Source organism: Acrocarpospora macrocephala, assembly GCF_009687865.1.
Classification (GTDB): Bacteria; Actinomycetota; Actinomycetes; order Streptosporangiales; family Streptosporangiaceae; genus Acrocarpospora; species Acrocarpospora macrocephala.
This window is the reverse complement of the sequence record NZ_BLAE01000065.1, coordinates 1-56,955: the sequence shown is the minus strand read 5'-3', so window position 1 is coordinate 56,955 and position 56,955 is coordinate 1. Positions and strand designations below refer to the sequence as shown.

Sequence of the window (56,955 nt, the reverse complement as noted above, 5' to 3'; positions counted from 1 at the left end):
GCCGCCCCGCCGAAACCAGCGCGCGGCGGCCATGAGCGAGGTGACCGTCGCATTCCCGCGACCTGCCATGATCCTGCGCCTCCTCGCGGGCCGAGGGGCGTTCCGGCTCGGCGTGCAGCTCATGCCGGTCACCCTGGCGGGCGTCTGGGACGCGGACGCCTTCGGCCTCTACGCCAGCACGGTCGGTCTCTCCATGTGGCTGCCGCTGGTCGTGAACGCGCCGGAGAAGGCCGCCCTGAAGGCCCTGCCCCGGTGCCGGCGACTCGCCCCGCAGCTGGCCAGGATCACCGTCGCCATGTCCGCCGCTCCCGTGGCCGTCCTGCTGGCCGTCCTGGCGCCGGTCATGGCGCTGGCCTCGGACTCGGAGGCGGCGGCCTACCTCGCCGCGGCGGCCTGGCTCGCCTGCACCGGCCTGCTCATGACCCTGTGCGGCCTGCACCGCCTGTACGGCAGGGCGGCCACCGACGCGCTGGCGTTCGCGGCCAACGGCGTCACGGTGCTCGCCGCCACCGCCGTCACCTGGCTGGCCGGCTGGACGCCGCAGTTCCACCTGACGACCCTGGCCGCCGGGTGCGCGCTGGTCACGGCGTGGACGCTGGCGAAGCTGCCGAAGGCCGTAACGCGGCCCGAGCGCAGGCTGCGGCGACGCGGGCTCGCCCGCCGCCTGGCGCACTCGACGGTGCTGCTCGGCGGTTCCGAGGTGCTGGACACGCTCTCCTTCTCCCTGGTCTACCTGGCCCTGGCCGTGTCCGGGCAGGTCGCTGAGAGCGGGACGCTCTACCTGGTGCTGCTGCCCGCGACCGCGATCGTCCAGCTGGCCAACTACCTGCTGCGGATGGCCCAGCCCGGCACGTCGGCCTGGCTGCGGGGCGCCGGTCGCGCCGAGGGCGACGCGCGCGCCGCCGGGCTGCTGCGCCTCGGCGAGCGGCTCGGGCTCGGCTTCGCCGTGCTGTGGTCCGTCCTGCTGCTCGTGCCGGGCACCCGCGAACTGCTGCTGACCGGGATCGGCCGGTGGGTGGCGCTCGGCGGGCTCGCGCTCCTCGTGCTGGCCCTGTTCCTCATCGCGAGATACGCCGTGCACCTGCTGGAGAACACGACCGACCGGGCCGCGGCCCACACCTCCACGACCGCGCTGATCGGCGTGTTCGCCGCCGGCCTCCTGGCGGCCGCGCTGGCGCCCGCGCTCGGCGCGGTGGGCGGCCTGACGGCCCTGGCCCTCGCCATCGCGGCCCGGGCGGGCGTCCTGCGGCGAACCCAGCGCACCTACAGTACGGAGCACTGACATGTACGTCCTTGGCATATCCCGGGTCCACGACTCGGCGGCAGCGCTGGTACGCGACGGCGAGATCGTCGCGTTCGCGGAGGAGGAACGGTTCAGCCGCGTCAAGCACGACGGCCGCTTCCCCGGCGGGGCGATCAACTCCTGCCTCGACCAGGCGGGCATCACCCTGGCCGAGGTCGACCACGTCGCCTTCTACTGGCAGCGCTGGCCCGAGGTGGCGCACGCGGCCAGAGTGTTCGCCCGCTACTTCCCCGGCACCCTGGAGGTGTTCCGCAACAGGCGCGAGGGGGGCGTGCGCTCGGCCGGCTGGCGGGAGACCTGGCGGCACGGCGGGGGATCCGGAGGTGTGGACGACTTCCACGTCGGCGGGGCGGTGCTCGCGCATGTCAAACGCACCTACACGATCGGCCAGGAGATCAGGGACGCCGTCGGGCACACCGGACCGACCCGGTTCAAGGTGCATCTGATCGACCATCACCGCGCGCACGCGGCCAGCGCCTTCTACGTCTCCCCGTTCGACTCCGCCGCCGTCCTCACCATGGACGGCGTCGGCAGCGACGGCACGAGCACCTGCCTCGCCGTCGCGCACGGCGACAAGATCTCCGACCTGCGGCGCGTCAAGTACCCGCACTCCCTGGGCGCCATGTACGCGATCATCACCGGCTACCTCGGTTTCCACCCCACCGTGGACGAGGGCAAGGTGATGGGCCTGGCCCCCTTCGGCTCCGACACCTACACCGATCAGTTCGCCGACCTCGTCCACCTGGACCCCGACGGCGGGTTCGAGCTGAACCTGAGCTGGTTCCGGCATCACGTCAACGGCAGGCACCTGGTCTCGCGGAAGTTCCTCGACACCTTCGGCCCGCCGCGGCCCCGTACGAAAGTCACCAAAGACAATCCGATCTCGCAGCACTACATGGACATCGCCTACGCGTTGCAGGCGACGCTGGAACGCGCGGGCCTGCACCTGGCCAGGTGGCTGCACGAGCGAACCGGCCTGCCCCGGCTGGCCGTGGCCGGCGGCGTGGCGCTGAACTCGGTCATGAACGGCCGGATCCTGCGGGAGACGCCGTTCGAGGAGTTCTTCGCCCAACCGGCGGCGGCCGACGACGGGTCGGCGCTCGGCGCGGCCCTGGAGGTGTCGGTGGGCCGCTACGGCCGCCCCCGGCCGACCGAGGGCTTCATCTACACAGGGCCGGAGTTCGGCGAGGACCGGATGGAACGCGCGCTGTCCGACGCCGGGCTGCCGTACCAGCGGATCGACGACATCGCCGCGCACACCGCGGCGGCGCTCGCCGACGGCCTGATCGTGGGCTGGTTCCAGGGCCGGATGGAGTGCGGCCCGCGCGCCCTGGGCAACAGGTCGCTGCTCGCCGACCCCCGGGATCCCGAGGCCAAGACCCGGATGAACGAGAAGGTCAAGCACCGCGAGGCGTTCCGGCCGTTCGCGCCGTCGTGCCTGGCGGAGCGCGCGGGGGAGTACTTCGCGGGCGACCACCCGTCGCCGGTCATGCTGCTGGTCTCCGACGTGCTGGCACACCAGCGCGCTCGGGTGCCCGCGATCACGCACGTGGACGGCACCGCCCGGGTGCAGACGGTGCGCCGGGACGACAACCCGCTCTACCACCGGCTCATCGAGAGGTTCGCGGAGCTGACCGGCGTGCCGATGCTGATGAACACCTCCTTCAACGACAATGACGAGCCCATCGTGTGCACGCCGGAGGACGCGGTCGCCTGCTTCCGCAAGACCGACGTCGACGCGCTCGCGCTCGGCCCTTTCTGGACCCGGAAGGAGGCCGGCGCGTGAAGAACTGGCTGTGGCTGGTTCCGGGAGTCCCGACCGCTGCCCTGGTCTACCTGATCATGATCGTGCTGCCGCCGAAGCAGACGCTGGGTGATCTGGGCGACTGGGCGTTCCGGGGCAGCCCGTTCGTGCTCGCCGTGGTGACGGTGGCGCTGCTGCCCCGCTGGAGGGCTGCGCCATGGCTGCTGGTTCTCGCCACGGTCGTCTACATGGGCTTCCTGGACACCGGGCTGGTCCTGCGGATCCTGGCGTACGGCGCGGTCCCGCCCGCTGAGCAGGACGCGGCGTTTCAGCCGATTTATCAGTTCCAGCTGCTGATGGTGACGTTCGTGGTGCTGTTCGCGCTCTTCGCCTACCGTATGGCGGGCGCGCGCACCACGGCGGTGCTAAAGGCCGGGTTCGCCTCCTTCCTGGTTGTGATCTCTGGGCTCAACGACCTCACGTTCTGGCTGACCTATGACTGGCAGAACGGCAGGCCGTCCGAGCTGAGCTGGGCCTCGCACATCATCGTCTTCCTCGGCGGGCCGCCCAGCGTCACCGCGGCCGTGATCTTCATGGCCGTGCACCTGGCGCTGGCCCTCGCCGTGCTCCTGCTGCCGCTGGACCGGATCGCCGAGCGGTGGCTCGCGCGCGGGCACGTGGCGTCGTGAAGACCCTCGTCGTGCTCGGCGCGGCGGACGGCGCGCTGTCCACCTACCGGATCGCGGCCGAGATGGGCTACCGGACGATCGCCGTGGACCGCTCGGCCGCCGCGCCCGGCGTCGCCGTGGCGGACGAGTACCTGCCGCTGAGCACCAGGGACGCCGCCGGGATCCAGCGCGCGCTCGCCCCGCGCGGCGACCTGGCCGGGGTCATCGCGCCGTGCAGTGACATCGCCCTGCCCACCCTGCTGCAGCTGACCCGCGCCCTCAGGCTGCCCGTCCACTTGTCGGAGACAGCAGTCCGCGCGTCGGTGGACAAGACGGTGCTGAGGAGCATGCTCGACGGTCTGGGCGTTTCCTCCTACCGGTGGATCGCGAGCCACGACCCCCGCGAGATCGCCGAGCGCGCTCGTGGCCTGCGGTTTCCGCTGGTGGTCAAGCCCGCGGACGCGCAGGGTGGCCGCGGGGTGACTAGATGCGAGTCGCCCGACGAGATAGAGGCGGCCGCGCACGCCGCGAAGGAGCGCGCCTACGGCGGCGGGATCATGGCCGAAGAGGAGATCCGCGGCACGCACTGCGGCTGTGAGTGCGTCATTGAGGGCGGCCGGGTGGTGTTCATGGCGATGACCCGGCGCACGCTGAGCCCGCCGCCGCTGACGCTGACCACGGCGCACGCCATGCCCGCCGGGCTGCCCCCCGAGGTCGAGCGGGCCTGTCGGCGGTTGGTGAACCGGGTGTGCGGGCTGCTGGGCTACCGGCGCGGGCCGCTCAACCTCGACCTGGTCGTCACGCCAGGTGGCGAGCCGTACCTGATCGAGCTGGGGGTGCGCATGGGCGGGAACGGCATCGACGACCTGACACGGATCTGCCACGGGGTGGACCCGGTCCGGGCGGCGGTGCGGGCGGCGGTCGGCGAGCCGATCGAGTTGAGGCCGCACGAACCGCGGCCGGTCATGTGGAAAGTGCTGGCCGCCGAGCAGGCGGGGAGGCTTGTCTCGGTGTCCGGCGCTGAGCGGGCAAGGGCGCTCCCGGGTGTGGCCGAGTTGGTGATCCTGGCGCGGCCCGGGCAGCAGGTGCGGCCCTACCGCGAGGTGTCGGACAAGCTGGGGTGGGTGGTCCTGCGCGGGGACAGCGTCGCCGCGCTCGACGCCGCGGCCGAGGCCGTGTCGCGGACGCTGCGCTTCACGGTGGCGAGCCATGTACTCCACTGAGGTGCTGGACACGATCACGTCCGTCGATCCCGCCGAGTGGGACGCTCTTGGCGAGGTCGGCGACTTCACCGGGCATCGCTGGCTGCGGCTGGCCGAGCGGGTGCTGGCCGGTCACCGGCCCAGATACCTGCTGCTGCGCCGCCGGGGACGGCTGGTGGCCGCGGCGGCGTGCACGCTCGAACAGCGGCTGCAGAACCCTGCCCTGGAGGCGCGGTTCGGGTGGGTGCTGCGGCGGACGCCGTACCTGCACGTGGGGGTGCCCATGATGTCGAAGGCCGGGCTGCTGGCACAGGGCGGCGAGCTCGCCGCCCTGTGCCGGGAGCTTCGCGCTCTGACCCGCCGCGAGCGTGCCCCGTTCAGCGTCATCGACCATCTGCCCGTCGGCCATCCGGCTTGGAGCGGCCTGGACGGGTGTCATGCGCTCGCCATGGCGCCGGAGACGCGCATGGACGTGGAGTGGAGCTCGTTCGAGGAGTACTTGGGGAGTTTGCCCAGGAAGAGGCGGCAGGAGGTCCGGCGGGTTGCGCGGCGCTCTCTCGGCGAGGGCATAACCGTGCGGCCCCTGGCCGAGCGGGGCGATCCGCGCCTGGATCGCCTGGTGGGTGATGTGGTGCAGCGCCACCACGGGATTCACCGGTTTGTGCCCGGCTTGTTCGAGGAGGCCGCCGCCGTGCTGGGTGACGATCTGACCGTGCTGGCCGCTTACCGGCACGGGGAGCTGGCCGGATGTGTCGCCCTGCTCCGGGACGGCGACGACCTGTCCGCCAAATGGATCGGCCGGGACTACGGGCTGACCGAGGGCACCAGCGCCTACCACGCGCTGGTCGCCGCGTGCGTGCGGACCGCGATCGCGCTGGGCGTGCGCCGGGTGCACTTCGGCGCGTCGGCGTACGAGACGAAGAAACAGTTCGGCGTGTGCCAGGAACCGAGGGGAGGCCTGCTCGCCATGCGCAGTCCGATCCTGAACCGGTGCGTCGGCTGGCCGCTGCGGAGGATGTCATGATGCGAGACGCGATACAGCAGGGCGCCGCCGTGATCCGGGCGCTGCGCAACGAGAGGTTGACGCCGGACCAGGTGCGCCGCCGCCAGGACCGCTCCCTGCGCCGCATGGTCGAGTACGCCTGGAACCGCAGCCGGTTCTACCGCGACAAGTTCGAGGCGGCCGGGGTGCGCCCCGAAGACATCCGGTCGATCGCCGATCTGGCCAGGCTGCCCACGACGACCAAAACCGAACTCCAGCGGTACGGAATCACCCGGGCGCTGGCGCGGGGCTACTCCCCGGCCAACACGTTCGAGGACGCCACCTCCGGCTCCTCCGGGACCGTGATGAAGTTCTACCATTCGCGCGAGGCGTACAACCGGTACTTCGCCTTCGCCTACCGGCACCTGGCGGCCATCGGCTACCGGCCGTGGCACCGGGTGGCGTACACGGCGTACGAGCGGCTCACGCCGCTGCCCTGGGAGCGGCTCGGCCTCGGACGGCGGGAACGCGTCGATCTCACCCAGGCGGACCCGCGCGGCTACGTGGCGGACCTGCTGCGCGTCCGGCCCCACTTCATCACGGCCTATCCCTCGATCCTGCAGCTGATCCTGGCCACGGCCACCCCGGCGGAGCTGTCCCGCATCCGGCCCCGCGCCATCCACCTGCACTCCGAACTGCTGACAGAAGGGCTGCGCAGGCAGATCAGCGAGGGATTCCAGTGTGACTGCTTCGACGATTACGGCGCCTTCGAGTTCCACCACATCGCCTACGAGTGCCCGCGGCACCGCTACCACCTCGCGGCCGACAACGTGATCGTGGAATTCGTCCGGGACGGGCGGCCCGCCGAGCCCGGCGAGGAAGGGGAGATCCTGCTCACCGGGCTGAGCAACCGCGCCATGCCGCTGTTCCGCTACGCGATCGGCGACGTCGGCGTGCCCGGCGACGAGATCTGCCCGTGCGGCAGCGGGTTCCCCACCATGAAACTGGTGCAGGGGCGGGTCGACGACTTCGTCGTCCTGCCCTCCGGCCGGCGGCTCAGCCCCCGCGCGATCAACCCGGTCTACGAGCACCTGCCCGGACTGCTGGAGCACGTGCTCATCCAGGAGAGCCTCGATCACGTCCTGGTCCGGGTCAACGTCGCCGAGGCGCACCGGGACTCCACCCCGGCCGTGATCGAGCGGGAGCTGGGCGCGCTGTTCGGCGGAGAGGTCAGGGTGGAGGTCCGGCTGACCGCCCGGATCGCGCGCGGGCGCACGGGCAAGCTGCGCACGGTGATCTCGAAGGTGACCCCGCGCTGACCTCCTGCTTCAGCACCGCGTCAGCGGATTTTCAGGCCGCCCGGACACCATGAAGGGGTCAAGCGCCGCCGGCGGGGGCGGCGACGGAAAGACGCGTTCCGGGGAGAAAATGCGCCAGCCACAGCGACTCAGCGTTCCTCTGCTCCTAGACAGAGACCAGGCCCCGCCGCTCCAGGAGCAACTGCTGACGCAGTTGAAGGCGGCCATCGACTCGGGCCGGCTCGCCACCGGAACCCGGATGCCCTCCACCCGGGCGCTGGCGAGAATACTGAAGGTGTCGCGCGGCGTCGTGGTCGGAACCTACGACGCCCTCTACGCCGACGGGTACATCACCGGAGTGGTCGGCTCGGGAACCTACGTCGCGAAAGACTCCTTGGACGCCGCGCGCACGGCCCCCGCGTCCGGCAGGCCGGGACCGGCGCCGGCCATCGATCTGCGGCCGGACCGGCCGAGCTCGGACTGCTTCCCGCTGCCGGCCTGGCGGGCGGCCTGGCGCACGGTCAGCTACATCGCCCCCGGCGTCGCGGAGGCGCCGCCGCTGGGGCTGCCGGAACTGCGCGCGGCCATCGCCGGGCACCTCCTCCAGGCGCGGGGAATCGTGCTGGACCGGCACGAGGTGGTCGTCACCAGCAGCCAGGACAGCGCCCTGCGGCTGGTGCTGAGCGCCCTCGGCGAGGACCCGGTGATCGCGCTGGAGTGTCCCGCGCTGCCCATGGCGCGCACGGTGGCGGCCAGGCAGGGCCGGGTGTCGTCCGTCCCGGTCGATGACCAGGGCGTACGCCTCGATCTGATGCGCGGGGACTGGGACGCCGCGGTGCTGACCCCCGAGCGCAACCCGCTGCTGGGCGCGCGGCTGTCGCTGGAGCGCAGGCGGGCGCTGGCCGAGGACGCGCGCACGCGCGGGTCGCTCCTCATCGAACCGGCCCTGGGCGGTGTCCTGGACCTGGACGTCAGCCCGCTGCCGCCCCTCATGTCGCTGGCGCGGGCGGAGCACGCCGCCCTGATCGGCTCCTTCGGCGCCGTCCTGACCCCGGCGTTGCACCTGGGCTTCGCCGTCGTGGAGAGTGGCCTGGCGGAGACGATCGCGAAGGCCGATCCTGCCCACTACGAGCAGCCGTCGCCGCTCGTGCAGCTGGCCGTCAGCGATCTGCTGGCCTCCGGCGGCATGGCCGCGCACCTCACTCGGCTCGCCGGGCGGCACGCCGCGCTGTGGCGGCTGGTCTGGCAGGCCCTGGGCGACCTGCCCGGCACGCGGCTGCTGCGGGCCGGGGGCACGGCGACGCTGCTGCTGCCGGACGAGGTGTGCGCGAAGCGGGTCGTCCGCGCCCTCGCCGTCCAGCGGATCCACCTCACCGAACTCGACTCCTACGTGCATCCCCGGTCGCCCGCGCTGAACGGGCTCGTCATCGGGTTCGGCCACCTCGGCGAGGCGGTGCTCGGCACCACCCTGCGGGTCATCCGGCGCACGGTCAGCGCGGCCCGCGAGTGATCACCAGCCGCAGCGTCGCGAGCGCCGTCTTCAGCGTGGCCTCCGCGTCCTCGGCGGAGTCGCCGGTCACCACCAGATAGCCGAGCTTGTGCCCCGACTGCGTGAACGGATGAACCGGCGCCCCCACGGGCGTCACCACCTCCGCGTCGGCCACCCCGGGCAGCGCCCTGACCTCGTCGAGGCCGTCGACGCGGGCCAGCACCCCGTCCCATTCGTACGGCGAGCGCAACACGTGGATGATGCCGTGGCCGTGCCGCCGCGGCGTCAGGTCGTAAGGTTCGCCCAGCGCGAGGGAGATCAGCGCGCCGACCGTGTCGACGCCGTACACCGCGCGGGTGAGTCGCGGATACCCGTTGCCGCACAGCCTCGCCCCCACCTCCAGCACGTAGGGCGTGCCGTCCGGAGCCAGGATGACGTCGAAATGGGCAGGCCCGTCACGCCATCCCATCGCCGCGCACAGCCGCAGGGCCGCCTCGACGATCCTCCTCCGTGACTCCGCGGCGATCTGGGCCGGGCAGGTGTGCCCGCCGATCAGGAAGCCCGGGCCCGGGATCACCCGTTTCTCGGTGAGCACGGAGAAGGCGGCCGCGCCGTCCCGCAGGAAGACCTCGACGGTGATGTTCCTGCCCTCGCGGAACTCCTCCACGACGACCTCGCCGCACACCGAATGCGCCAGTGCGGCGGCGAGCGCCGCGACCAGCGCGGACGGTTCGCGCACCAGCGCGACCCCCTTGCCCCCGGAGGCGTCAACGGGCTTGACCACCACGGGGAACTCCAGCCCGGGCATCGGCTCGGCCCGGCGCGTCACCGCCCACCGGTAGCCGGGCAGGCCCGCGCTCCGCGCGATCCGGTGGAAGGCGGCCTTGTCCATCGACGCGTCGGCGGCCTCCCGGGGGTAGAGGTGCGGGGTGCCGTACCGCCGGGACAGCATGTGCCAGCTCAGCAGGCACATGTCGCTGCCCGCCGACACCACGCCGCTCGGCCGGGTCTCGCCGAGCGCCGCGATGACGGCGTCGTGGTCGCGGGTCGAGACCCGCAGGAACCGGTCGGCCAGTGGCACCCCCGGGCGGTCGTCCCGCCAGTCCACCGCGATGGTGCGCAGACCCCGCAGGCGCGCCTCCCGGAACAGCGGCAACTGCTCCTCCCCGGCCCCCAGCACCAGCAGTTCAGCCGCCATGATCGTGCTCCTTCTCCAGGGGCAACGCGGGTGGCGGTACGGCGGGCACGCCCCCGTCCAGGGTGTCCTCGGGCCGGACGTCCAGATTCGACTCGGCGATGTAGAAGGCGCGCAACGGCGTGGCGTCCAGCATCAACCGGTGCAGGTAGCGCGCCGACAGGGCGCACACGACGACGGTCAGCGCCGAGCTGTCCAGTGCCGCCAGCGCCACGCCCGCCGGCGCGACCACGCCCAGCAGCCAGCCCACGGTAACCGCGGCGGCCACGGCCGCCGCCACCGCCGCGATCAGGTACGCGGCGTTGAGCAGCCGCCACGAGAAACCGAAGAACAGCTCGAAGGCGTGCCCGCCAAGACGCAGCGGGCGGAACCGCGACCCCCCGGACTCCCGGGCTTGGTGGGTCGTCTCGACCGCGGTATAGCGGGAGGTCACCAGCGGCACCTTCGCGGCGAAGTACGCGTTGTTCATCCGTAGCTCGGCCAGGGTGCGGGCCACCGGCGCGCGGAGCACCCGGAAGGACGAGGCCCCCATCGGCACCTCGACGCCCAGCAGCCGCCTGGCCGCCCACTGGTGGCCGGCGGCCCCCAGCCGGCGCAGGAGCGGATCATGCCGGACCCGCCGGGTGCCGAACACCACGTCATAGCCCTTGGCCGCCTCGGCCAGCAGCACCCACGTCTGGTCCGGCGGGACCTGCAGGTCGGCGTCGAGCTGGACGATCCACGGGCGGCTCGCGTAGCGGAACCCCGCGCTGATCGCGGCCGAGAGCCCGAAGTTGCGCGAGAAGGAGATGTACCGCACGCGTCCGTCCATCGCGGCGATCGCGCGCATGTGCTCCAGCGTGTCGTCCGAGCTGCCGTCGTCGATGAAGATGATCTCCAGCTCCGGGATCACGCCGAGCGCGTTCACGATGGCGCGATGCGCGACCGCCACCTGCTCGCCCTCGTTGAAACAGGGCACCACGGCCGTCAGCCCGGTCACGGAGACCGCCGCAGCCGCCGGGTGAGCGACAGGACCGCCCGCCCAGGCACCGCCAGCACCGCGATCGCCAGCGCCACGTGCACCGCGATGAAGATGTACGCCTCGTGCTTGGCCGGATAGTGCCCGAGCCTGACCCTGATGTGCTCGGCCCAGTGCCACACCTCCGGGATGGGCGTCCACGCCGGATCGGTGTGCGGGTTGATGACCAGGAAGGCCAGATCCTCAAGCCCGGAAAGCTGGAGGATGATCATCGCCCCGCACAACCGCAGCGTGCCCGAACGCGAGCCGCCGCCGAGCCGGTAGGCAAGCGCGATGGACAGGATGATGAACGGGACCAGGGTCAGGACCGTGTAGTAGTACTCCGAGCCCGGCTCACCGGCGACGAAGAACATCCGGGGAATGAACACGGCGTAGAAGATCAGGAAGCAGCAGGGGATGAGGATCATCGGCAGCCGCAGCCACCGCGCCCACGCCGGATCCAGCCACGCGATCGCGACGCTCATCGCGACGAACGGCAGCAGCTTGAACAGGAAGATCCACAGGGATTCGATGGTGTGCTCGTGCGGCAGCCGGAGCCACACGATCGCCGCGAGCGCCAGGCCCGTCGTCCCGGCGACGAGGGTGACCGCGTTCGCCCGCAGGAACGGCGCGCGGTGCTCTGGTAAGGCGTCTACAGGCATGGGGACTCCGAGTGGTCTGTGATGCGGTCAGATCAGGTGGTCGGTCCAGGTTCTGGGCGTGAGCGCCGAGACGATCTCCAGCTCCAGGCCGTAGTCGAACTCCCGCGGCCCGCGCGCCGAGATCCAATCGATCATGCTCAGCAGCCCGTCCCGCAGCGTGGTCCCCGTCTCGTAGCCCAGCAGCCTGCGCGCCTTGCCGGAGTCGCAGGTGGCATGGTGGACCTCAAGGGGCCGGGCCGGCACGAAGATCGGATCGTTGGGCACCCCCATCAGCTCGGCGAGGGTCTCGGCCAGGGTGAGCACGGAGACCGGATCCTCGTCCGGGCCGACGTTGACGACCTCGCCGCGCACCCGGGCGTCCGCGCCGAGCCGGGCCAGGCACGACACGACATCGGAGATGAAGCTGAAGCAGCGCAGCTGGGAGCCGTCGCCGTAGATCACCGGGCGCTCTCCCCGCAGTATGCGGTTGATCATGATGGCGGCGACGTTGCGGTAAGGATCGTCGTAACGCTGCCGGGGGCCGATGACGTTGTGCGGGACGGCGATGTTGAACTCCATGCCGTGCGCCTCGCAGACCGATCGCACCATGAGCTCGGCGGCGTACTTCGCGATCCCGTACGGCGTCACGGGGGCGGGCTCGTCGGTCTCCGCGAACGGCGGGCGGCCATCGCCGTACCTGGACATCGACGAGCAGAACACGAAACGGCCCACGCCCGCCGCGGCGGCGGCCGACAGCAGCGCCACGGTGGCGCCGCAGGTGTGCTCGTGCACGTGAAAGGGGCTGAACACGCTGAGCCCCTCGTACGGCGCGGCGGCGCAGTGGTAAACGGTCTCGACCCCCGCCAGCAGATCGGCGTACGCCCCGGATTCGCGGCAGTCGGCGACCCGGAAATCCACCGCGCCGGGAACGTTGTCCTTGTAGCCGCCCATCAGATTGTCGACGCCGCGCACCTGATGCCCTTCCGCCAGCAGCGCGTCGGCTAAATGGCTCCCCAGGAACCCCGCCACTCCCGTGATGAGAACGGGACTCTTCACCATGCCTCCATTAATGTTCCGGGATGATTTGCCGGAAATCTATCCCCGCTTCCCGGGCGATCACAGAACCACTTGCGGCGGAGAAAGTGGACTATGCGGTTCGTCCCGCCGCCCATCGCGGCACGACCACCCGCCACATCGGCACGGGCTGGAATCCAAGCGAACCCTTGACCTCGAACATGCCCTGACCGGCGGACAGCTCGCGCCGCCCGCCGCTGCCGGCCACATGATCGATCAGGCGGAGGTAGTGGTAGAAGTAGAGGTGCTTGCGGCCGCCTTCGCCGGGGTCGACCGCCGCCCAGGAGCCCAGCTTCGGATGGGTGGGGTGATCGAGCAGGGCGCCGAAGGCCAGCAGCCGCCCCTGGCGTTCCCGGTAGGTCGCGGTGACCACGTCGGGGCGGCCGTGCAGGGCGGCGAAGTAGCTCGCGGGCAGCGGCACGTGCGGCTCCCACATCGACTTGAGCCGCAGCTCGTGGTCGTCGTGCAGGCGCGCCATCTCCGCGTGCTCCTCGGGCCCGAGGTCGGCGCGCCCGGCCCCGATCTCCACCTCCAGGTCTTCCGAGCGCGCCACGATGCGGCGCTGCCTGCGCAGGTCCTTGCGGCGGCTCGCGCGCAGCGAGCCGAGCCACTCCTCGGCCGAGGACCAGGTCACGGGCATGCTCCCGGACGTGGCGGCGGCCTGGGTGAAGGCCGCCCGGCGCGCCACCACGGGCAGGTCGGCGGCGGTCATGCCCCGGTAGACGAGACCGGCGCAGCCCTTCCCCAGCCAGGCCAGGACGGCCCGCTCGTAGTCGCGCAGCAGCAGGCGCCGGCGCTCCAGCGGGACCCAGGAGGCGAAGTGCCAGCCGGGGCCGTGCGAGTATCCCGGCACCCGGACGTCGAGCAGGACCGGCTCGCGGCGCGGCCGGGGCCGCCTGCCGCGGCCGAGCCCGAGGTAGAGGCCGATCGCGATGCCGCAGGGCCGCCCGTCGTCGTGAAGCAGGGCGGGCAGCACGCCCGCCCGCGCCGAGCCGGCCGCCTCCCGGATCACGTCGTAGGACCACGGCGCGGTCAGCCCCTCGTCCCGGTGAAGATCGCGCCATCCCGAGGGTTCCGGGTCGCTCAGCGGGTCCACAAGCTCAACGCCCATCGGGCCTTTCCTGTCTTGTCGGGATTAAAGCATCGCACAGCGGCGGATCCACTGATTCGCGGGAAAAGCGTGTTATTTCAGACGTCAGCGCCACGTCAGCGCCAAATCAGGAAGGCCGGGTATTCGTTTAACTGGGGCATATTCGGGCTATTCGCCATGCCCGAAACCGCGCCCCGCCCATAAGCCGAAAAGGTACGCGTCGTGCCCGCGCAGACGACTCCTACGGCCTCCCGCAGTCGCTGGAACACCACCTGGAACGGGATGGAACGCCACATTTAGAGAGGCGAGCCCCACAGCGACGTGGAACCGTACGGTAGGTGATCTTGTTCATGTCAGTCCTGGTGCGGCTGCTGGGTCCGGTGGATGTGACGGTGGACGGCGTGGCCATGCCGCTGCCGGGTCTGCGGCGCAAGGCCGTGCTGGCCCGGCTGGCGCTGCGGCCGGGCGAGGTGGTCGGCGCAGAGCAGCTGATCGACGCGGTGTGGGACGGCGAACCCCCCGCCACCGCGGCGAACTCGCTGCAGCGGCACGTGTCGTCCCTGCGGCGCCTGCTCGGGGCGCGCGGGGAGATCCTCGCGCGCCCCCCGGGATACGTGCTCACCGGGTGGGGGACCGATCTGAGCCAGGCGGAGCAGCTGATCGAGCGGGCCAGGCACACCGCAGAACCGGTGGAACGGCTGGCCACCCTGGAGCGGGCGGAGGGCCTGTGGCGGGGACAGCCCCTCGCCGACGTGTCCGGCCTGTCATGGTTCGCCCGGGAGGCGGACCGGCTGGAGCGGATGCGGCGAGCGGCGGAGCGGGCGGCCGTGGAATGCCGGCTGCAACTCGGCCAGCACGCCTCGCTGGTGCCGGAACTCCCGGGCCTGGCGGAGCTGTACCCGTTCGACGAGGACCTGCACGGGCAGCTCATGATCGCCCTGTACCGCAGCGGCAGGCAGGCCGACGCCCTGGCCGTCTTCCGCCGGTTGCGCGACCGGCTGCGCGAGGACCTCGGCATCGACCCCGGCGCGCCGCTGCGCGACCTGGAGGCGGCGATCCTGCGCCAGGACCCGGCCCTGGATCGCGCGCCCGTACCCGAGCGGTCCGGACGGCTCGCGGGCCCCGCCCTGATCGAAAGGGACGCCGAGACGAGCCTCATCGACCAGGCGCTCGATCACGCGGCGGCCACCCGTACCGGACAGGTTCTGATCTTCGAAGGACCGGCGGGGATCGGGAAGACCAGCGTGCTCAACCACGCCAGGAAGCGGGCCGCCGCGCTGGGCTGGCCGCTGGCCGCGGCCCGCGGCACCGACCTGGAGCCCGACTACGCGTGGGCGTGTGCCCGGCAGCTCTTCCCCGGCCACACCGAGGTGGACGACGTCCCCGCCACGCCGGATGGCGAGTACCGCGTCCTCAGCTCGCTCTACCGGCGCACCGCCGGGCTGGCGGCGGACCACCCGCTGGTGATCGTGCTGGACGACCTGCACTGGGCGGACACGCCCTCGGTGCGGTTCGCGGCCTTCCTGGCCGCCCGCCTCGACGCGCTGCCGGTGGTGCTCGTCCTCGCCCTCCGGCCAGGCCACGACCGCATCGGCCACCTGACCTCGGCCATCGCCGGCCTGCCGCACGCGACCATCCGGGTGCTGCGGCCGCTCAGCCGGGACGGCTGCGCCGAACTGCTGGCCGAGGCGATCGACGCCGAGCCGGACCCGGAGCTGGCCGGCCGGTGCCACGCAATGAGCCGCGGAAACCCGTTCCTGATGCGGGAACTCGCGGCCTCCGGCGGCGACGCGCGCAGGACTCTGCCGGCGGGCGTGACCAGGTTCGTCGCCCAGCAGCTCCGCCACCTGCCGCCCGCCGCCGTGGACGTGGCCCGGATCCTGGCCGTGCTCCGCGAGGCGGCCGGCAGCGACTGGCTGGCCCAGATCGCCGGGATCTCCCCCCGCGAGGCCATGGACGCGCTGGTCCCGCTGCTGTCCAGCCAGCTGATCGTCGCCGACGGCGTCCCCGCCAGATTCGCCTTCGACCATCCGCTGATCCGCACCGCGGTCTACGACGCCATCCCGATGGCGCTCCGCACCGACCTGCACCTGCGCGCCACCGAGACGGCCGGCCGCGGCCAGGATCCGATCACCGCCGCCACCCACCTGCTCAAGGTCCCGCCCGGCGCCGGCGCGCCCGACCCGGTCGGGGTGCTCACCCAGGCGGCCGACCTCAGCCTGGCCCGCGGCTCGGTGACCTGCGCGGTGGACTTCCTGCGCCGGGCCCTGGCGGAGGATCTCGGGGACCGGCGGCCCGGGATCCTGGCCCGGCTCGGCATGGCCGAGGCGCTGGTGGGCACCGGGCCCGCCATCGAGCGGCTGTCGGAGGCGCTGGCCAGGGAACCCGACCCCGAGGCGCGGGCGCGGATCTCCCACGGGCTCGCCAGCACGCTCTGGCTGACCAGCCGCCCCAGGGAGGCGGCTCGCGTCTGCCAGGCATCCCTGGAACGCGACCTGAGCATGTCCGCGGATGCCAGGCAGGCGCTGCAGGGCTGTGCCGCGATGGTGGCCTACGGCACCCGCTACGGTTCCGACCTGGTCGCGCTGATCGACGGCTACGCGGCCGAGCCGCCCGGCACGTCCATCGGCGGGCTCATCCTCGAAGCAGGCCTCGCCCTGCACGACACGCACCAGAACCGGCGGGAGGCGGCCGAGCGGCGAGGGCTGAACGTCATCGCGGGCGACCGTCTGATCGGCCATCCGCTGGCCGAGCCGCCGCTGACCTGCGCCTGGTACGCCCTGCTCCCGTGCGACTCGCCCGCGCTGCTCCCGTCAGTGGAGGCGGCGCTCGCGCACAGCCGCCGCACCGGCTCCCCGCGCGGCATCACCCCCTCCCTCTTCTACCGCGCGGAGATCATGTACGCCCTCGGCCGCCTGACCGAGGCGCTCGCCGACGCGCGCCAGTCGTGGGAGGGCTGCCAGGGCGAGCCCGGCGGAATCGGCGAGCCGTTCATCGCCAACGCGCTGCTGAAGACGCTGGTGGCCCGCGGCGAGGTCGAGGAGGCCGCCGAGGTGCTCAAGCAGGTCAGGTCCCGGCACGTCGCCGGCGTCACCGCGGTGCTGTACGCCCCAGGCGAGATCACCGTGCACCTGGCCCTGGGCCAGACCCGGCGGGCCTTCGAGACGGTGCTGGCCACCCGGGACGAGTGCGGCTGGAAACCGCTGGTCAACCCGCTGGTCTCGGACTGGCGCGCGCCGCTGGTCCGCTGCCTGGCCCTGCTCGGGCGGGGCGAGGAGGCGCGCGAGGCCGCCGGGGAGATGCTGGCCGTCGCGACCGCGTGGGGCACCCCGCGGGCCGTCGGCCGGGCGCTGCGGTTCGCCGCCTCGGTCGAATCCGGCCCGCGCCGGCTGGACATGCTCGCCGAGTCCGTCCGCCTGCTGGACCCCACCCAGGCCAACCTGGAGCAGGCCAAGTCGCTGCGCGCCTTCGGCGAGGCACTGCTGCGCGCCGGCCGACTCGCGGACGCGCGGACCCGTTTGGAGGCCGCGCTGGAGCTGGCCGCCCGCTGCGGGGCCCCGCCCCTCCAGAACGCCGTCGCGGCGAGCCTGCGCCGGGTCGGCGGATCGCCGCGGCCGCTCACCGTCCGGTGACGCCCGCTCCTGGAGATGCGCGGGGCATCCCCAGGAGCGTCCAACCGATCAGGGGTGGAGAGGTCCGGGCCAGGGCCAGTTCGGGTCTGGCTCCTGGAAGTCGTACGGAACCTCGTCCTGCGGCGGCGGACCTTCGATCGGGCAGAGCACCTCGTACGTCTCGCCCGGGTGCCCGGGAATGGGCAGCTCGGTGCCGCACCGGGGCAGGGCCCCGACGCGGGCGTCCGCGGCACCGCTGGCCAGGAAGGCGGCGACGGCCACCCCGATCCCGGCCAGCAGGACCAGCGCACGCCCGCGGGTGTGCGCGGCGCTTTCTGAAGCCATTGACTTCCTCCAAGGATGATTTCTTTCGCGCCGGGCGTCCGACGCGACTTGCGAAATCCATGGGACCCTTTCCTGGCCGCACCGCCCAGGGCCACTTGCGGTAAAACGAAGGGCCAGAGTGGACCCCCTGATCGGACCACTTGCGGGTCAATGCGCATTCCGAGTGGATCTGTGCGCGATGCGCCCGGCGACGTTTCATGAACTATGAACTTGTTCCATGGCACGGCGGTCGGCGACGGCATTGTCAGCCCGCACGGGAGGTGGACTTTCGCGGGCGATGTCTGCGACACCTTCGACATTCACGCCGACAAAAGCATTCCGTACTACCGGGACGGGCACGAACTGGTGGCCCAGCTCTCCGAGTTCTTCGTCAGGCCTGGCGGGGTCGTCTACGAGATCGGCTGCTCGACCGGCACCCTGATCCGCGCGCTCGCCCGGCGGCACCACGGCAAGGACGTGCGATTCCTGGCCGTGGACGTCGAACCCCGGATGGCGGAGGAAGCGCGGCTGCGCTGCGCGCGGAATCCGGAAATCGAAATCATCGAGGCCGACGCCACCGCCCTGGAGTTCGAGGGATTCGATTTCGCCGCGATCTACTACACGCTCCAGTTCCTCCGCCCCGATCAGCGGCAGCGGCTGCTGGCCGGCCTTTACTCCGCGCTGCTTCCGGGTGGCGCCGTCGTCGTCTACGAGAAGGTCCGCTCGGCCAGCCCGATGTTCCAGGATTTGGCGCAGCAGATTTATCAGGATTTCAAATTGAGCAATGGGTACACGCCGGATGAGGTGCTGGGGAAGTCGCGCAGCCTCAAAGGTGTGCTCGCGCCGCTGACCAGCGAGGAGAACATCGCCTCGCTGCGTGCCGCCGGGTTCGGCCAGGTGGTCTCCGTGCAGAAATACGTCTGTTTCGAGGGATTCCTCGCAGTCAAATAGAAAGCAGAACGATGAGATTTCCCCTGATGGAGCAGTTGATCGACTGCTCGCTGATGAAACACGAGGAATTCTGGCCGGAGACGGCTCCGGTCGTGGCCGAGAACGCGGTCGCGGGCCTTGAGCGCTACGGCTTCGTCGTCTTCAAGATCGGGATGCTCCGGCTCGACGGCGACGCCAGCCGCCGGCTGGCGCATCGGGTCGCGGCCGAACTGCGGACCGAGCTGATCCGCGCGGGCGCGCCCGACGACCTGGGCCTGGAGATCGACGCCGCCCAGGCGACCCCCGTGCCCGAGCCGTTCTCGTGCCGCTCGCTGCTGCCGCACCACGACGGCCAGCACGCCTCGTATCTCACCCCGAGCGTCCTGGACGAGCCGGACTGGGACCCCGCCTGGCGTACCTTCTCCAGCTCCGGGTACACCACCACGCATGCGCACAAGATGTATCAAGGGATCTTCATCGCCGACCCCGGCGAGGCCTTGAGCGTGACCACGTACTACGACTGGCTGCGCATCCTCGAAGACGTGAAGTCCGCCCGTTTCATCGGCAACCCGGACGTGCCCAGCACCGCGCGCTGGCTGGGCGACAACCTCAGGCGGGCGCTGGACGCCGGCCTGACGCACTCCTTCTCCTATCCCACGGTCGGCGGCATGCTGGGGCTGACCGAGACGGCCCTGCTGGCCGTGCCGCTGCTGCACTGCGAGCGGACGGTCGCGGCGGAGATGAAGGAGCGCTTCCCGCTGCTGCACACCCTGAGCGGCACCTGCCCGTGCCGCGGCTGCGCCGGCGAGGTCACCCGGGTGTTCTGCAATGTCACCTCGCTGGCGATGGGCCTGACCTGGCCGGAGTTCCGCGCGCGTTACGAGGTCCAGGTGCCGGGGGAGCGGTTCGACCTGCTGGTGGGGCACAATCTCACCACCCTGCACGGCGGCCTGGCCGGGGGGCGGGGGCGTGTCATCGAGCCGCTCTGCCTGGTGGTGGACAAGCCGTCCGGGTCCCGGTATGAGGCGTGGCTGAGCCGGTCGTGGCGAAGGCTCTCCGGGTGAGCGGCGTTCCCGCCGAGCTGGCGGGCCTGGCTGCCGCTCTCGGCATCGTACGGCTGGCGCCGCTGAACGGCGGGGTCGAGTTCCTCGTCTTCCGGGGCACCGGTCCGGACGGCGAGGACCTGGTCGTCCGGATGCCCCGGGCGCGCACCTTCCACACGGCGAACAACGTGGGTGTCGAAGCCTTACTCCTGCTCGACCAGGAGCAGCGGCTGGCCGAGTGGCTGGCACCCCAGGGCTTCCCGGTCGCGGAGGTCCTCGGACGGCACCAGACCGGCACGGGGCTTCCCGTCCTGATCTCCCGATTCGTCGCCTCCGACGACGGGGACCCCGACTGGGCGTCGGTGGGTGCTCTGCTGGCCACCCTGCATGACCTGCCCGCGCCGGAACCCTGCCCAGTCCTGCAGTACGGCATGTCCCTGCCGGAGCTGATCGCCAAACGGCTGCCGGAACGATTCCGCCGCCTCCAAGCGCTCCAGCCGGATCTCGGCGGCCTGCCGTCGCCCGCCGCGATCGCCAGGCGGCTCGCCGCGGTTCCGGCCCGCCACGCCCTGCTGCACCTGGACGTCCGGCGGCAGAACCTCCTCTGCCGGGGCGGCCTGGTGCGCGCGGTCATCGACTGGTCCAACGCGCTCGTCGGCGACCCGCGGATGGAGCTGGCGCGTATGTCGGAATACGCCAGAATCCCGGAGAACGGCCTGGACGAGGCACTGATCCGCAAGGGCTACGCAGCCAGCCTCTCGGAGGAGGGGGTCGCCGACTGCTTCTACCGTCTCGACGCCGCCGTGATGCTCGCCCTGGTCTTCCTTTCGGTGGCGCCCCGGCCGGATCTGGCTCCAGCGCAGACGGCCCGGGTCACCGAGTTGCTCACGACGCTCGGCGCGGGCTGGCATTAACCAGACATCTTGATAAGCGGCACCACGCCGGTCAAGGACGGGATTCGGGTGCCCGCGAATGAGGAGTGCCGGCCGGTTCTGTCCACCAGCACGCCGTGAATTCCCGCCGCTGTGGCGCCGCCGATGTCGGAATACGGGGAGTCGCCCACGTGGAGTGTCTCGTGGGGGAGTGAGCCCGTCTGGTCGAGTGCGTACCGGAAGATCGACGCGTCGGGCTTGTAGGCGCCGAAACGGTACGAAGTCACGATGAGCGGGAAATAGCGGGTGATGCCGGTGGCGTCGAGGATCTCGTACAGCAGGTCGTCGAAATTGGACACGACGGCGATTCTGATACCGGCGGTGGTCAGCAGGTCCAGCACCGGCCGCGCCTCGGGATACAGGACATATCGGGTTGGGTCCAGGATCTTCTGGGCGATCGTCCGTGGCTCCGGGTGTGACTGACCGGCCGCGCGCAGGACGTTTCCGACGAAGTGGGACCAGGCCGCGACGCGCGCGGACGCCGAACTCTGGTCGTCGGGCCAGCCCTCGGACGTGCCGACCAGGCTGACCGCGCGCTCGATCTCCGCTTGAGTCGTTGGAACCACCTCGTCCGCTATCAGCCGGGCCATCGGGGGGTCGAGGTCGAAGAGCGTTCCGGCGGCGTCGAAGAGCACCGTGGTGATCGTGTCAGGCAACCTGGTTTCCGTTCTGGTGGTGAAAGCGGGCGAGTTCGGACTCCTCCAGCCCGCCGCGCAGCGCCGCCGCGTCCGCCAGCCAGTCCTGGTCGCCGTCCAGCGCGAGGACGCGGGTGTGCAGGCGTTCGAGGCGGCAGCCCCGGTGGGTCTTCGCCTCGTAGGAGTGCGTGCCGTAGTGGATCGACCGTGCGCCGATCTCGATGGCGTGGGTGATCAGCTCGTAGAACGCGAGATTGAAGTACACCCCGGCCCGGTCGCCGCCGAAGGCGCCCAGCCGGGGCACCAGGCGGGAGCGATGCGGGTCGTGGTAGCAGGCGACGAATCCGGCGGGGCCGTCCGGGCTGTCCGCCCGTACCACTTGGAGGCCGGGGATCGTGCGCGCGCGGGCGAAGCGATCCCGGACGGCGTGAGTGTCGGCTTCGAAGCCGTACCTCAGGTAGCGCTCCAGTTGGAGCGGGACCAGGTCGTCGGTCAGGCCGCTGCCCGCCGACACCCGATGACCCTCGTCGAGATAGCGGCGGCGCTCCTTGCGCAGCACCTTGCGCCGGTTGGCGGTGAAACCGGCGAAGTAGGCGTCCAGGCTGGGGAACGTCACGTCCAGAACGGCGTTGGCGCCGACCAGCGCGTCGGCGTAGCCCCGCGCGTCGAGGACCTCCGCGATCCAACGATCTCGACCCGTCGCCTGGAGATGGGCGAACTCCACATGCGTGGCTCCCCAGGATCGCGCGACCGACTCCACCGCGCATACCAAGGTCTCGGCGATCCCCTGCTCATGCGCGAGGACCACGCCCGATGCCGTGGCCGTACCCGGCGCCACGACGACCAGCGTGTCGCCGCACCGGTCCGCGGCGATCCGCCGCAGCGCGGCGAGGCGTTCCAGCTCGCCTCGCCGGGCGAGCTGCTCGGCTCGCGCGCCGAGCAGGACTTCAGCCGGCTGGTACGCGCGATGCGTTCCGGCGCGGGGGACCAGGTAGCAGGCCGCCATGCCGATCGCCTGACCGTCCTCGGCATGGACGGTCACGTAGCTCTGGCGGTCCGCGACCCTGCTCTCTTCAGCCCGCAGCCACGCGGCCGACCGCTCCAGCTCACGCTCAAGCAGCCGCTCCGCGACGGCGTCGATCGACGGCGACGATGTCCAGTTCACCCCCGGCCCTCCGCGCGGTAGGCGCGCACGTCGCGGCTGGCCACCAGGACCAGCGTCCCCGCGACCGCCCACAAGCCGCCAAATATCAGGACACCGGACTGCCCGGTTCCGCCCGCGACCACGGGGGCGATCAGGAGGCCCAGCGGGAACAGCACGAACGATCCGGCCGAGGAGACCGCGCTGACCCGGGCCATCAGCCCGGACTCCACGGATTCCTGGATCGATGACGACATCAGCACCGAATAGGCGGCGATCCCGACACCGGCTCCGGCCTCCGCCACACAGATGATCCAGAAGGGCTGGTCCAGGGCCAGAGTCAGCGGCGGGAAGGCGAGCAGGCCCAACCCGGCTCCGGCCCACAGGACCGGCCGGGAAGGTTGGGCCGCTCCCGCCGCCGTGCCGCCGAGCACGCTGCCCACGCCGAACGCGGTCATGACCAGCGCCCACGCCCCGGAGCCGTGGGACTCGACCAGCGACGGGCCGAACACCATGAACGGCGCCGTCACGAAGAACAACATCGAGGCGGAGACGCTGGTCTCCAGCAGCAGCCAGCGGACCCGCCGCAGCGTGTCCCATCCGGCGCGCAGGCTCGCGATCCCGCCGCCCAGGCTGATCCCGCCCGTCGCGGCGCCCCTGGGGAGGTCGCGCATCAGCAGCGCGGCGGCGAAGAAGGTGATCCCGTCCAGGACTATCGCCACGGCCGCGTCCCGGGTGACCAGGGCGATCAGGGCGACGAACGTCGGGCCGACGATGTTCGCGAGGTTCAGCGTGCTGGCGAGCAGGCCGTTGGCCGGGCCGAGTTCCCGCTCGCCGACGCAGACCGGCAGGTAGGCGAAGCCCACCGGGAACACGATGCTCGCGACGGTGCCGTACAGCAGCTGGCAGAGCAGGGCCGCCGGTAGCGGGCCGTCGAGGAGGAACAGCAGGCCGGTGGCGAGTTGCAGGCAGCCGCGCGCGAGAAAGCCGGCCATGAGCAGCGGCAGCTTCGGGAGCGCGTCCCCCAGGACGCCGCCGATCAGCGTGACGACCAGGCGCGGCAGGGTGACCGCGGCGAGGAAGGCGCTGAGCCAGCCTCCGTCGTCACCGGTCCCGACCAGGCAGAGGGCGATCGCCGTGGGGGCGAAGGCGTCCCCGAGCATCGACGCCGACTGGGCGGCGTAGTAACGGCGGAAGACCGGCCCGGCGAGGACGCCTACGTAGCCGCGCACGGTGGAGGAGACCCTTGCTGACCAGGCGATTCCGCCGCGTCGGCCCGGCGGCGTTCGCGCACGCCGGCGCGGGCGATCGCGACCAGTTCGGGATCCCTCCCGGCCAGACCCACCCACAGCGTTTCCAGTACGGCGCCGCGCTGCGTCTTGGCCGCGTAGGAGCCGATGCCGAGATGCAGCGCCCTCGCGCCGATCTCGTAGGCGAGCTCGATGGCCCGGTAGAAGACGAGCTGAAAATAGACCTGCCGGTGCGCCGGTTGCCGGTGATCGATGCCGAGCATTCGCCCCCAGAGCGTGCCGCCGTGCAAGAAGAACACCGCACACCCGAGAAGGGAACCCCGAAACCGAGCCGTGATCATGAAGCCCTTCAGGAGACCAGCGCATTCCTTGATGTATGCGACGTAGTCGCTGGCAGGCCGCCGGTAGTTAGCGTCATATTTCCGCATCTGACCGACGAAGAGGGCGGCGGCTTCGTCCGCGCAATCCATCGGATCCACGACGGAATAGCGCACCCCCGACTCCGCCGCGGTACGCATCTCGGCCCGGACCATACGCCGCCGCTTCGGCGCGAGGGACTGCGCGTAGTCGTCGAACCCATTCCCGGGAAGCGTCAGCCACGCATCGCTGACCAGCGGTTCCACCTGGACACCGGCGGCCCGCAGGCCCTCGGCGGTGTCCCTGCTGACGTAGGGGATGATCGTCACCCGATCCGGAAAAGCGTCCAGAACTCCACCCGCCAGAAGCGCCGCCGTCGCGCCACCGCCCAGCCTCGGCGCGTTGCGATACCCGGCCTGCGGCGCGGCCACGACACACTCCCGCGCGGCCAGCCGGCCGGCGAGCAGATAACCCACGGCATAACGGCCAGACCTGACCTGCTCTCCCGCACACACCGGCACCATCGCGCGGCCCGGACCGTCGGCCACAGTCAGATACCGATGCTCATGGCCCACCCGCTCAAGAAGCTCCAGCCAGGCATCACTGCTGTACAACTCCCCGCCATCCTCGCCCGCGAACAATCCCCGGACGCTCCGGCCGAACGAGACTTCCAAGCTTCACCCCCCGGTCGTATCCCGACCTCATGAAAGCACCGCCGTGCGGCAACCCACAGGTCCACTTACGCCGTACCTTTTCGGACAAATCCAAGACCCCAGGGTTCTCCTGCGGGCCAGCAGCCCCGCCGGACTGTCGTTCCTGGTGGTGAGCGGGTCGGACGGCTTCCGCGACGAACCGACCCTTTGTTGGATCTTCAGGATTTCTGAACCTCTTCTTCCTAGAGTGATCGTTCTCTGGTTTTCGTGAACAATCTGGGGAGGTTTGGATTGGGCTGAGGCCCCGACGCTCTCCACCTGGCTGCGGTCTTCGGGGCCAACCCCTTCACCGCGATGCGGTACGCCGAGATCGTCAGACAACTACTCCAGGACCCCAAGAACAACACCTGACGAGACACTGCAAACCCGAGGGTTAACCATCGGTTCGCGCAGGGAAGCCGTGAACTTCGCAGACGGGCAGCTGTCAGGCCCTGAGGTAGGTGAGGACAGCGAGCACCCGACGATGGTGGGCGTCATCAGGCGGTAGGCCGAGCTTGGCGAAAACATTGCCGATGTGCTTTTCCACCGTGCTGGCGGAGACCACCAACCGCTCGGCGATGGCCGTGTTGGAGTGACCCTCGGCCATCAGGGTTAGGAGTTGCCGTTCACGCGCGGTCAGCGTCCCCAAGGCGTTGTCTCGGCGCTGCCCGGCCAGTAACTGCGCGACGACCTGCGGGTCGAGCACCGTCGCGCCCCGGGCGACCTGATCCAGGGCATCCAGAAACTCCTCGACCCTGGCGACCCGGTTCTTCAGCAGGTATCCGACCGCGCCAGAGCCGTCCGCGAGCAGATCGCCGGCGTAGGACGCCTCCACATACTGGCTGAGCACCAGCATGGGGGTCCCGGGCAACTGCGAGCGAGCCGTGATCGCCGCGCGCAAGCCCTCGTCCGTGTAGCTCGGCGGCATCCGCACATCGACGACCGATACGTCCGGGCGGTGTCTGAGCACCGCCTCGACCAGGGCCGGGCCATCACCGACTGCGGCCACCACCTGATGACCGTCCTCGGCGAGCAGGCGGACCAAGCCCTCGCGCAGCAGCACCGCGTCGTCGGCCACGACGATCCGCAACGGACTACGCGCTGTTTCGTGCGGGCTCAGCAGCACGGCAGTTCCGCAGTGATCGTCGTCGGGCCGTCGTGAGGACTGGTGACCCACAGTCGGCCGCCGACCGCGTACAGCCGGTCGTCCAGCCCTCGCAGTCCGTGTCCCTTGGCCAGCGCCGCGCCGCCCATTCCGTCGTCCGTCACCGAGATCCGCAAGATTCTCTCCCTGTGGCGCAGTATGATCGCACACCGGTCGGCGTGGCTGTGCTTGGCCACATTGGTCAGGGCCTCGGCGATCACGAAATACGCGGCCGTCTCGACGGCAGCGTCCAGCCGACGGTTCAGGGGGTCGGCATCGAGTTCAACGGGTACGGTCGAGCGCGCGGCCAGGGCGGTGAGCGCTTCGCGCAGGCCGCGGTCGACGAGGATCGGCGGGGCGATGCCACGCGAAAGTGCCCGTAGCTCGTCCAGCGCCTCCTCGGTCTGGACGATCGCGTCGGCGAGCGCCGCGCGGACGGCCTCCGGTCTGCTGTCGAAGTGGTGCTGGGCGCGGCCCAGTTCCATCGCCAGGCGGACCAGCCGCTGCTGGGGCCCGTCGTGGATGTCGCGTTCGAGCCGGCGCAGTGCGGTCGCCTCGGCCGTCACCGCGGCGGCGGTCTGCGCGCGGGCGGTGTCCCGCTCCTGCTCAAGTCCGCTGATCCTGCGGTGCAACGCGGATGCGTCAGACAGCAGCATCTGCCCCAGCCCGGCCTGCGCGGCGACGCACGCCTGGGTTACCAGCGGCAGGGTGAACAGCAGCAGCAGGCCGACCGCGGTCCCGAAGGCGAGCCGCTCGGTCGGCGACGTCAGTCCCAGGCTCAAGGCGATGTGGGACTGGGTGCTGCCCACGTTCAGAGTCATGGGCCGCATCGGCCCAGCGGACGAGTAGAGGCTGCGCAGGGCGGACGTGCCGGCACCGAGGCCGACGAACCACCACAGCACCGTCACCACTGAGGTGACCAGCGCGACAGGGAGCGCCACCACCGCGTGCGCCACGCCGAGCCACAACCCCGGGTCGGACGCGTCGGCTGTCTCCCTCGGTCTCGGCCGCCGGCCTCCATCCTCCGCCCCGGCGGTCGGGGAGCGCACCTTGGCGATTCGCCACCGTTCCACGTCGGCGAACCACCGCACCGGTGCCAGAGCGCCGGCCACGACCGGCGACCCGCCCGGCAACAGCAAACCGACCGTTCCAACGCACAGACCACCGAGCACCAGTAGCAGCCCAGCCGCGGCGGTCACCGGCGCAGTGAGCAGGTACAGCGACTCCACGACCGTACGACGCACCACGCGGAAGAGGAACCCGGCACCCGACCGCCACGGGTGTTCTCGCCGGAGAGCGTGCAGCTGATCGCCCACGAGGTGCGTCACCATCCGCCTTCAAAGAAGGCCAGGAGTCCCGGCGCCGGGTCTGCCGCGTTGGTCGCGTTCGCCCACGCGACAACGATCACGACCAGTGACATCAACGCCAAGAGAACGCCCGACGACCCCAACGCGCGCTTCGTTCGCCTGTCGGACGACCCCGTTCTCGCAAACCTCTTCCACACCACCACGCTCGTGCCGATGAGGACGACCGCCAGGGTCGCAGCAACCACGGCCATCGCCACGTGATATCGAGAAAAGTCGCTGATCATCACCTCGAGGGCAGGTGGGGTTCGGTCACCCGCGCTCAGGGAGTCAGCCAGTCGCTGCCTGACTTGATCGAGCGTATCGGCGAGTTCTTCGTCGGTTGCGCCGATCACCAGCATCGGCAACAGCGAGGCGAAGGGCGCTACTGTGCCCTGGACGTTGGCCATCACCATCACCAACGAGAACAGCGCGAGCATCGTGACAAGAACGCGGGCCGACGCGAGGGCGGCCCTCCTTCCCGTCCCGAGACCGCCGGCCCTCAGGAATGCCTTCCAGAGAAGAGCGCCGAGCGCAACGAGCACGATCAGCAAGATCGCAGCGATCACGGCCTTGGCCACGTGGTAACGGAACCAGTAATCGACAACCCTCTCCAGGCCGTGGGAGAAATCCCGGTCGCCAGAACTCCAATACTCGACGAACGCCGCGCGGAGGGCTTCGATGAGGTCGCGTTCATCGGCGAAGCCGCCGTCCGACCTGCTCGCCGCCAGCGTGCGCGGGGCGATGACGAAGGCGGCGGCGAGGGCCACAGCGAGGGCGACGAGCACAGCGAGTGCGCGACCGGAGATACCTGCGGATCGCGACGGGGCTGCGGGACTGCGCATGGAGATTCCTTCGATCGAGTGTGTAGACGGCGCGCCGACCTGCGGGTCCGCCGGTTGTCACTCCGATCACCATTCCGCACCGGCGGTCGCCCGGTCACGGGGGTGCGCCGGACACTTGGGAGTGGGGCCTGCCCCCACCTCTCGGGGCAGCCAACCGCACGGAAGGACCAGGACCGGCACGAACCATAGCGACGAAGATCAACAGTCGGCGAAGCTCAAGAACTCCCAGCTCAAGACCAACTACAGTTCACGATTTCTGATCTACAGTCAGATTTGTGAGCACTGAGGTATGGGCATTGGGGGACGCGTACGAGCCGTATGTCGGGCGGTGGAGCCGTCTCGTGGCGGCGGATTTCCTGCGGTGGCTGGAGGTCCAGGACGGCTGCCAGTGGGCGGACGTCGGGTGCGGGACCGGGGCGGTCACCGAGGCCGTCCTGAGGTTCGCCGCACCCGCCAGGGTGATCGGCATCGATCAGTCGGAGGGCTTCCTCGCCCACGCCCGTGCCCATGTCACCGACCCGCGGGCCGGCTTCCAGGTAGGCACCGCCACGGCACTTCCCCTGGGCGACGGCGAGATGGACGCGACCATCAGCGGCCTCGTGCTCAACTTCGTGCCCGAACCCGAGCGCGCCGTGGCCGAGATGACCCGGGTGACCCGCACCGGTGGCGTGATCGGCGCGTACGTGTGGGACTACGCCGACGGGGCGCAGTTCATCCGGCATTTCTGGGACGCCGCCGTAGAACTCGACCCCCAGGCGCGAGACCTCTACGAGGGGACGCGTTTCCCGCTGTGCCATCCCGACGCCCTCGCCTCGCTGTTCACCGGCGGCGGGCTGGCCGGCGTGGAGGTGTCCGCGATCGACGTGCCCACCCCATTCCGCGACTTCGACGACTACTGGCTCCCGTTCCTCGGCGGCCAGGGCCCCGCGCCGGGCTACGCCGTGTCCCTGGCCGAGGATCGCCGCGCCGACCTGCGGGAACTCATCCGGACGCGGCTGCCGATCGAGGCCGACGGTCAGATCGCCCTGACCGCCCGCGCCTGGGCGGTGCGCGGCAGGCGCTGACTGTCATCCATCCGTAGTAGCCGCCGGATACTGCGAGCGAAGGATGCCTTTCTCGCGTCGCGGTCATAGCGTTGCGGGGTGGGAATGGCCCGGAGGTTGCGGCGCGGGTGGCCCGTTCCCGTGCTGGTTCTCGCCGCGGCCGGTGGGGTGCTGGCTGTTCCCGCCGGGCTGGTGGGGTGGGCGGGGGGCGGAATCCTGCTGTCCGCCTATGCCGTCGGCGTCGCCGCCAGCAGGCCGGTGGTCGTGGTGTCGGTGTCGGCGACGGCCGCCGCGTTCGTGGTGGCCGCGACCCTCGTGGCGTACGGCTGGTGGCAAGGGCTCGCCCCGATGGCCCTGGCCGCGATGCCGGTGGGAGCCGCGGTCGGCGACGCGGTCCGCAGCAGGCGTGCGCTGGCGGTGGCGCTGGAGGAGCGGGCGCGCCGGGCGGAGGAGGCCGCGGAGCTGGAATCGGAGCGGCGGGTGGCGCAGGAGCGCTTGCGCATCGCGCGGGACGTGCACGATCTGGTCGCCCACCACATCGCGGTCATGAACGTGCAGGCCGCAGTGGCGGCTCAGCTGCTCCAGAGCCGCCCGCGCGCTGCGGCGGAGGCGCTCGATCACGTCGGCACGGCGGGCCGAGCGGTGCTGGACGATCTCGGGACGCTGCTCGGGCTGCTCCGGGAATCCGGTGACCAGGACCTGCGGCCGACGCCGGGGCTGGCCGATCTTGAACGGTTGATCGACTCGGCCGCCGCCGCCGGACTTCGGGTCGAGCGGACGACGCAGGGATCGCCGCGACCGCTGCCCGCCGCCGTCGAGGTGAGCGCCTACCGCGTCGTGCAGGAGGCCCTGACCAATGCGCACAAGCACGGCACCGGCTCCGCCCCGCCCGACCACCGGCTGACGGCCGCCACCATCCTGATGATCACCGCTATCGCGATCATGGCGTGGATCGCGCGGGCGAAACCCTGGGGCCGGATCGGCGACCGCGGACCGGCACGCCCGTGGGGACACCCCCTGCTGTACGTGGTCATCATCGTGACACCGGTTCTGGACTACATCACCGACCTGCCACTCCAGGCCATCCCGGCGGCCGTCGTGCTCGGCCATCACGCGCGCCGCACGCTGTCGCGCAGGTAGCTCAGGGCAGTTCCGTCAGGACGTGCTCGGCGGCGACGCACGGGTCGGCCTGCGGTTCGATGTCGCGGAGACCGCAGGCCACGCGGCGCAGCAGGTCGCGGAAGGCCGCCCGCTGCCGCTCGTCGAGCCCGCCCAGGAGGCTCTCCTCGGCCTCGCGGACCCGCTGTTCGAGTTCGGCGAGGGTGCGTTCGCCCAGCGGGGTGACGACGATCTTCCTGGCCCGGCGGTCGGCGGGGTTCAACTGGCGTTCGACCAGGCCGGCCTTGACGAGGTCGTCGATGAGGTAGGTCATCACGGTGCGGTCGATGCTCAGGTGGGCGGCCAGGGCGGCCTGGGTGGGCTGGTCGCCGTGGACCACCGTGGACAGGATCTGGTAGCCGCGCATGGCGTGCGGGAGTTCCCCGAGCAGCGGGGTCACCGAGCCGTGATACGCGGACAGGAGCACGCCGAGATGCCAGCCGAAGTCGCCGTCCGCGCGCCCCTCCTGAGGTGTCATGGCGAAATATTACCCAGGGAAGCGCTGTTCGACAAAACATCGGCGATGAATATAGTTTGTGGGACAACTCATCTGGATTGCAGAGCGCATCGCTCGGAAGGAGAGGCGGACGGATGCCCGACTACGGCCACGACCTGATCTTCGGGTCCTTCATCACCCCGGTGAACGCCGCGCCGCAGCAGGTCGTGGACCTGGCGCGGGCGTCGGAGGCCGCGGGTCTGGACCTGGCGACTTTCCAGGACCACCCCTACCAGCCGGGGTTCCTCGACACCTGGACGCTGCTGTCCTATGTCGCCTCGCAAACCGAGCGCATCCATGTCTCGGCCAACGTCCTCAACCTCCCGCTGCGCCCGCCGGCCGTGCTGGCGCGGGCGGCGGCGAGCCTGGACCTGCTGTCCGGTGGGCGCCTCGAGCTCGGCCTGGGCGCGGGCGGCTTCTGGGACGCGATCGGCGCGATGGGCGGGCGGCGGCTGACTCCCGCCCAGGGGGTGCAGGCCCTGAGCGAGGCCATCGACATCATCCGCGGCATCTGGGACGCCGACAACAACTCGATCTTGCGGGTGGACGGGACGTACTACCAGGTCGACGGTGCCAAGCGCGGTCCCGCCCCGGCGCATGACATCGGGATCTGGGTGGGGGCCTACAAGCCGAAGATGCTCCGGCTGACCGGGGGCAAGGCCGATGGGTGGCTGCCGTCCCTGCCGTACCTGAAGGGCGGCCTGGACGAGATCGCCACGAGCAACGCGATCATCGACGAGGCCGCCGCCCAGGCCGGGCGCGACCCCTCGGCGGTCCGCCGCCTGCTCAACATCGGCGGCCGGTTCGGCCCGGCCGGGGACGGGTTCCTGTCCGGCCCACCCCAGCAGTGGGTCGAGCAGCTGGCCGTCCTGACCCTGGAGTACGGATTCTCCGGCTACATCCTCATGGGCGACGACCCGGCCGCCATCCAGATCTTCGGCCAGGAGGTGGCCCCCGCGCTGCGGGAGCTGGTCGCCGCCGAACGTGGGACCGCCCAGGGCATCGTGCCGAGCGTCTCCATCCGCGACCGCCGCCACCCGGATATCGACTACGACAGCCTCCCGGCCTCCCTCGCGGGCGCGGCGATCGAACCGGGCGACCCCGGATACGCCGCCGTCCGGTCCACCTACCTGCGGGGCGGCTCGCCGGGCCTGGTCCTGCGGCCCCGCACCGTGGACGAGGTGGCGGACGCGCTGGCCTTCGCCCGGCGGCAGCCCGTGAAACTGTCGATCCGCAGCGGCGGGCACGGCATCGGCGGCCGGTCCACCAACCGCGGCGGCATCGTCATCGACCTGGCGAAACTCCATCAGATCGAGGTCCTGGACAAGGAGACGCGCCGGATCCGCGTCGAGCCGGGCGCGCGATGGAGCGAGGTGGCCGCCGCGCTCGCCCCGCACGGGTGGGCGCTCAGCTCCGGGGACTACGGCGGGGTCGGCGTCGGTGGCCTCGCCACCTCGGGCGGCATCGGCTGGCTGGTCCGCGAGCACGGCCTGACCATCGACCACCTGCGCGCCGTCGACATCGTCCTGGCCGACGGCAGCCTCACCCGCGCCAGCGAGACCGAGAACGCCGACCTGTTCTGGGCGGTGCGCGGCGCGGGGGCGAACTTCGGCATCGTCACCTCCTTCGAGTTCGAGGCGGACGAGGTCGGCGACGTGGGATTCGGGCAGCTGGTGCTCGACGCCAGCGACACCGCCGGGTTCCTGGAACGCTGGGGGGCCGCGGTGGAGGCCGCGCCACGGGATCTCACCAGCTTCCTCATCATCGGGCGGCCACGGCCGGGGCAGCCGGTCGTCGCCCAGGTCATGGCCGTGGTCGACAGCGACGACCCCGACACGATCATCGACAGGATCCAGCCCCTGGCCGATGCCGGGCCGCTGCTGGACCACGCCATCCAGCGCGTGCCGTACCCGGCGATCATGGCGGCTCCGCCCGCCACGCACGAAGCGCAGGGCGAACCTGTGACCCGCTCCGGGCTCGTCGGTCACATCACCCCCGAATTCGCCGCCGCCGCGACGGACCTGATCATGAGCGGGGAGTCCTACTTCTTCCAGATCCGCTCGGTCGGCGGGGCCGTGGCCGACGTCGCCCCCGACGCCACCGCCTACGCTCACCGCTCGGCGAACTTCCAGGTCGTCGCCTTCGGCTCCAGCCGCACCCGGCTGGACCGGGCCTGGGACGCGTTGCACCACCACCTCACCGGCCTCTACATCAACTTCGAGACCGACCTGCGCCCCGAGCGCCTCACCGACGCCTACCCCACCGGGACCCTCGAGCGGCTGCGCGCGCTGAAACTCCGCTACGACCCCGACAACGTCTTCCGCGACAACTTCAACGTTCCGCCTCGGGATCCAGGAACGCCGCCGCCTGCAGGGTGAAAAGTTCTGAATAGCGGCCGCCGGAGGCCATCAGCTCCTGGTGGCTCCCGCGCTCCTCGATCTCGCCGCCGTGCAGCACGTAGATGTGGTCGGCCGACCGCACGGTGGAGAACCGGTGCGAGATGAGCAGCACCGTACGCCCCCGGAACAGCTCGCGGATCCGCTCGAACAGGTCGTGCTCGGCGCGCGCGTCGAGGGACGCGGTGGGCTCGTCGAGCACGATGAACGGCGCGTCGCGGAAGAACGCGCGCGCCAGCGCGACCCGCTGCCACTGCCCGACCGACAGGTCCGTGCCCCCTGTGAACTCCTTGCCGAGAACCGTCTCGTACGCCTCCGGCAGCCGGGAGAGGAACTCGTCGGCATCGGCCAGGCGCGCCGAATCCCGGATCGCCTCGATGTCGTCCAGCCGCTCATGACGGCCGAAACCAATGTTCTCCCTGCCACTCAGGTGGTACTGGACGAAGTCCTGAAATATCACGGTGATGAAGTCGCGGAGGGCTTCCTCGTCGCAGGTGGCGGTGTCCGTGCCGTCCCACCAGATGCGTCCCGAGGTCGGGTGGTAGAGCTGGGCGAGCAGCTTGGCCAGCGTCGTCTTGCCGGAGCCGTTCTCGCCGACCAGCGCGGTCACCTCCCCGGCCTTGATCGTCAGCGACACGTTCCGCAACGCCGCCGCCGTGCTGCCGGGGTAGACGAAGGTGACCTCCTCGGCCCGGAGCTCGCGGAAGGCGGGCAGGCGCGTGCCCCGGTCTCGCGGGAGCGCGTCCCCTTGCGCCAGGAACTCCTCGTAGTCCTGGACGAAGAGCGACGCCTCGTACAGTTGCGCCACGCTCATCCCGGTCATGGCGAGCGTGCTCGCCATCTGGATGAGGGCCGCCGCGGCCACCCCGGCCGAGGCCAGGTCCAGGCGGCCGTTGACGTACAGCCAGGCGAGCACCGCGAACGTCACGGCGGTGAGGAACGCGGAGCTGAGGCTGCCGAGCAGGGAACGGCGCAGCCGTTGCCTGGCCACCGCGCGCAACTCGCGGACGCGCTCGGCGCCCAGCCGGTCGTACCGGCCGCGCAGGTATCCGCCGAGACCGAACGCCCGCACCTCCTTGACCGGCTGCCGGTCGGTGAACAGCGCGGCCAGGTAATGCCGCGCCCGGTCCAGCGGCGTCATCCCGACGAAGAACCGGTACGTGTCCTGGCTGTTCTTCCTGGTGACGATCCACAGCGGCAGCGCGGTGACGGCCAGCAGCGGCACCAGCAGCGGTTGCAGCACCAGCAGGACCGCCACCGCGCCCGCCGCGCCCGCCGTCGCCCGGGCCAGCCCGAACAGGCCGTGCACCATCCCCATGGACCGCACTCCCGCGCTCATCGACGCGCGCTGGAGGCGATTGAAGAACGCCGGGGATTCGAACTCCGCCAGGTCGACGCGCGCCGCGACGTCCAGGACGCTGCTCTGGGCGTGCTGCGTCACCAGCTCTCTGAGCAATCCGCTCTGCTCCTGCTCGGCCGCCGACGCGAACCGCTGCAAGGCTCCCACGAGCACCAGCGCGACCACGCTCGGGATGACGGCGCCCAGCCCCGCCGTACTCCCCAGCAGAGCCTCCAGCACCTCACGCCCGATCAGCAGCTGGACGAAGGTGGCCACCCCGTTGAACACCTGGAGCCCGCACGAGATCAGCAACTCCCGGGGCCCCGCCCGCCAGGTGAGCCGGAACGAGGCCCCCACCAGCCGGGGTAATCGCCGCCAGTCGCGCGGCCCGTCCGCGCCCCGGACGAAGTCATCGATCGTGAACCGCTCGGGAGCCTTGCCATTCCCGGGTGGCTTTGTAGCACCGTGAGCGGAAATTTCCGGCTTATCCACCGTCCGAGCGTGACATCAGGACGGCCGCATGACCACCGATTTCACCCGGTGCCGGCTGCGGGGCGTGCCCGTACGCCGTCGAGGGCGATGCCCAGCACCCGCTCGCGCTGCGCCTCGTCCGCGAAGGCGCCGGCGGTGATGCCGCTGACCAGCCGCAGCACGTCGTCGAAGCTGGCGTCCGCGCGGGCCTCGCCGGCCTGCTGGGCCCGGGCGAGCAGGGGCTCTCCCGCGCCGTACATGGCGACCCTGCAGGTACGGAACATCTCGGACTCGCGGTTGAGCGCCTCGTAGATGGCCCGCTTGGTGGCCACGTACGAGACGAAACGGCGCAGCCAGGTGACCAGGGCCTCCCACGGGGGGAGTTCGGCGACCTGTTCCGCCGCCGCGCAGAGGTCCTCGACCTCGCCGACGTACACGCTCTCGAACAGGTCCTGGCGGGTCGGGAAGTTGCGGTAGAGCGTGCCGATCCCGACGCCCGCGCGGCGGGCGATGTCCTCCAGCGAGGCCTCGGCGCCCTTCTCGGCGAACGCCTCGCGGGCGGCGCTGAGCAGGGCGTCGAAGTTGCGCCGCGCGTCGGCCCGGTGCGGGCGGCGAACCGCGACGGCCTTGTCTGTCATCGTCTTCCTCCCTGACCCGCGACTTGTACCGGAGGTATGCCTCCGCTATTGTGGAGGTATGCCTCAACTTTAGCAGGCATCTCTTCAACGATGCCCGCCGGCAGGTATCGATCATCCCGCGCTCTCAGCGTCGAAGGATTTCTCAATGACAAGCAGGACCTCGTCTACACGGCTGACCTTTGTGGCGCTCTCGGCCGCCGTGGCCTCCTTCTCGATTTTGCAGTCCCTGGTCAGCCCCGTGCTGCCCACCATCCAGCATGACCTGAACACCAGCCAGAGCACCGTGACCTGGGTGCTGACCGCGTGGCTGCTGTCGGCCTCGGTCGCGACCCCCCTGCTGGGCAGGATCGGCGACATGATCGGCAAGGAGCGCACGCTCCTCATCTCCCTGGGTGCGATCGCGGTCGGCTGCCTTACTGCCGCGCTGGCCCCGACCATCGGGGTGCTGATCGCGGGCCGCGTGATCCAAGGACTTGGCGCAGCCGTCTTCCCCATGGCGTTCGGCATCATCCGCGACGAGTTCCCCGCCCGGCGGGTGCCCTCGATGATCGGCGTCCTGTCGGCCGTCATCGCGGTGGGAGGCGGTCTTGGCATCGTCCTGGCCGGCCCGATCGTCGAAACGCTGAACTGGCGGTGGTTGTTCGGGATCCCGGTGATCATTGTCGGGGTGACCGCGATATTGACCCACCGGTACGTCCCGGAGTCCCCGGTGCGCACGCCTGGGCGGATCGACTGGCTGGCCGCGGTCTTGCTGTCGGGATGGCTGGTGGCGCTGCTGATCCCGCTCAGCGAAGCGTCGTCGTGGGGCTGGAGTTCGCCCGCCACGATCGGGTTGTTCGCCCTCGCCGCGGCCCTGTTCGCGCTGTGGATCCGGGTCGAGCTGCGCTCGATCCACCCGCTGATCGACATGCGCATGATGCGCCTGCCGGCCGTCTGGACGACCAACCTGACGGCGTTGCTGTTCGGGGCGAGCATGTTCCCGGTCTACGCGTTCCTGCCGATCTTCATGCAGATCCCGTCGGCCACCGGTTACGGCCTCGGCTCCAGCGTCACCGAAGCGGGGCTGCTGATGCTGCCCATGCTCGTCACCATGGCCGTCGCGGGAGTGCTCAGCGGTCCGATCGCGCCGATCATCGGCGCCAAGGGGCAGCTGGTGCTCGGTTCGATGCTCAGCGTCCTGACGAGCGCCTCCTTCGCGATCTTTCACGACCAGCCGTGGCAGCTCGCGACGGCCGGCGGGGTCTTCGGCTTCGGCCTCGGCCTGGCCTACGCCGCCATGACCAACCTGATCGTGCAGAGCGTCCCGGCCCACCAGACCGGCACCGCCAGCGGCATGAACGCCAACATCCGCACCATCGGCGGCTCGATCGGCACGGCCGTGGTCAGCACCACCATCACCGCGCGCCTCCTGCCGGGCGGCCTGCCCTACGAGACCGGCTTCACCAGCGCCTTCGTGCTGGTGGCCGTGACCTCGGCGATCACCGTCGGGGTGGCGCTCCTGGTGCCGGCCGCCCGTAGCCGCAGGGCACCCGAGACGGCCGCGGAACCGCTCGTCGCCTCTACCCGCTAGGTCCCCCGAGCGGGGGAGGAGCGAGCTCCGCCGGGGCGTTACGCTGCGGACATGGGGCTCAGGCGCCGGATGGCCGCGTCGTACGTGCTGGTGACGGCGGCGGCCGTGCTGGTGGTGGAGGCGGCCCTGCTGGGGGTCTTCGTGCCGTCGCTGCTGGGCGACTCCGACCTGCGGAACCGCCTGCAGAGCCTGGCCACTCAGGACGCGAAGATTCTCAGTCTCACCATCAGCAAGATCAGTTCCGATAACCCCAAGCTGGGGATACCCAGCCTGCTGTTCCTGGCGCAGCGGGAGGCGGGACCCCTGGTCTCGCTCCAGGGCACCAGGCTCGACAACCAGGGCATCCAGATCGTGTCCGCCAAGGGGACATCTCCGGACAAGCCCATCGAGGTGCTGGCCGACCCCGACGGCCGGATCGTGGCCAGCTCGGCCGTGGACGCCTACCCTCCCGGCGGCGTGCTCGACGTGCCCGTCGTCAGCGGCGGCGGGCAGGGCAAGGCGCGGACGGGGAACGTCATGTGGTGGGTGCACCCGGTCCTGATCAGCCACTCCAGCGGCGGGAAACCGTACGAGATCGCCGGATACGTCTACGCCGAGGCGCCGGCGGACTACACCGGTTCCACCGGCGCGGCCGACGCGCTGACGCCCCTGATCGCCCCGGGCGCGCTGGTGCTGGCCCTGGTCGTGCCGGTCGGGCTGATCTTCGGGCTGCTGAGCACGCGGCGGCTGATCAGCCGGGTGCGGCGGCTGGCCGACGTCACCGGCGCGGTCGCCCAGGGTGACTTCCGCCCGCGGGTGGCGGTGACCGGCGGGGACGAGGTGGGCCAGCTGGAGGAGTCGTTCAACCGGATGACCGAACGGCTGGAGTCGGCCCTGGACGCCGAGCGGGCGGCCGGGCAGGCCGAGGCGCGGCAGGCCGAGCGGGCCAGGATCGCCCGCGAGCTGCACGACTCCATCTCCCAGGACCTGTTCTCGCTGAGCCTGCTGGCCGCCGGGATGCGCCGGGCCGCCCCCGACCGGCTGCGGCGCGAGTCCGAGGCGATGGAGAGCACCGCGACCAGGGCGATGCGGGAGATGCAGGCCCTCCTGCTGGAACTGCGCCCGGTCGCGCTGGAGGACGCCGGTCTGGTGCCCGCGATCGAGGAGCTGTGCCGGGCCTACACGAGCAGGCTCGGGCTGCCCGTGCACACCCGGCTCGACGAGGTGCCGCTCCCGCCGCCCGCCGAGCACGCCGTGCTGCGCCTGGTCCAGGAGGCGCTCAGCAACGCGATCAAGCACGCCGATCCGGCCTCGGTGGAGGTACGGCTCTCGCGGTCCCCGGACGGCGTCCGCGTGGAGATCCAGGACGACGGGGCGGGTTTCGACCCGTCGGAGGCCGGCCACGGCATGGGGCTGCGGCTCATGCGCGAACGGGTGGAGGAGCTGGGCGGCGGCTTCGACCTGCGCACCGGACCCGGCCAGGGCACGACCGTCGTGGCCGTACTCAGGGAGCTGGCGTGATCAGGGTGCTGATCGTCGACGACCACGAGGTCGTACGGCAGGGCCTGCGGTTCGTCCTGGACCAGGAGGACGGCATCGAGGTCGCCGGCGAGTGCGCCGACGGCGCCCGCGCCCTGGTGGCGATCCCGGCGCTGCGGCCCGACGTGGTGCTGCTCGACATGGTGATGCCCGGCGTGGACGGCCTGGCCGTCCTGCGCGACCTGGCGGGCGGCGGCCCGGCGGTGATCGTGCTGACCTCGTTCCTGGAGGACGAGCGGGTGATCGAGGCGGTCCGGCTCGGCGCGCTGTCCTACCTGTCGAAGACCACGGCCGTGGACCGGGTGGTGGAGGCGGTGCGGGCCGCCGCCGTGGGCGGCAGCGTGCTGGAGGCGGGCACCGCGGCGCTCCTGGTCGAGCGGGTCCGGCAGGGCCATCGCCGCAACCCGCTGGACCTGCTCACCCCGCGCGAGCTCCAGGTCCTCGCCGAGCTCACCCGGGGCCGCTCCAACGCCGACATCTGCCTGTCGCTGCGGCTCGGCCGGGAGACGGTCAAGACGCACGTGTCCAGCATTCTCACCAAGCTCGGCCTCGCCGACCGGACCCAGGCCGCCATCTTCGGCCTGCAGCAGGGCCTCGTCCCCCTGGACGAGGCCCTGGACGGCTAGACCGTTCGCAGCGCCTCCGCGGGGGCCAGCCGGGCGGCCCGCAGCGCCGGGTAAAGGCCCGCGACCGCGCCGACGGCCACCGCCACCAGCAGCCCGCCCCACAGCGCTTCTGGCGGAATCAGCACCTCCCAGCCGCGCGAGCGGGCCAGCGCGGCCGTCGCCGCGCAGCCGAGCAGCACCCCGCTCAGCCCGCCGAGGGCGCTCAGCACGAGCGACTCGGCCACGAACTGGCCCGCGACATGCCCCCGGGTCGCGCCCAGCGCCCGGCGCAGCCCGATCTCGCCGCGCCGCTCCAGCACCGAGATCACCATGATGTTGCCGATCCCGATCCCGCCCACGAGCAGCGCGATCGCGCCCAGGCCGAGGAAGAGCGTCCCGGCCGACTGGGCGACCGCGACGCGGGCGGTGAGGGCGTCCGACGGCCGGGTCACCTCCGTGCGCTCGGGGTTGGCCGGGTTCGCGGTCGCCCCGAGCAGCCCGGCCACCTGGTCCACACGTTCCTGCTGGGCGCGGACGTAGAGGCGGCTCGGGTGCCCGTCATAGCCGAACAGCTCCTCCGCGATCGGGAAGCCGATCAGGGCAGAACGGTCCACCTCGGGTGCGAACGGGAACGGGTCGAGAATCCCGGCGACGGTGAACCAGTGGCCGCCCAGCCATACCCGGGTGCCCGGGTCGACCCGGGTGACCCCGAGCGTCTTGGCCGCCTCGTAGCCGAGCACCGTGACCGGGTAGGCGGCGGTGGCCTGGTCGATGAACCGGCCCTGCCGTACCCGCCCGTCGAGGGTGGCCAGCAGCGACGCGTCGCAGGCGCGCACGGCCAGCCCGCCCGTCTGACCGGCGGGGACGAGATTCGAGCGATACACGTTCCTGGTGGCCAGCTGGGCCGTCGGCGCGACGTGGGCGACGCCCTCGACGCGGCGGATCATCAGGGTGGCCTCCGCGGGGAGCACCCGCTCGATCCCGCCGAAGTCGGTGCCGTTGGCGACGGTGAGCAGGTTGGTGCCCAGCCGGTCGATCTGGGCGAGCAGCGCGGACTGGCTGGAGCGGGTCACCCCGAGCACCGCCACGATGGCGGCGATCCCGATGGCGATCCCCAGCGCCGACAGCACCGCCCGGGTCCGCCGGGTGCGCAGCCCGAGCGTGCCCGTGGGCAGCAGGTCGGCGGCGAGCATTTTCGATGTGGGCGTCATCGGCTCACCCGCGTGGCGCGCACGACCAGGCCGTCGCGCAGTTCGACGCGGCGCGGGCAGGCGGTGGCCACCTCGGCGTCGTGCGTGACGATCACCAGCGTGGCGCCCTGCTCGTTGAGCTCGCGCAGCAGCGCGATGATCTCGGCGCCGCCTGCCGAGTCGAGGTTGCCGGTCGGCTCGTCGGCGAAGACGATGGCCGGGTCGCCGACCAGGGCGCGCGCGATCGCGACCCGCTGGCGTTCCCCGCCCGACAGTTTCGCCGCCCGGTGCCGGATCCGGTGGCCGAGCCCCACCCGCTCCAGCGCGCTCGCCGCCCGCTCCCGCCGCCGCCCGGCCCGTACGCCCCGGTAGAGCAGGCCGGTGGCGACGTTCTCCAGCGCGGTGAGGCTCTCGAGCAGGAAGAACCGCTGGAAGACCACCCCCACGTGGTGGGCCCGCAACCCGGCCAGCGCCCGGTCTCCCAGCTCCTGTACGGCATACCCGGCCAGCCGCACCGACCCGGACGTGGGCCGGTCCAGCGCGGCCATCAGATGCAGCAGCGTGGACTTGCCCGACCCCGACGGCCCAAGCACCGCCACCATCTCGCCTTCCCGCACCGCCAGGTCGATCCCCCGGACCGACTCGACCGGCGGCTCGCCGGGATACACCTTCCACACCTCGCGCAACTCCAGGACGGCGCTCATCCGGCGGGCACCTCCACCATCGTGCCCTCGCTCACACCGTCGATCTCGACCACCCCGGCCGTCTCGTCGAACAGGCCGACCCGCACCGGCACCTGGCGGCCGGCCACCACGACGGCGAACTCCCCGCCGGGCCGGGCCAGCAGCGCCACGATGGGCACGGCCAGCACGTCCTCGTGCACCTGGATGGTGACCGCGACCTGGACGAGCGACTGGTCCAGCCCCTTCGGGGCCTTGCCGGGCAGCCGGATCGTGATCGGTACGGTCGACAGGGTCTGCCCGTCCGACCCTGTCGTGGTGGTGGCCACGGGGCTGACCCGGCTCACCCGGCCGTCCCTGGCGGAGCCGTCCGGCAGCGTGATCTCCACCCGGTCGCCCGCCTTGACGCCCGACATCTGGGCGGGGTCGAGCTGCACGGTGACGGCGGGCACCGCGCTGGTGCCGTGCAGCACCCGGCCCTGGGCCGGCTCGCCGAGCTGGGCGTCGTGCCCGCTCACCCGCAGCGCCCTGGGCAGGAACACGACCTGGCCGAGCGGGACGCTCCCGGTGACGGGCAGGCGCGCGTCGTGCTGCCAGCGGCGGACCGCGTAGTAGGTGGCGAGGGAGAAGTGCCGATCGACCGTGAGGCCTTCGTAGCCGAGCGCGCGGAGGTTGGCCTCCAGTTGCTTGACGTCTGCGCCGTCGGTCATGCCGAGCGACAGCGGGCGCCAGGCGGGGCGGGAGCCGTACATGAGCCGGATCCCGCGGCCGCCCGCCTCATACAGCGTGCGGCCGCGCGTGATGACCGCCCCCAGAGCGGGCAGCCGGGTGATCGTCCCGCCGGCGCCGTGCACCTGGTAGTCGCCCTCGTAGGACAGCGTGCCGTTGACCTGGCCGCGCTGCGCGACATCGGTGCGGATCACCTCGGCGGAGCCGGTGGCGATGGCCGCGGCGGCGGGCGGCACGGGCTCCTGCCGCGTCAGCGCCCAGGCGCTCCCCGCCCCGGCCACCACGACGACTCCGGCCAGCGCCGCGACGCGCGGCCTCACTCCTTGCCCTTGTCGTCCGGCCCCGCGACCCGCAGGCTCTTGACCACGAAGTACTGCTTGCAGGCGTCGCGGGCGGGCAGCCAGGCGCGCTTGCCCAGGTCGTCGATGCGCTTGTTGACGTGGAAGACGCCCATGGAGTCGGGATCCGGCCAGTCGGTGACGCCGTGCTCCCGGAAGCACTGGGCCAGCTTCCTGAGCTGGTCCAGCTCGGCGGCGGTCGGCGGCTTCTGCCCGCCCTGGGCGGGCAACCTGTTCATGATGGACTTGCACGCCGTCTCCGCGCTCGCCGGCACTTTGACGGAGCTCTCCATCTTGATCTCGCCTTGTGCGTCGACGGTCGGATCGGGGAAGTTCGGCGCGCCGTTCGCGCGTACGCACCGGGCCAGCTCCCGGAACACCGCGAGATCGACCGACGGGCTGGGCGAACTCACCGCGCCTGGATCAGCGTTCGCCGCGCAGGCGGCGAGAAACGGGATGAGCAGCAGCGGCGCCGCTCGGTAAAGGGTCATACCCGCACACTCGCCGCTAGGCCCGCCCGGCACATCGCGCCGGAGCGGGGCGCACGCTCCCCCTCGTGGGGGAGATCGTTTTAGCTCATGTGATTAACTGACATGGGGGAACGGTAATGAAAGCGAGACACCGAATCTCGATCATATCCCGTATCACTTTGTTCACCGGCGCGGTGGCGGCTCTGTTGTGCGGGGCTCTGATCACCGCGCTCATGGTCACCGTCGACCGGTTCACGGTCGGATCCCTCACGGAGGAAATCCGCGCGGCCGGGGAGCGCGTGGCCATCCAGATGGGCCAGGGGCGGCTGGACTATCCCCTCGCCGATTACCCGCATCGCAACGTCCAGGTCGTCGACTCGCGGGGTGCGGTGATCGCCTCGACCCCGCAACTCCAGGGCAAGCCGGCCATGGCGAAATTCATCCCCGAACACAAGAGCGCCACCTCCGTCGTGTGCGGCGGGGTATTCCCCACCCGCCAGTGCGACATCGTGGTCGCGCAGCGGGCCCAGCGCGGGGACGAGCACTGGATCGTCTACGCCTCCTCCCCGACGATCGCCCCGTGGGCGGATCCGCAGCTGGCCGGGCTGATCGGGGGAGCCGTGGCGCTGCTCGCCGTGGGCATCACCTATCTGGGCAACCGCATCGCCACCGCCTCGCTCCGGCCGGTGAAGGCCATCCAGACGGAGCTCGACGAGATCAACGCGCACTGCCCCGGCCGCCGGGTGCCGGTGCCGCCCACCGACGACGAGATCCACGACCTGGCCACGAGCGTCAACCACACGCTGAGCCGCCTGCACGCCGCGCTGAAACAGCACCGCCAGATGGTCGCCGACGTCTCCCACGACCTGCGCACTCCGATCACGGCCATCCGCGCCGAGGTGGAGGACGCGCTCTACGCCCCCCAGGAGACCAGCGTGACCAGGCTGGGCTCGACCCTGATGGGCGGCCTCGACCGCCTGCAGGCGATCACGCACGACCTGGCGACCATGGCGAAGCTGGACTCCGGGGCGCCGGGCACGCGCGAGCCCATCGCGCTGTCCGAGCTCGTCGCCGCGGAACTGCGGCCGCGCCGCACCACCAAGCAGATCGAGTACGCGCTTGACCCGGACGTCCACGTAGCCGGGGATCGCGCCCAGCTGACCCGGCTGCTCGCCAGCCTCGTCGAGAACGCCGAACGGCACGCCCGCACCACGATCAAGGTCAGCGTCCGGAAGCAGCCGGGCGATCCCAGTGACGACCAGCGGTTCCCTGACGGCGTCGCGGTGCTGGAGGTGCTCGACGACGGGCCCGGCATCCCCCCGCACAAGCGGGAACTGGTCTTCCAGCGCTTCACCCGGCTGGACGCGGCCCGCACCAGGGACGCGGGCGGCGCGGGTCTCGGCCTGCCGATCGCCCGGCAGATCGCCGAAGCCCTGGGCGGCACCCTGCACATCGAGGACAGCCCCAGCGGCGCCCGCTTCGTCCTTTACCTGCCGATCCTCGCGGAAACAGAGCGGGCCTACTCGTAGGGTTCGACCGGCTGGGGAATCCCGGTGACCGAGATGGCGTCCAGTTCAGGGGCGACGGTCCCGACCGGAAGCTTGCCGGACTTGGGCTCTCGCCAGGTGCCGGTCACCTCGACCCAGGTGTTCTCCGGCGGCATGGCGGCGTCCAGAACGGCCACCTTCAGCGCGATCCCGTCGGCGGCGCAGCAGGCGATCTGGATCCGGGCCACATACCACCGGTCCTTCTTCTTGGCCGACGGCACGGCGAAGCCGGTGAGCTTCACCTGCCGCCCCGACAGCGACTTGGACGAATCGCCATAGGCCCGCCCGATGAACTCGCCTATGGTCATGTCGGTGACCTTCCCTGCGGGAAGAGTGTCGTACGCGTCCAGCGCGGCCACCGGCTGGGCCGGAGCATCCTCCGACTTCGCGGAGAACGCGCCGAGCGCGGGCGGGGCGATCAGGTAGATCGCGAACACCGGCAGCGTCAGCAGCCAGGCCACCCGCGGCGCATGCCCGTGATCGTGGTGATGCTCTGTTTCCGTGGATCCCCGCCACTCCTGGATCAGCCCGATGACGCCCAGCACGAACACCACCGCGCCCGCCGCGATCAGGAACGGCCGGAACCCCGGCTTCACGTAGTTCAGATATGTGGTGGACAGCGTCGTGATCCGCAACACCGCCCCGCCCAGCAACACCAGGATCATGCTCTGCGTCAGCCGGTTCACAGCAGAACCTCCCCGACCGCCATGCTGACGATCACCGCGAGAACGAAGGTCAGCGGGATGAACCGGGCGGCGAACCGCCGCCCGAAGGTCCCCGCCTGCAAAGCGATCAACTTCAGGTCCACCATCGGCCCCACCACCAGGAACGCCAGCTTCGCGGTCGGCGAGAACGCGGTCAGGGAGGCGGCCACGAACGCGTCCGCCTCCGAGCAGATCGACAGGATCACCGCCAGCGCGGCCAGCGCCAGCACCGAGAGCACCGGCACGCCCGCCACCGACTCCAGCCACGACCGCGGCACGATCACATTCATCGTCGCCGCGGTGGCCCCGCCGACGACCAGGAACCCGCCCGCGTGCAGGAAGTCATGCCCCATCGCGTCCTGAAAGGTCCGCCACTTCGACCCCTCACCCCCCGCGCGCGCGGGGATGCGCAGCCATTCGGCCCGCCCGAACCGCAACCACACCCACCCCGCCAGCACCGCCACCACCAGCGACGCCCCGAACCGGGCCACCGCCATCATCGGCTGCCCGGGGAAGGCCACCACCGTCGCCACGATGACCACCGGATTGATCGCCGGAGAGGCCAGCAGGAACGCCAGCGCCGCCGCCGGAGTCACCCCCCGCGACATCAGCCCCGAGGCGACCGGCACCGACGCGCACTCACATCCGGGCAGCACCGCCCCGGCCGCCCCCGCCACCGGCACCGCTAAAAAGGGCCGCCGGGGCAGCGCTCTGGTCCAGAACGAGGCGGGCACGAACGCGGTGATCGCCGCCGACAGCAGCACCCCGAAAACCAGGAACGGCAACGCCTGAACGCAGATGGCCACGAAGATCGTCGCCCACGCCTGCAACGCCGGAGCCGTCAGATACTGGGCGAACACCAACCGCCCGATGACCAGCAGGCCGACGACAACGGCGAATGCCCACGGTCCCACCGACGGCAGCGGCTGCCGCCGCCCCCATTCCGAAGGGGGGATCTCCTCGGAGGCATCGACCGTAGCCCGCTCAGACATGTGCCGATACTCCCAGATTTCGGCAAACTCGGTGACCCGGGTTCTACAAGCCCACGTCCCGGCGCATCAGGTCGTCGGGTTCCTCGCGGCGGACCACCAGGCGGGCACGCCCGCCGGAGATGGCGATGACGGGCGGGCGGCCGGTCATGTTGTAGGTGGAGGCCATCGAATGGTGGTAGGCGCCCGTGGCCGCGACCGCGATGAGGTCGCCGGGGCGGATGTCGGCGGGCAGTTCGGCGTCCTCGGCGAGGGTGTCGCCCGCCTCGCAGTGGTGGCCGACGATGGTCGCCGTACGGGTCGTCGCGCTGGAGCGCCTGCCCACCAGGCGGGCGGTGTACCGGGCGCCGTACAGGCAGGGGCGGGGGTTGTCGCTCATCCCTCCGTCGACGGCGACGAAGACGCGGGAGAGGCCTCGTTTGACGGCGATGACGCGGTAGAGGGTGAGCCCGGCGGGGCCGCTGACGGCCCGCCCCGGCTCGATGATCAGGCGCGGGGCGGGCAACCCGAGCCAGGCGGCGTGCGCCTGGACGGCGTCGCCGACGCGGCGGGCGTAACTCTCCAGGTCCAGGCCCTGCTCCCCGTCCAGGTAGGCGATGCCGTGGCCGCCGCCCAGATCGAGCTCGGGCAGCACGACCCCGTGCGCGTCCCTGATCCGGCCCAGCAACTCGATCAGGGTGCGCGCCGCCCGCTCGTACGGCTCGGGCGTGACGATCTGCGAACCGAGATGACAGTGCAGGCCCACAAGCTCAAGGGAACTCTGCCCGAGCGCCCGCGCGACCGCCTCCCCAGCGGCCCCCGAAGCGATCGACAGCCCGAACTTCTGGTCCTCCCCGCCGGTACGGATCGCGGGATGCGCCCCCGCGTCCACGTCGGGAATGACCCGGACGAGGATCTTCTGCCGCCGCCCGAAGGAAACGAGCGCGGCCAGGTGACCGATCTCGGCGAGGGTGTCCACCACGATCCGCCCCACCCCCGCGTCGAGGGCGGCGGACAGCTCCTGCGGAGTCTTGGCGTTGCCATGGAAGACGATCCGCTCGGCCGGGAAACCGACCGACCGGGCCACGGCGAGCTCGCCCCCGGACGCGACGTCCAGCCCGAGACCCTCCTCCCTGATCCAGCTCGCCATGGCCCGGCACAGGAACGCCTTGGCCGCGTACACCACCTCGGCCCCCGGCAGGGCCGCCCGGTAGGCGCGGCAGCGCTCGCGCAGGTCGGTCTCGTCGATGACGTACGCCGGGGTGCCGAAGCGGGCGGCGAGCTCCGTCATCGCCACGCCGCCGACCGTCGCGCCGCCGCCCGGTTCGAAACGGGTGCCCGCCGACCAGGGGCCGGTCCGGATGTGCGGCACGGACGCCTGATCCTGCTCGAGTACGCACATCACGCCACCCGCTGAACGGGAGCGACCATGGCCGCGGTGGGGTCGACCACGACGCCGGCGATGCCCAGGTCCTGGAGCAGGCCGCGCAGCCCGGCCTCGCTGATCCGCGTCCACGGCTGCTCGGTGCCCAGCACCTCGGCCAAGCGCGCCGACGACGAGAAGGCGACCGCGGTCCTCGTGCCCGAAGGGGTCCGGAACAGGCGCAGCGACAGGAACGACGCGCCTATCCGGATCGGGACGAATAGCGGGATGTCCATGACTTCCTCCAGCTGAGAACTCGTACAAAAGCGACGCTAAGCCCGCCGCTGGCCCATGGCCGCGATCCCTACGGGAAGCAGACGGCATGCCCGCGCATATTGACGCGACGTTGACGCGGGCTACCTGACGTCACCGAGCGCGTGCGTAACGTGGCCGTCGCAGGCTCGGTTACGTTCCGGGCATTCGGGGATGGAGTCAGTAAGGCCGTGTGCGGCCGGACGGGGGAGCGAGCGGCCGCACATCGCGAGGAGGCATCATGCACGCCGCAATCGGTGACAAGTTGATCGTCGAAGGCACCTACCACGGCGAACATCAGAAGATCGGCATCGTGACGGAGGTCCGTCACGCGGATGGCACGCCGCCCTACGTGGTCCGCTGGACGGACTCCAATGAGGAGACCCTGGTGTTCCCCGGGCCGGACGCGCGAGTGGTCGCGAAGGAGAGCTGACCCTAACCGGCGTTCGTTCGGCAGTCACCCCTGTCCATCCGACTATCCACGCGTATAGTATTTCCCACGAGGAAATAGTCGACTATACGTGTGAATAGGAGCCTGGATGGATCCTGAAGACCTCACCGCTCGCGCCCGGATCCGAGACGCGGCGATGCGGCACTTCGGCGAGCACGGCTACGAGCGGGCGACGATCCGCGGGATCGCCGAGACCGCCGGAGTGTCCCCCGGGCTCGTGCGCCATCACTTCGGCTCCAAGGAAGGGCTGCGCGAGGCGTGTGACGCGTACCTGATCAAGACCGTGCGCCGCCTCAACGAGGAGGCGCGGGAATTCCGCGCGCCCCGTGAACCGGGCATTATGGCCGCCGGCCGGGCGGAGGCGCGCCCGTACCTGCCGTATCTGGCCCGGGCGCTGGTCGAGGGATCGGCCGCGCCGCTGTTCGACGAGATGGTGCGGCTGAGCGAGGAGTGGCTCGCCGAAGGCGACCGCGCCCGCCCCGACCCGCCCGCCTCCGACCTCAGGACCCGGGCGGCGGTGGGCACCGCGATGGCGCTGTCCATCTCGGTCCTGCACCAGCACGTCTCCCGCGCCATCGGCGTGGACGTGTTCAGCCCGGAGGGAGACCTGCTGCTCGCCCGGGCCCTGATCGACATCTACTCCCATCCCCTCATGAGCCTGGAGGACGCCGCCCTGGCCAGGGCCGCCCTCGGCATCACCGACGACAAGTCAGGAGGACCACGATGAACGACGCCATATCAGCGACCGGGCTGGTCAAACGGTTTGGCCGGACCCGGGCGCTGGACGGCTTGAATCTCGCCGTGGCGGCGGGCGAGGTGCACGGTTTCCTGGGCCCCAACGGCGCGGGCAAGACCACCACCATCCGGGTGCTGCTCGGCCTGCTGCGCGCCGACGCCGGCCAGGTGCGGGTGCTCGGCGGCGACCCCTGGCAGGACGCGGTACGGCTCCACCACCGCCTGGCGTACGTGCCGGGCGAGGTCAACCTGTGGCCGAACCTGTCCGGCGGCGAGGCCATCGACCTGTTCGGCGACCTGCGCGGCGGCCTGGACAAGACCCGCCGCGCGGAACTGCTCGAGCGGTTCCAGCTGGACCCCACCAAACGCTGCCGCACCTACTCCAAGGGCAACAAGCAGAAGGTGGCGCTGATCGCCGCCTTCGCCTCCCGGGTGGAGCTGTTCATCCTGGACGAACCCACCTCCGGCCTCGACCCGCTGATGGAGGCGGCCTTCCAGCAGACCGTCCGCGAGGTGAGCGCCGACGGCGCCACCGTGCTGCTGTCCAGCCACATCTTCTCCGAGGTGGAGGCCCTCTGCTCCAAGGTCAGCATCATCAGGGACGGGGTGACCGTCGAATCCGGCACGCTGGCGAGCCTGCGCCACCTGACCAGGACCTCGGTCGCGGTCGAGGCCGCCGGGCCGATCAGCGGGCTGGCCGGGCTGCCCGGCGTGCACGACGTCGTCGCGAACGGCACCCAGACCCGCTTCGACGTGGATTCGCGGGATCTGCCGGGCGTGCTGCGGCACCTGGCCGGTTTCGAGGTGCACGCGCTCACCAGCCATCCCCCGACGCTGGAGGAGCTGTTCATGCGCCACTACGGAGTCGAGGCGTCCCGATGAACGCCTACGCGGGCACCGGGCGGCTGATCCGGCTGGCCGCGCGCCGCGACCGCGTCCAGCTGCCCATCTGGATCATCGGCGCCGCCGTCCTGATGGCGGCGGGCGCGGCGGCCGTCGCCGACGAGTTCCCCACCGAGGAGAGCCGGGTCACCGCGCTGCGCGGCGCCGGTGGCAGCCCCGCCGTCCTGCTGATGCGCGGCGCGCCCGTCGGCACCGACCTCGGCGCCATGCTGAACTTCCGCAACTTCGCGTCCATGCTGGTGCTGGCCGCGCTGATGAGCACGTTCGCCGTGGTCCGGCACACCCGGCGGAACGAGGAGACCGGGCGGGCCGAGCTGATCGGCGCGGGCAGCGTGGGCCGCCACGCCGGGCTGACCGCCGCGCTCGTCCTGGCGTTCGCGGCGAACCTCCTGCTCGGGGCGGCGCTGACCGGCACCCTGCTGGCGGCCGGGCTGCCCGCCAGTGGCTCGCTCGCGTTCGGCGCCGCGTGCGCCGTCACCGGCATGGCGTTCGCCGGGCTCGCCGCCGTCGCCGCGCAGCTGTTCCAGGGCGCCCGCGCCGCCAACGCCTTCGCCGCCACCTCCGTCGGGGTGGCCTACCTGCTCCGAGGCGTCGGCGACGCGCTCGGCGAGCGGGCCGCCGACGGCATCCAGGTGACCAGCGCCTGGCCGACCTGGCTGTCGCCGATCGGGTGGGGCATGGAGGTGCGCCCCTTCGGCGCGGAACGCTGGTGGGCGCTCGCCCTGCCGGTCGCGCTGCTCGCCGTCTGCGTCTACGGCGCGTTCGTCCTGGTCGACCGGCGGGACCTGGGCGCGGGCCTGATCCCCGACCGGCCAGGCCCGGCCGCCGGCTCGCGGGCGCTGCTCAGCCCGCTCGGGCTGGCCTGGCGGCTGCACCGCGCCTCCATCTTCGGCTGGGTGGCGGGCAGCGTCGTCTTCGGCGTCGGGATCGGCTCGCTCGGGGCCAGCGTGAACGACGCGATGACCGAGAATACGGGAGTCAACAAGCTGTTGAACCAGCTCGCCGGGAGCGGCGGAGCCGACCTGGTGGACGTGTACTTCGCCGCGATGATGAACGTGTTCGGGGTCCTGGCCGCCGGATTCGTCGTGCAGGCGCTGCTGCGGCTGCACACGGAGGAGGCCGGTGGACCGGCGGAGGCGGTGCTGGGCACTGCCGTCGGCCGGGTCCGGTGGGCGCTCTCGCACCTGGCCTGCGCGGCCGGGGGAGCTGCGGCCATGCTGGCGCTGGCCGGAGCCGGCGCGGGCCTCGCCGACGCGGCCGCCGGCGGAGACGAGGGAGTGGCCACCCTGACCGGTGCCGGGCTGGCCCAACTGCCCGCGGCCCTGACCGTGGCCGGATTCGTCGTGCTGGTGTTCGGCGGCCTGCCCCGCCTGGTCGTCACGCTGGCATGGGCCGCTTTGGCGCTGAGCATCGCCTGCGGCCTCCTCGGCGACGTCCTCGGCCTACCCCAAGCGGTCCGCGACCTGTCGCCGTTCAGCCACGTCCCGTCGATCCCGGCGGTGGACCTCACCCCAGGGCCGATCGCGGCACTGACGGCGGTGGCGGCGGCCCTGGCCGCAGCCGGTCTCATGCTGTTCCGCCGCCGGGACCTCGCCCCCTGATCAGGGCAGGGCTGTTTAATGCGAGACTGCCCCGTATGACCGACCCCCACCCGCTGATCCCCAACATGCGGCTGGACGAGCTGCTGTCCGAACTCCAGACCAGGCTCACCGCCGTCCTCGCCACCCGCGACCGAGTGCACGCCCTGCTCGAGGCCGTCGTCTCGATCGGCAGCGACCTGCAACTGGAGGTCGTGCTCCGGCGCATCGTCGAGACCGCCGTCCGCCTGGTGGACGCCGGCTATGGCGCGCTCGGCGTCATCGGCGAGGAGCGCACCCTGCTGGAATTCATCCCCGTCGGCCTCAGCGAGGAGGAGATCGCCCGCATCGAGCACTGGCCACACGGTCTCGGCCTGCTCGGCCTGCTCATCAAGGAACCCGCCCCGCTGCGGCTCGCCCGCATCTCCGACCACCCCGAGTCCTACGGCTTCCCGCCCGGCCACCCGCCCATGGGAACCTTCCTCGGCGTGCCCATCCGGGTGCGGGACGAGGTGTTCGGCAACCTCTACCTGACCGAGAAGCGCGGCGGGGCCGAGTTCGACGAGGAGGACCAGGCCGTCGTCACCGCGCTGGCCACCGCCGCCGGTGTCGCCATCGAGAACGCCCGGCTGTACGAGGAGACCCGCCGCAGGGAGATCTGGCTCCAGGCCTCCACCGAGGTCACCACCAGCCTGCTGTCGGGTGAGGACGTCGACACCGTCCTCACCCAGGTGGCCCGCCGGGTCCGCGAGATGGCCGACGCCGACGTCACCACCATCCTGTTCCCCGCCGGCGACGCCCTCCGCGTGGTGATCGCCGAAGGCGCCGACGGGCTCGTCGGCACCCAGGCCGATCTGACCGACTCGCTCCCCGGCCAGGCCTACGTCAGCGGCGAACCCTGCATGGTCAGCGACCAGGGCGCGTCTGGCATCGGCGCGGCGGCGGCCGTCCCGCTCGGCGCCGCCGGGTCCGTACGCGGCGTGCTGTCGCTGGGCAAACGCCCCGGCAGGTTCCCGTTCACCCCATCCATGCTGCGCATGCTGCACGCCTTCGCCGGACAGGCCGCCATCGCCCTGGAACTGGCCGAAGTCCGCCAGGACGCCGAACGCCTGAGCCTGCTGGAGGACCGCGACCGCATCGCCAAGGACCTGCACGACGTCGTCATCCAGCGGCTGTTCGCGGTCGCCATGACCCTGATGAGCACGGTCAGGCTGGTCGAACGCCCGGAGGCGTCCGGGCGGCTGCGCCACGCGATCGACGAGCTGGACGAGACCATCCGGCAGATCCGCTCCACCATCTTCGCCCTGCAGGTCCCCCGCGACGACGACGAGCCGAGCCTGCGCGCCAGGATCGTGGACCTGGTGGAGAGCGCCCGCGGCCACCTCGGCTTCATGCCCGGGCTACGCCTGGAAGGCCCGCTCGACAACGCGGTGCCCGCACCGGTCGCCGCCCACGTGCTCGCCGTACTCCAGGAAGCCCTCTCCAACCTGGTACGGCACGCCAAAGCCTCCCGCGCGGACGTCTCCGCCGAGGTCGCCGACGGCCAGATCATCCTGCTGGTGGAGGACAACGGCATCGGCCTGCCCGGCGACGGCCGCAGAAGCGGCCTGCGCAACCTGGAGGAACGCGCCGCCCAGCTCGGCGGCTCCTTCCAGGCAGACGCGCCCGCCGCCGGCGGCACCCGGCTGACCTGGAGCGTCCCGCTTACTCCGGCCGTTCAGCCTTGAGCCGGGCCGCCAGGGCCGCCGCCTGCGTACGGCGCTGCATGCTGAGCTTGCTCAGCAGGTTGGAGACGTAGTTCTTCACGGTCTTCTCCGCCAGGAACATCCGCTCGCCGATCTGCCGGTTGGTGAGACCCTCGCCGATCAGCTCCAGGATGTGGCGCTCCTGCTCCGACAGCGCGGCCAGCGGATCCTTCTTGGTCGCCTGATCGCGTAACCGCTGCAACATGGCGGCGGTGGTCCGCGGATCCAGCAGCGACTCGCCCCTGGCCACCGTACGCACCGCGCCCACCAGATCCGAGCCGTGGATCTGCTTCAGCACGTAGCCGGAGGCCCCCGCCATGACGGCGGTGAACAGGGCGTCGTCGTCGGCGTACGAGGTCAGCATCAGGCAGGCCAGCGACGGCACCCGGGACCGCACCTCCCGGCACACGTCCACGCCGCTGCCGTCGGGCAGTCGCACGTCCAGGACCGCCACGTCGGGCACGAGCGCCGGAATGCGGGCCAGCGCGGATTCGGCGGTTCCGGCCTCACCGACGATCTCGATGTCGTCCTCAGCGGACAGCAGGGCCGCGACACCGCGGCGGACCACCTCATGGTCGTCGACCAGAAACACGCGAATCATGACTCTGAACTTAAGCCCCCGTTCGACTTTGTGGGTAGGGACAAAGGTCCCTACCCGATCATCCTGGCAACGGAGAGGCTCAGCGACATGGACACCCTGGAGAGAGTGCACGCCTACTGGCGCGCCGCCAACTACCTGGCGGTCGGGCAGATCTACCTGCTGGACAACCCCCTGCTGGCCGAGCCGCTGCGCCCGGCCCACATCAAGCCGCGCCTGCTCGGCCACTGGGGCACCACACCCGGCCTGAACTTCTGCTTCGCCCACCTCAACCGGGTGATCGCCGAACGCGGCCAGGACATGATCTACATCGCCGGGCCGGGCCACGGCGGCCCCGCCGCGGTCGCGCACTCCTGGCTGGAAGGCTCCTACACCGAGACCTACCCCGCGATCACCCAGGACGCCGAGGGCATGCGGAAGCTCTTCCGCCAGTTCTCCTTCCCGGGCGGCATCCCCAGCCACGTCGCGCCCGAGACACCGGGCTCCATCCACGAGGGCGGCGAGCTCGGCTACTCCCTCGCGCACGCCTACGGCGCCGCCTTCGACAACCCCGACCTGGTGGTGGCCTGCGTCATCGGCGACGGCGAGGCCGAAACCGGCCCGCTGGCCGCCAGCTGGCACTCCAACAAGTTCCTCGACCCGTCCCGCGACGGCGCCGTCCTGCCCATCCTGCACCTCAACGGCTACAAGATCGCCAACCCCACGATCCTGTCCAGGATCCCCGAACCCGACCTGCTCAACCTCCTGGAGGGGTACGGCTACCGCCCCCACATCGTCGCCGGCCACGACCCCGCCGTCATGCACGGCCTCATGGCCGACACCCTGGACCAGGTCCTCGACGAGATCGCGGACTTCCAGGCCGGCCGCGCCGCGCGGCTGCCGATGATCGTGTTGCGTACCCCCAAGGGCTGGACGGGCCCGCGCGAGGTCGACGGCCGGCCCGTCGAGGGAACCTGGCGCTCCCACCAGGTGCCGCTGGCCGCGGTACGGGACAACCCCGCGCACCTGGCGTTGCTGGAGGAGTGGATGCGCTCCTACCGGCCCGAGGAGCTGTTCGACGCCGAAGGACGCCCGGTTGCCGAGATCCTGCAGACCGTGCCGGCGGGCCCGCTCCGGATGAGCGCCAGCCCGCACGCCAACGGGGGAGAGCTGCTGCGCCCGCTGGTGCTGCCCGACTTCCGGGAGTACGCCGTCGAGGTGCCCGAGCCCGGGACCGCGACGACCGAGCCGACCCGCGTGCTCGGCCGGTTCCTGCGCGACGTCATCGCCGCCAACCCCGACACCTTCCGGCTGATGGGCCCCGACGAGACCGACTCCAACCGGCTCTCGGCCGTCTTCGAGGTCACCGACCGCGCCTGGAACGCCGAGATCCTCCCCGTCGACGAGAACCTGGCGCCGGGCGGGCGGGTCATGGAGGTCCTGTCCGAGCACCTGTGCCAGGGCTGGCTGGAGGGCTACCTCCTCACCGGCAGGCACGGCCTGTTCAACTGCTACGAGGCCTTCATCCACATCGTCGACGCCATGTTCAACCAGCACGCCAAATGGCTCGACGCCACCAGGAAGATCGCCTGGCGCCGACCGGTCGCCTCGCTCAACTACCTGCTCTCCTCGCACGTCTGGCGCCAGGACCACAACGGCTTCAGCCACCAGGACCCCGGCTTCCTCGACGTCGTCGTCAACAAGAAGGCCTCCGTCGTCCGCGTCTACCTGCCGCCGGACGCCAACACCCTGCTCTCGGTCGGCGACCACTGCCTGCGCTCCCGCGACTACGTCAACGTGATCGTGGCCGGGAAGCAGCCGGTCCTCGACCTGTTCACCATGGAGGAGGCGATCGCCCACTGCACCCGCGGCCTCGGCATCGTCGAATGGGCCTCCAACGACGCCGGCGCCGAGCCCGATGTGGTGCTCGCCTGCGCCGGAGACGTGCCCACCCTGGAAGTCCTCGCCGCCGCCGCCCTGCTCCGCGAACACCTTCCCCAGCTGAAGGTGCGCGTGGTCAACGTCGTCGACCTCATGCGCCTGCAACCCCCGTCCGAACACCCGCACGGCATGCCCGACGCCGAATTCGACGCCATCTTCACCCCCGACAAGCCGGTCGTCTTCAACTTCCACGGCTACCCGTCACTCATCCACGGCCTCACCTACCGCCGCACCGGCCACGACAACATCCACGTCCGCGGCTACAAGGAGGAGGGCACCACGACCACCCCCTTCGACATGGCCATGCTCAACGACATCGACCGCTACCACCTGGTCATGGACGTCATCGACCGCGTCCCGGGCCTGCGCGTGGAAGCCGCCCACCTACGCCAGCACATGTCAGACGCCCGCCTCCACGCCCGCGCCCACACCCGCGCCTACGGCGAGGACACCCCGGAAATCCGCGACTGGACCTGGCCCGGGGACATGTAAGTCGTCAGCATGTCGAATGGAACAGCCCGCCCACGGCCGTCGTCGCGGCCAATCGGTTATATCGCCCGACCGCGGCCGTGGTCTCCTCCACGAACACCTCGACGCCCTTCTCCTCAAGCATGGCCAGCGTCTCGGGACACGTCTGGAGCACCAGCCGCATCCCTCGTGACAGCACGATCACCTGGCTGCCACGCTCAAGCAGCTCCTCGACATCGGCGGGCTGAATCCCCGGAGAATGCCGCGTCCCCGTCTCACTCCAGTCCCAAGCCCGCCCACCACCCGGGTAGAGCTTGAAGTCCTTACCTTCACCCACTCCCTCGACGACCATTCGACCCCACGAAATGTGGGTGATCAGCGGGGACCGAACATCCATAAGTGACTCCGGAATCCAGAGAGGCGAACACCTGATACTCCCGAACAGAGGAGATCGCCGCCAAGTCGGCGAGGCTGCGCGGCCCAGGTTGCCTTTCTCAATGCATCCCCCCACAGTGAAGACTGACCCGTCAGGATCGGCCGCAACGGGGATGGCGCATGGCGTCGCGGGTCCGCTGGCTTTCCTCTCGCTGGCTTGCGCCCGCGGATGGGCCGTTCCCGGCCAGTACGACGCGATCCGCCATGTGTCCCAGTGGCTGCTCGGCTGGAAGGCCGCCGGAGCCTGGCAGTGGCCCACATCTGTCAGCGGCAGCGAACTGGACGTTGGCTCCGCCCATCCGTCTGGCCGCCAGGACGCTTGGTGCTACGAGTTAACTGAACTAAATCATGAGTTTTCGCAGTTCAGGGGCATGTTGGCGGTGTCTCTGTTAGCGTCCCGCCTCATGGTCGGTGGGAATGATCAGCTGGATCTGGCGAGGGTGGTCGTACTCGATTTGGGACGGCTGGCCGAGACCGGGAATGCATGGGAGCCGTTCCAGCTGCTGGATGCTGACGGTGTACTGGTGGAGCCGGTGGCTGTTTTCTTCGCCGGGCTCCAGGCGGAGGAAAAGTCGGTTTCGACGCTGAGAGCCTACGGCAACGACTTGTTGCTGTGGTGGCGGTGGCTGGCGGCTGTCGGGGTTGCGTGGAACCACGC

52 protein-coding genes (2 of these 52 cut by a window edge) are annotated in these 56,955 nt (G+C 71.1%); 26 read left to right on the top strand and 26 right to left on the bottom strand.

Features of this window, described 5'->3' with window-relative positions; genetic code table 11:
- Positions 1–35 carry the 3' end of a glycosyltransferase family 2 protein gene (locus tag Amac_RS42095; protein WP_155360034.1) on the top strand. Its footprint begins 940 nt before the window's first position, so only the last 35 of its 975 coding nucleotides appear in the window; its start codon lies beyond the left edge, outside the window; its stop codon occupies positions 33–35.
- A protein-coding gene (locus tag Amac_RS42090; protein ID WP_155360033.1) for a hypothetical protein crosses the window boundary here: on the top strand, positions 1–1,282 show its 3' portion. It extends 2 nt beyond the left edge of the window; the window shows 1,282 of its 1,284 coding nt (coding positions 3–1,284); its start codon straddles the left edge of the window (only 1 of its three bases is visible, at position 1); its stop codon occupies positions 1,280–1,282. Before Amac_RS42095 ends, Amac_RS42090 begins: the two co-directional genes overlap by 37 nt.
- Before the next feature lies 1 nt (position 1,283).
- On the top strand, positions 1,284–3,089 hold the full coding sequence (locus Amac_RS42085) for a carbamoyltransferase family protein (protein ID WP_155360032.1): 1,806 nt from the start codon (positions 1,284–1,286) through the stop codon (positions 3,087–3,089).
- A complete protein-coding gene (locus Amac_RS42080; RefSeq protein ID WP_218041614.1) occupies positions 3,086–3,736 on the top strand; it encodes a hypothetical protein in 651 nt (216 codons plus the stop codon). Before Amac_RS42085 ends, Amac_RS42080 begins: the two co-directional genes overlap by 4 nt.
- Positions 3,733–4,938, top strand: a complete 1,206-nt coding sequence (locus Amac_RS42075; protein WP_155360031.1) for an ATP-grasp domain-containing protein — start codon at positions 3,733–3,735, stop codon at positions 4,936–4,938. Before Amac_RS42080 ends, Amac_RS42075 begins: the two co-directional genes overlap by 4 nt.
- Positions 4,925–5,941, top strand: a complete 1,017-nt coding sequence (locus Amac_RS42070) for a GNAT family N-acetyltransferase (protein ID WP_155360030.1) — start codon at positions 4,925–4,927, stop codon at positions 5,939–5,941. Before Amac_RS42075 ends, Amac_RS42070 begins: the two co-directional genes overlap by 14 nt.
- Positions 5,938–7,218, top strand: a complete 1,281-nt coding sequence (locus tag Amac_RS42065; protein ID WP_155360029.1) for a phenylacetate--CoA ligase family protein — start codon at positions 5,938–5,940, stop codon at positions 7,216–7,218. The genes Amac_RS42070 and Amac_RS42065 overlap by 4 nt, the downstream gene beginning before the upstream one ends.
- A gap of 109 nt (positions 7,219–7,327) precedes the next feature.
- Positions 7,328–8,707 (top strand): aminotransferase-like domain-containing protein, encoded by a 1,380-nt coding sequence (locus Amac_RS42060; protein ID WP_170322935.1) that lies wholly within the window; start codon positions 7,328–7,330, stop codon positions 8,705–8,707.
- On the opposite strand, the gene Amac_RS42055 is transcribed toward Amac_RS42060, so the two are convergent.
- From Amac_RS42055 to Amac_RS42035, 5 genes are all read right to left on the bottom strand, one after another.
- Complete coding sequence (locus Amac_RS42055) at positions 8,688–9,884, bottom strand: ATP-grasp domain-containing protein (RefSeq protein WP_155360027.1); 1,197 nt, start codon at positions 9,882–9,884, stop codon at positions 8,688–8,690. The two genes, Amac_RS42060 and Amac_RS42055, sit on opposite strands and share 20 nt — an antisense overlap.
- Entirely contained in the window at positions 9,874–10,860 is a 987-nt protein-coding gene (locus tag Amac_RS42050; protein WP_155360026.1) for a glycosyltransferase family 2 protein, read from the bottom strand. The genes Amac_RS42055 and Amac_RS42050 overlap by 11 nt, the downstream gene beginning before the upstream one ends.
- Positions 10,857–11,540: a hypothetical protein gene (locus tag Amac_RS42045; protein WP_155360025.1), complete on the bottom strand. Its 684-nt coding sequence runs from the start codon at positions 11,538–11,540 to the stop codon at positions 10,857–10,859. Before Amac_RS42045 ends, Amac_RS42050 begins: the two co-directional genes overlap by 4 nt.
- Positions 11,541–11,567: 27 nt before the next feature.
- The gene (locus Amac_RS42040; protein WP_218041613.1) at positions 11,568–12,578 is read right to left on the bottom strand and encodes an NAD-dependent epimerase/dehydratase family protein; all 1,011 of its coding nucleotides are present in this window, start codon (positions 12,576–12,578) and stop codon (positions 11,568–11,570) included.
- A gap of 88 nt (positions 12,579–12,666) precedes the next feature.
- Positions 12,667–13,704: a GNAT family N-acetyltransferase gene (locus Amac_RS42035; RefSeq protein WP_155360024.1), complete on the bottom strand. Its 1,038-nt coding sequence runs from the start codon at positions 13,702–13,704 to the stop codon at positions 12,667–12,669.
- 329 nt (positions 13,705–14,033) lie between these two features.
- On the opposite strand from Amac_RS42035, the gene Amac_RS42030 reads away from it, so the two are divergent.
- Positions 14,034–17,315 (top strand): ATP-binding protein, encoded by a 3,282-nt coding sequence (locus Amac_RS42030; RefSeq protein ID WP_155360023.1) that lies wholly within the window; start codon positions 14,034–14,036, stop codon positions 17,313–17,315.
- A gap of 48 nt (positions 17,316–17,363) precedes the next feature.
- Here Amac_RS42030 and Amac_RS42025 read toward each other — a convergent pair whose 3' ends face one another.
- Complete coding sequence (locus tag Amac_RS42025; protein WP_155360022.1) at positions 17,364–17,639, bottom strand: hypothetical protein; 276 nt, start codon at positions 17,637–17,639, stop codon at positions 17,364–17,366.
- A gap of 204 nt (positions 17,640–17,843) precedes the next feature.
- On the opposite strand from Amac_RS42025, the gene Amac_RS42020 reads away from it, so the two are divergent.
- The 3 genes from Amac_RS42020 to Amac_RS42010 are packed head-to-tail and all read left to right on the top strand — an operon-like array spanning position 17,844 to position 20,505.
- Positions 17,844–18,569 carry a methyltransferase domain-containing protein gene (locus tag Amac_RS42020; protein WP_155360021.1) on the top strand — a complete coding sequence of 242 codons (726 nt, stop codon included), beginning with the start codon at positions 17,844–17,846 and terminating at the stop codon, positions 18,567–18,569.
- An 11-nt stretch (positions 18,570–18,580) separates the two neighbouring features.
- The gene (locus Amac_RS42015; RefSeq protein WP_155360020.1) at positions 18,581–19,612 is read left to right on the top strand and encodes a hypothetical protein; all 1,032 of its coding nucleotides are present in this window, start codon (positions 18,581–18,583) and stop codon (positions 19,610–19,612) included.
- Positions 19,576–20,505: a phosphotransferase family protein gene (locus Amac_RS42010; protein ID WP_155360019.1), complete on the top strand. Its 930-nt coding sequence runs from the start codon at positions 19,576–19,578 to the stop codon at positions 20,503–20,505. Before Amac_RS42015 ends, Amac_RS42010 begins: the two co-directional genes overlap by 37 nt.
- Here Amac_RS42010 and Amac_RS42005 read toward each other — a convergent pair.
- From Amac_RS42005 to Amac_RS41975, 7 genes are all read right to left on the bottom strand, one after another.
- Positions 20,502–21,179, bottom strand: coding sequence for an HAD family hydrolase (locus tag Amac_RS42005; RefSeq protein WP_155360018.1), 678 nt, complete (start codon positions 21,177–21,179; stop codon positions 20,502–20,504). The two genes, Amac_RS42010 and Amac_RS42005, sit on opposite strands and share 4 nt — an antisense overlap.
- A complete protein-coding gene (locus Amac_RS42000; RefSeq protein WP_155360017.1) occupies positions 21,172–22,323 on the bottom strand; it encodes a hypothetical protein in 1,152 nt (383 codons plus the stop codon). Before Amac_RS42000 ends, Amac_RS42005 begins: the two co-directional genes overlap by 8 nt.
- Positions 22,320–23,531, bottom strand: coding sequence for an MFS transporter (locus tag Amac_RS41995; protein ID WP_155360016.1), 1,212 nt, complete (start codon positions 23,529–23,531; stop codon positions 22,320–22,322). The genes Amac_RS42000 and Amac_RS41995 overlap by 4 nt, the downstream gene beginning before the upstream one ends.
- Positions 23,516–24,580: a GNAT family N-acetyltransferase gene (locus Amac_RS41990; protein ID WP_155360015.1), complete on the bottom strand. Its 1,065-nt coding sequence runs from the start codon at positions 24,578–24,580 to the stop codon at positions 23,516–23,518. The genes Amac_RS41995 and Amac_RS41990 overlap by 16 nt, the downstream gene beginning before the upstream one ends.
- Before the next feature lie 463 nt (positions 24,581–25,043).
- On the bottom strand, positions 25,044–25,688 hold the full coding sequence (locus tag Amac_RS41985; protein WP_155360042.1) for a LuxR C-terminal-related transcriptional regulator: 645 nt from the start codon (positions 25,686–25,688) through the stop codon (positions 25,044–25,046).
- Between the two features lie 26 nt (positions 25,689–25,714).
- Positions 25,715–27,058 carry a sensor histidine kinase gene (locus Amac_RS41980; protein WP_218041612.1) on the bottom strand — a complete coding sequence of 448 codons (1,344 nt, stop codon included), beginning with the start codon at positions 27,056–27,058 and terminating at the stop codon, positions 25,715–25,717.
- An 8-nt stretch (positions 27,059–27,066) separates the two neighbouring features.
- The gene (locus tag Amac_RS41975) at positions 27,067–27,873 is read right to left on the bottom strand and encodes a hypothetical protein (RefSeq protein ID WP_218041611.1); all 807 of its coding nucleotides are present in this window, start codon (positions 27,871–27,873) and stop codon (positions 27,067–27,069) included.
- Between the two features lie 332 nt (positions 27,874–28,205).
- Here Amac_RS41975 and Amac_RS41970 point away from each other — a divergent pair, with 332 nt between their 5' ends.
- Together Amac_RS41970 and Amac_RS41965 are read left to right on the top strand one after the other, a co-directional pair.
- Positions 28,206–28,994, top strand: coding sequence for a class I SAM-dependent methyltransferase (locus tag Amac_RS41970; RefSeq protein WP_155360013.1), 789 nt, complete (start codon positions 28,206–28,208; stop codon positions 28,992–28,994).
- A gap of 84 nt (positions 28,995–29,078) precedes the next feature.
- Entirely contained in the window at positions 29,079–30,113 is a 1,035-nt protein-coding gene (locus tag Amac_RS41965; protein WP_246269053.1) for a sensor histidine kinase, read from the top strand.
- 1 nt (position 30,114) lies between these two features.
- On the opposite strand, the gene Amac_RS41960 is transcribed toward Amac_RS41965, so the two are convergent.
- A complete protein-coding gene (locus Amac_RS41960; protein WP_155360011.1) occupies positions 30,115–30,609 on the bottom strand; it encodes a MarR family winged helix-turn-helix transcriptional regulator in 495 nt (164 codons plus the stop codon).
- A 113-nt stretch (positions 30,610–30,722) separates the two neighbouring features.
- Between Amac_RS41960 and Amac_RS41955 the strand changes: the two genes are divergently transcribed.
- Positions 30,723–33,005 (top strand): LLM class flavin-dependent oxidoreductase, encoded by a 2,283-nt coding sequence (locus Amac_RS41955; RefSeq protein ID WP_155360010.1) that lies wholly within the window; start codon positions 30,723–30,725, stop codon positions 33,003–33,005.
- On the opposite strand, the gene Amac_RS41950 is transcribed toward Amac_RS41955, so the two are convergent.
- A complete protein-coding gene (locus tag Amac_RS41950; protein ID WP_155360009.1) occupies positions 32,959–34,854 on the bottom strand; it encodes an ABC transporter ATP-binding protein in 1,896 nt (631 codons plus the stop codon). The two genes, Amac_RS41955 and Amac_RS41950, sit on opposite strands and share 47 nt — an antisense overlap.
- 41 nt (positions 34,855–34,895) lie before the next feature.
- Positions 34,896–35,471 carry a TetR/AcrR family transcriptional regulator gene (locus tag Amac_RS41945; protein ID WP_155360008.1) on the bottom strand — a complete coding sequence of 192 codons (576 nt, stop codon included), beginning with the start codon at positions 35,469–35,471 and terminating at the stop codon, positions 34,896–34,898.
- A gap of 145 nt (positions 35,472–35,616) precedes the next feature.
- Between Amac_RS41945 and Amac_RS41940 the strand changes: the two genes are divergently transcribed.
- Genes Amac_RS41940 through Amac_RS41930 form a run of 3 tightly spaced genes read left to right on the top strand, consistent with a single transcriptional unit; the run spans position 35,617 to position 39,185 of the window.
- The gene (locus Amac_RS41940) at positions 35,617–37,041 is read left to right on the top strand and encodes an MFS transporter (protein WP_155360007.1); all 1,425 of its coding nucleotides are present in this window, start codon (positions 35,617–35,619) and stop codon (positions 37,039–37,041) included.
- A 51-nt stretch (positions 37,042–37,092) separates the two neighbouring features.
- Positions 37,093–38,541: a sensor histidine kinase gene (locus Amac_RS41935; RefSeq protein ID WP_155360006.1), complete on the top strand. Its 1,449-nt coding sequence runs from the start codon at positions 37,093–37,095 to the stop codon at positions 38,539–38,541.
- Positions 38,538–39,185 carry a response regulator transcription factor gene (locus Amac_RS41930; protein WP_246269052.1) on the top strand — a complete coding sequence of 216 codons (648 nt, stop codon included), beginning with the start codon at positions 38,538–38,540 and terminating at the stop codon, positions 39,183–39,185. Before Amac_RS41935 ends, Amac_RS41930 begins: the two co-directional genes overlap by 4 nt.
- On the opposite strand, the gene Amac_RS41925 is transcribed toward Amac_RS41930, so the two are convergent.
- The 4 genes from Amac_RS41925 to Amac_RS41910 are packed head-to-tail and all read right to left on the bottom strand — an operon-like array spanning position 39,182 to position 42,592.
- The gene (locus Amac_RS41925; protein ID WP_155360005.1) at positions 39,182–40,375 is read right to left on the bottom strand and encodes an ABC transporter permease; all 1,194 of its coding nucleotides are present in this window, start codon (positions 40,373–40,375) and stop codon (positions 39,182–39,184) included. The two genes, Amac_RS41930 and Amac_RS41925, sit on opposite strands and share 4 nt — an antisense overlap.
- Positions 40,372–41,058, bottom strand: coding sequence for an ABC transporter ATP-binding protein (locus tag Amac_RS41920; protein WP_155360004.1), 687 nt, complete (start codon positions 41,056–41,058; stop codon positions 40,372–40,374). Before Amac_RS41920 ends, Amac_RS41925 begins: the two co-directional genes overlap by 4 nt.
- Positions 41,055–42,083: a peptidoglycan-binding protein gene (locus tag Amac_RS41915; RefSeq protein ID WP_155360003.1), complete on the bottom strand. Its 1,029-nt coding sequence runs from the start codon at positions 42,081–42,083 to the stop codon at positions 41,055–41,057. Before Amac_RS41915 ends, Amac_RS41920 begins: the two co-directional genes overlap by 4 nt.
- Complete coding sequence (locus tag Amac_RS41910; RefSeq protein WP_155360002.1) at positions 42,080–42,592, bottom strand: hypothetical protein; 513 nt, start codon at positions 42,590–42,592, stop codon at positions 42,080–42,082. The genes Amac_RS41915 and Amac_RS41910 overlap by 4 nt, the downstream gene beginning before the upstream one ends.
- 158 nt (positions 42,593–42,750) lie before the next feature.
- Here Amac_RS41910 and Amac_RS41905 point away from each other — a divergent pair, with 158 nt between their 5' ends.
- The gene (locus Amac_RS41905) at positions 42,751–44,100 is read left to right on the top strand and encodes a sensor histidine kinase (RefSeq protein WP_170322934.1); all 1,350 of its coding nucleotides are present in this window, start codon (positions 42,751–42,753) and stop codon (positions 44,098–44,100) included.
- Here the strand turns inward: Amac_RS41905 and Amac_RS41900 are convergent.
- From Amac_RS41900 to Amac_RS41885, 4 genes are read right to left on the bottom strand one after another with little or no spacing between them, the layout of a single operon-like run.
- Entirely contained in the window at positions 44,091–44,804 is a 714-nt protein-coding gene (locus Amac_RS41900; protein WP_155360000.1) for a TIGR03943 family putative permease subunit, read from the bottom strand. The two genes, Amac_RS41905 and Amac_RS41900, sit on opposite strands and share 10 nt — an antisense overlap.
- Positions 44,801–45,814, bottom strand: coding sequence for a permease (locus tag Amac_RS41895; RefSeq protein WP_155359999.1), 1,014 nt, complete (start codon positions 45,812–45,814; stop codon positions 44,801–44,803). Before Amac_RS41895 ends, Amac_RS41900 begins: the two co-directional genes overlap by 4 nt.
- A 43-nt stretch (positions 45,815–45,857) precedes the next feature.
- Entirely contained in the window at positions 45,858–47,192 is a 1,335-nt protein-coding gene (lysA, locus tag Amac_RS41890; RefSeq protein ID WP_155359998.1) for a diaminopimelate decarboxylase, read from the bottom strand.
- On the bottom strand, positions 47,192–47,449 hold the full coding sequence (locus tag Amac_RS41885) for an SAV_915 family protein (RefSeq protein ID WP_155359997.1): 258 nt from the start codon (positions 47,447–47,449) through the stop codon (positions 47,192–47,194). Before Amac_RS41885 ends, lysA begins: the two co-directional genes overlap by 1 nt.
- A gap of 257 nt (positions 47,450–47,706) precedes the next feature.
- Between Amac_RS41885 and Amac_RS41880 the strand changes: the two genes are divergently transcribed.
- The 5 genes from Amac_RS41880 to Amac_RS41860 all read left to right on the top strand — a co-directional run bounded on the left by Amac_RS41880 (position 47,707) and on the right by Amac_RS41860 (position 52,858).
- Complete coding sequence (locus tag Amac_RS41880; RefSeq protein WP_155359996.1) at positions 47,707–47,898, top strand: DUF1918 domain-containing protein; 192 nt, start codon at positions 47,707–47,709, stop codon at positions 47,896–47,898.
- 106 nt (positions 47,899–48,004) lie between these two features.
- Complete coding sequence (locus tag Amac_RS57555) at positions 48,005–48,643, top strand: TetR/AcrR family transcriptional regulator (RefSeq protein ID WP_155359995.1); 639 nt, start codon at positions 48,005–48,007, stop codon at positions 48,641–48,643.
- Positions 48,640–49,533, top strand: a complete 894-nt coding sequence (locus Amac_RS41870; protein ID WP_155359994.1) for an ABC transporter ATP-binding protein — start codon at positions 48,640–48,642, stop codon at positions 49,531–49,533. Before Amac_RS57555 ends, Amac_RS41870 begins: the two co-directional genes overlap by 4 nt.
- Positions 49,530–51,155, top strand: coding sequence for an ABC transporter permease (locus tag Amac_RS41865; RefSeq protein ID WP_155359993.1), 1,626 nt, complete (start codon positions 49,530–49,532; stop codon positions 51,153–51,155). Before Amac_RS41870 ends, Amac_RS41865 begins: the two co-directional genes overlap by 4 nt.
- 35 nt (positions 51,156–51,190) lie before the next feature.
- Entirely contained in the window at positions 51,191–52,858 is a 1,668-nt protein-coding gene (locus tag Amac_RS41860; protein WP_155359992.1) for a sensor histidine kinase, read from the top strand.
- Here Amac_RS41860 and Amac_RS41855 read toward each other — a convergent pair.
- A complete protein-coding gene (locus tag Amac_RS41855) occupies positions 52,836–53,477 on the bottom strand; it encodes a response regulator (protein ID WP_155359991.1) in 642 nt (213 codons plus the stop codon). The genes Amac_RS41860 and Amac_RS41855 overlap by 23 nt on opposite strands.
- 60 nt (positions 53,478–53,537) lie before the next feature.
- Between Amac_RS41855 and Amac_RS41850 the strand changes: the two genes are divergently transcribed.
- Positions 53,538–55,886, top strand: coding sequence for a phosphoketolase family protein (locus Amac_RS41850; RefSeq protein WP_281356402.1), 2,349 nt, complete (start codon positions 53,538–53,540; stop codon positions 55,884–55,886).
- Between the two features lie 4 nt (positions 55,887–55,890).
- On the opposite strand, the gene Amac_RS41845 is transcribed toward Amac_RS41850, so the two are convergent.
- Positions 55,891–56,259: an Mth938-like domain-containing protein gene (locus tag Amac_RS41845; RefSeq protein ID WP_155359989.1), complete on the bottom strand. Its 369-nt coding sequence runs from the start codon at positions 56,257–56,259 to the stop codon at positions 55,891–55,893.
- 115 nt (positions 56,260–56,374) lie between these two features.
- On the opposite strand from Amac_RS41845, the gene Amac_RS41840 reads away from it, so the two are divergent.
- Positions 56,375–56,955, top strand: a 581-nt coding sequence (locus tag Amac_RS41840; RefSeq protein WP_281356401.1) for a lanthionine synthetase LanC family protein, incomplete at its 3' end; no start/stop codon positions are given.

Excerpts from the sequence above, each read along its gene's own strand:
- Amac_RS42030 (WP_155360023.1), top strand. The coding sequence starts at position 14,034 with ATGTCAGTCCTGGTGCGGCTGCTGGGTCCGGTGGATGTGACGGTGGAC.
- Amac_RS42060 (WP_170322935.1), top strand. The coding sequence starts at position 7,328 with ATGCGCCAGCCACAGCGACTCAGCGTTCCTCTGCTCCTAGACAGAGAC.
- Amac_RS41865 (WP_155359993.1), top strand. The coding sequence starts at position 49,530 with ATGAACGCCTACGCGGGCACCGGGCGGCTGATCCGGCTGGCCGCGCGC.
- Amac_RS41845 (WP_155359989.1), bottom strand. The coding sequence starts at position 56,259 with ATGGATGTTCGGTCCCCGCTGATCACCCACATTTCGTGGGGTCGAATG.
- Amac_RS41940 (WP_155360007.1), top strand. The coding sequence starts at position 35,617 with ATGACAAGCAGGACCTCGTCTACACGGCTGACCTTTGTGGCGCTCTCG.
- Amac_RS57555 (WP_155359995.1), top strand. The coding sequence starts at position 48,005 with ATGGATCCTGAAGACCTCACCGCTCGCGCCCGGATCCGAGACGCGGCG.
- Amac_RS41960 (WP_155360011.1), bottom strand. The coding sequence starts at position 30,609 with ATGACACCTCAGGAGGGGCGCGCGGACGGCGACTTCGGCTGGCATCTC.
- Amac_RS41920 (WP_155360004.1), bottom strand. The coding sequence starts at position 41,058 with ATGAGCGCCGTCCTGGAGTTGCGCGAGGTGTGGAAGGTGTATCCCGGC.
- Amac_RS41910 (WP_155360002.1), bottom strand. The coding sequence starts at position 42,592 with ATGACCCTTTACCGAGCGGCGCCGCTGCTGCTCATCCCGTTTCTCGCC.
- Amac_RS42085 (WP_155360032.1), top strand. The coding sequence starts at position 1,284 with ATGTACGTCCTTGGCATATCCCGGGTCCACGACTCGGCGGCAGCGCTG.
- Amac_RS41880 (WP_155359996.1), top strand. The coding sequence starts at position 47,707 with ATGCACGCCGCAATCGGTGACAAGTTGATCGTCGAAGGCACCTACCAC.
- Amac_RS42070 (WP_155360030.1), top strand. The coding sequence starts at position 4,925 with ATGTACTCCACTGAGGTGCTGGACACGATCACGTCCGTCGATCCCGCC.
- Amac_RS42045 (WP_155360025.1), bottom strand. The coding sequence starts at position 11,540 with ATGCCTGTAGACGCCTTACCAGAGCACCGCGCGCCGTTCCTGCGGGCG.
- Amac_RS42065 (WP_155360029.1), top strand. The coding sequence starts at position 5,938 with ATGATGCGAGACGCGATACAGCAGGGCGCCGCCGTGATCCGGGCGCTG.
- Amac_RS41895 (WP_155359999.1), bottom strand. The coding sequence starts at position 45,814 with ATGTCTGAGCGGGCTACGGTCGATGCCTCCGAGGAGATCCCCCCTTCG.
- Amac_RS42025 (WP_155360022.1), bottom strand. The coding sequence starts at position 17,639 with ATGGCTTCAGAAAGCGCCGCGCACACCCGCGGGCGTGCGCTGGTCCTG.
- Amac_RS42035 (WP_155360024.1), bottom strand. The coding sequence starts at position 13,704 with ATGGGCGTTGAGCTTGTGGACCCGCTGAGCGACCCGGAACCCTCGGGA.
- Amac_RS41935 (WP_155360006.1), top strand. The coding sequence starts at position 37,093 with ATGGGGCTCAGGCGCCGGATGGCCGCGTCGTACGTGCTGGTGACGGCG.
- Amac_RS42015 (WP_155360020.1), top strand. The coding sequence starts at position 18,581 with ATGAGATTTCCCCTGATGGAGCAGTTGATCGACTGCTCGCTGATGAAA.
- Amac_RS41955 (WP_155360010.1), top strand. The coding sequence starts at position 30,723 with ATGCCCGACTACGGCCACGACCTGATCTTCGGGTCCTTCATCACCCCG.
- Amac_RS42055 (WP_155360027.1), bottom strand. The coding sequence starts at position 9,884 with ATGGCGGCTGAACTGCTGGTGCTGGGGGCCGGGGAGGAGCAGTTGCCG.
- Amac_RS42020 (WP_155360021.1), top strand. The coding sequence starts at position 17,844 with ATGAACTTGTTCCATGGCACGGCGGTCGGCGACGGCATTGTCAGCCCG.
- lysA (WP_155359998.1), bottom strand. The coding sequence starts at position 47,192 with ATGTGCGTACTCGAGCAGGATCAGGCGTCCGTGCCGCACATCCGGACC.
- Amac_RS41860 (WP_155359992.1), top strand. The coding sequence starts at position 51,191 with ATGACCGACCCCCACCCGCTGATCCCCAACATGCGGCTGGACGAGCTG.
- Amac_RS41965 (WP_246269053.1), top strand. The coding sequence starts at position 29,079 with ATGGCCCGGAGGTTGCGGCGCGGGTGGCCCGTTCCCGTGCTGGTTCTC.
- Amac_RS41945 (WP_155360008.1), bottom strand. The coding sequence starts at position 35,471 with ATGACAGACAAGGCCGTCGCGGTTCGCCGCCCGCACCGGGCCGACGCG.
- Amac_RS41925 (WP_155360005.1), bottom strand. The coding sequence starts at position 40,375 with ATGACGCCCACATCGAAAATGCTCGCCGCCGACCTGCTGCCCACGGGC.
- Amac_RS41855 (WP_155359991.1), bottom strand. The coding sequence starts at position 53,477 with ATGATTCGCGTGTTTCTGGTCGACGACCATGAGGTGGTCCGCCGCGGT.
- Amac_RS41885 (WP_155359997.1), bottom strand. The coding sequence starts at position 47,449 with ATGGACATCCCGCTATTCGTCCCGATCCGGATAGGCGCGTCGTTCCTG.
- Amac_RS41870 (WP_155359994.1), top strand. The coding sequence starts at position 48,640 with ATGAACGACGCCATATCAGCGACCGGGCTGGTCAAACGGTTTGGCCGG.
- Amac_RS42040 (WP_218041613.1), bottom strand. The coding sequence starts at position 12,578 with ATGGTGAAGAGTCCCGTTCTCATCACGGGAGTGGCGGGGTTCCTGGGG.